42 protein-coding genes and 3 pseudogenes (1 of these 45 running past the window's edge) are annotated in these 57,671 nt (G+C 74.7%); 24 read left to right on the top strand and 21 right to left on the bottom strand.

Annotated elements, in window-relative coordinates:
* The 3 genes in view from ccrA to IE271_RS30585 are tightly spaced (at most 36 nt apart) and all read right to left on the bottom strand, a layout consistent with a single transcriptional unit that may run on beyond the window.
* A protein-coding gene (ccrA, locus tag IE271_RS30595) for a crotonyl-CoA carboxylase/reductase (protein ID WP_190193719.1) crosses the window boundary here: on the bottom strand, positions 1-782 show its 5' portion. 448 nt of this gene lie to the left of the window's left edge; only the first 782 of its 1,230 coding nucleotides appear in the window; it begins with the start codon at positions 780-782; its stop codon lies beyond the left edge, outside the window.
* Between the two features lie 36 nt (positions 783-818).
* A complete protein-coding gene (locus tag IE271_RS30590; protein WP_190193718.1) occupies positions 819-4,652 on the bottom strand; it encodes a type I polyketide synthase in 3,834 nt (1,277 codons plus the stop codon).
* Positions 4,645-13,395: a non-ribosomal peptide synthetase gene (locus IE271_RS30585; RefSeq protein WP_190193717.1), complete on the bottom strand. Its 8,751-nt coding sequence runs from the start codon at positions 13,393-13,395 to the stop codon at positions 4,645-4,647. Before IE271_RS30585 ends, IE271_RS30590 begins: the two co-directional genes overlap by 8 nt.
* A 451-nt stretch (positions 13,396-13,846) precedes the next feature.
* Here IE271_RS30585 and IE271_RS30580 point away from each other — a divergent pair, with 451 nt between their 5' ends.
* Positions 13,847-15,235, top strand: a complete 1,389-nt coding sequence (locus tag IE271_RS30580; protein WP_190193716.1) for a phthiocerol/phthiodiolone dimycocerosyl transferase family protein — start codon at positions 13,847-13,849, stop codon at positions 15,233-15,235.
* 55 nt (positions 15,236-15,290) lie between these two features.
* Complete coding sequence (locus IE271_RS30575; RefSeq protein WP_190193715.1) at positions 15,291-15,809, top strand: RNA polymerase sigma factor; 519 nt, start codon at positions 15,291-15,293, stop codon at positions 15,807-15,809.
* 221 nt (positions 15,810-16,030) lie between these two features.
* Here IE271_RS30575 and IE271_RS30570 read toward each other — a convergent pair whose 3' ends face one another.
* Positions 16,031-16,660 carry a PAS domain-containing protein gene (locus IE271_RS30570; RefSeq protein WP_351287028.1) on the bottom strand — a complete coding sequence of 210 codons (630 nt, stop codon included), beginning with the start codon at positions 16,658-16,660 and terminating at the stop codon, positions 16,031-16,033.
* A gap of 687 nt (positions 16,661-17,347) precedes the next feature.
* On the opposite strand from IE271_RS30570, the gene IE271_RS30565 reads away from it, so the two are divergent.
* Positions 17,348-18,619: a helix-turn-helix domain-containing protein gene (locus IE271_RS30565; RefSeq protein WP_190193714.1), complete on the top strand. Its 1,272-nt coding sequence runs from the start codon at positions 17,348-17,350 to the stop codon at positions 18,617-18,619.
* Positions 18,620-18,862: 243 nt separating this feature from the next.
* Here IE271_RS30565 and IE271_RS30560 read toward each other — a convergent pair whose 3' ends face one another.
* The 3 genes from IE271_RS30560 to IE271_RS30550 form a co-directional block, all read right to left on the bottom strand.
* Positions 18,863-19,726, bottom strand: coding sequence for a DMT family transporter (locus tag IE271_RS30560; protein ID WP_190193713.1), 864 nt, complete (start codon positions 19,724-19,726; stop codon positions 18,863-18,865).
* A 175-nt stretch (positions 19,727-19,901) separates the two neighbouring features.
* Complete coding sequence (locus IE271_RS30555) at positions 19,902-20,843, bottom strand: hypothetical protein (RefSeq protein ID WP_190193712.1); 942 nt, start codon at positions 20,841-20,843, stop codon at positions 19,902-19,904.
* Between the two features lie 242 nt (positions 20,844-21,085).
* Positions 21,086-24,265, bottom strand: coding sequence for a cytochrome P450 (locus IE271_RS30550; protein ID WP_190193711.1), 3,180 nt, complete (start codon positions 24,263-24,265; stop codon positions 21,086-21,088).
* 216 nt (positions 24,266-24,481) lie between these two features.
* Between IE271_RS30550 and IE271_RS30545 the strand changes: the two genes are divergently transcribed.
* Together IE271_RS30545 and IE271_RS30540 are read left to right on the top strand one after the other, a co-directional pair.
* Positions 24,482-25,180: a nitrogen regulation protein NR(II) gene (locus IE271_RS30545; RefSeq protein ID WP_308435226.1), complete on the top strand. Its 699-nt coding sequence runs from the start codon at positions 24,482-24,484 to the stop codon at positions 25,178-25,180.
* Positions 25,181-25,382: 202 nt separating this feature from the next.
* Positions 25,383-25,970, top strand: a complete 588-nt coding sequence (locus IE271_RS30540; RefSeq protein ID WP_229919646.1) for a superoxide dismutase family protein — start codon at positions 25,383-25,385, stop codon at positions 25,968-25,970.
* 52 nt (positions 25,971-26,022) lie between these two features.
* Here the strand turns inward: IE271_RS30540 and IE271_RS42435 are convergent, their stop codons facing one another.
* Positions 26,023-26,283, bottom strand: a complete 261-nt coding sequence (locus tag IE271_RS42435) for a hypothetical protein (protein ID WP_229919654.1) — start codon at positions 26,281-26,283, stop codon at positions 26,023-26,025.
* A 94-nt stretch (positions 26,284-26,377) separates the two neighbouring features.
* Positions 26,378-26,668, bottom strand: a pseudogene (locus IE271_RS42430) (aminotransferase class V-fold PLP-dependent enzyme); the annotation flags it as partial.
* 285 nt (positions 26,669-26,953) lie between these two features.
* Here IE271_RS42430 and IE271_RS30530 point away from each other — a divergent pair.
* Together IE271_RS30530 and IE271_RS30525 are read left to right on the top strand one after the other, a co-directional pair.
* Entirely contained in the window at positions 26,954-27,316 is a 363-nt protein-coding gene (locus tag IE271_RS30530) for a DUF952 domain-containing protein (RefSeq protein ID WP_190193710.1), read from the top strand.
* A gap of 192 nt (positions 27,317-27,508) precedes the next feature.
* On the top strand, positions 27,509-28,156 hold the full coding sequence (locus IE271_RS30525) for a DedA family protein (protein ID WP_373308866.1): 648 nt from the start codon (positions 27,509-27,511) through the stop codon (positions 28,154-28,156).
* A gap of 174 nt (positions 28,157-28,330) precedes the next feature.
* Here IE271_RS30525 and IE271_RS30520 read toward each other — a convergent pair whose 3' ends face one another.
* Entirely contained in the window at positions 28,331-29,254 is a 924-nt protein-coding gene (locus IE271_RS30520) for an SDR family oxidoreductase (protein ID WP_190193708.1), read from the bottom strand.
* 84 nt (positions 29,255-29,338) lie between these two features.
* On the opposite strand from IE271_RS30520, the gene IE271_RS30515 reads away from it, so the two are divergent.
* From IE271_RS30515 to IE271_RS30490, 6 genes are all read left to right on the top strand, one after another.
* Positions 29,339-29,905 (top strand): TetR/AcrR family transcriptional regulator, encoded by a 567-nt coding sequence (locus IE271_RS30515; protein ID WP_190193707.1) that lies wholly within the window; start codon positions 29,339-29,341, stop codon positions 29,903-29,905.
* Between the two features lie 219 nt (positions 29,906-30,124).
* Positions 30,125-31,015, top strand: a complete 891-nt coding sequence (locus tag IE271_RS30510; protein WP_190193706.1) for an LLM class F420-dependent oxidoreductase — start codon at positions 30,125-30,127, stop codon at positions 31,013-31,015.
* A 108-nt stretch (positions 31,016-31,123) separates the two neighbouring features.
* Positions 31,124-31,558 carry a helix-turn-helix transcriptional regulator gene (locus IE271_RS30505; RefSeq protein WP_190193705.1) on the top strand — a complete coding sequence of 145 codons (435 nt, stop codon included), beginning with the start codon at positions 31,124-31,126 and terminating at the stop codon, positions 31,556-31,558.
* A 5-nt stretch (positions 31,559-31,563) separates the two neighbouring features.
* Positions 31,564-31,716, top strand: a complete 153-nt coding sequence (locus IE271_RS30500) for a hypothetical protein (protein ID WP_190193704.1) — start codon at positions 31,564-31,566, stop codon at positions 31,714-31,716.
* Positions 31,717-31,921: 205 nt separating this feature from the next.
* Positions 31,922-34,351 carry an ATP-binding cassette domain-containing protein gene (locus tag IE271_RS30495; protein WP_190193703.1) on the top strand — a complete coding sequence of 810 codons (2,430 nt, stop codon included), beginning with the start codon at positions 31,922-31,924 and terminating at the stop codon, positions 34,349-34,351.
* Between the two features lie 156 nt (positions 34,352-34,507).
* Positions 34,508-35,401: a Vgb family protein gene (locus IE271_RS30490; RefSeq protein ID WP_190193702.1), complete on the top strand. Its 894-nt coding sequence runs from the start codon at positions 34,508-34,510 to the stop codon at positions 35,399-35,401.
* 67 nt (positions 35,402-35,468) lie between these two features.
* On the opposite strand, the gene IE271_RS30485 is transcribed toward IE271_RS30490, so the two are convergent.
* Positions 35,469-36,539 carry a glycoside hydrolase family 43 protein gene (locus IE271_RS30485; protein ID WP_190193701.1) on the bottom strand — a complete coding sequence of 357 codons (1,071 nt, stop codon included), beginning with the start codon at positions 36,537-36,539 and terminating at the stop codon, positions 35,469-35,471.
* A 294-nt stretch (positions 36,540-36,833) separates the two neighbouring features.
* Here IE271_RS30485 and IE271_RS30480 point away from each other — a divergent pair, with 294 nt between their 5' ends.
* The 6 genes from IE271_RS30480 to IE271_RS30455 all read left to right on the top strand — a co-directional run bounded on the left by IE271_RS30480 (position 36,834) and on the right by IE271_RS30455 (position 42,400).
* Positions 36,834-37,043, top strand: a complete 210-nt coding sequence (locus tag IE271_RS30480) for a helix-turn-helix domain-containing protein (RefSeq protein ID WP_190193700.1) — start codon at positions 36,834-36,836, stop codon at positions 37,041-37,043.
* On the top strand, positions 37,043-37,633 hold the full coding sequence (locus tag IE271_RS30475) for a Clp protease N-terminal domain-containing protein (RefSeq protein WP_190193699.1): 591 nt from the start codon (positions 37,043-37,045) through the stop codon (positions 37,631-37,633). Before IE271_RS30480 ends, IE271_RS30475 begins: the two co-directional genes overlap by 1 nt.
* Positions 37,634-38,235: 602 nt before the next feature.
* Entirely contained in the window at positions 38,236-38,754 is a 519-nt protein-coding gene (locus IE271_RS30470; RefSeq protein WP_190193698.1) for a P-loop NTPase family protein, read from the top strand.
* A gap of 105 nt (positions 38,755-38,859) precedes the next feature.
* Positions 38,860-39,384: a PadR family transcriptional regulator gene (locus tag IE271_RS30465; RefSeq protein WP_190193697.1), complete on the top strand. Its 525-nt coding sequence runs from the start codon at positions 38,860-38,862 to the stop codon at positions 39,382-39,384.
* Positions 39,381-40,067, top strand: coding sequence for an ABC transporter ATP-binding protein (locus tag IE271_RS30460; protein WP_190193696.1), 687 nt, complete (start codon positions 39,381-39,383; stop codon positions 40,065-40,067). Before IE271_RS30465 ends, IE271_RS30460 begins: the two co-directional genes overlap by 4 nt.
* A complete protein-coding gene (locus tag IE271_RS30455) occupies positions 40,064-42,400 on the top strand; it encodes an FtsX-like permease family protein (RefSeq protein WP_190193695.1) in 2,337 nt (778 codons plus the stop codon). The genes IE271_RS30460 and IE271_RS30455 overlap by 4 nt, the downstream gene beginning before the upstream one ends.
* A gap of 105 nt (positions 42,401-42,505) precedes the next feature.
* Here IE271_RS30455 and IE271_RS30450 read toward each other — a convergent pair whose 3' ends face one another.
* The 5 genes from IE271_RS30450 to IE271_RS30430 all read right to left on the bottom strand — a co-directional run bounded on the left by IE271_RS30450 (position 42,506) and on the right by IE271_RS30430 (position 48,136).
* Positions 42,506-42,970 carry a DNA-binding protein gene (locus tag IE271_RS30450; protein ID WP_190193694.1) on the bottom strand — a complete coding sequence of 155 codons (465 nt, stop codon included), beginning with the start codon at positions 42,968-42,970 and terminating at the stop codon, positions 42,506-42,508.
* Between the two features lie 72 nt (positions 42,971-43,042).
* Positions 43,043-44,509, bottom strand: a complete 1,467-nt coding sequence (locus IE271_RS30445; RefSeq protein ID WP_190193693.1) for an FAD-binding oxidoreductase — start codon at positions 44,507-44,509, stop codon at positions 43,043-43,045.
* Positions 44,506-45,765: a DUF1259 domain-containing protein gene (locus tag IE271_RS30440; protein ID WP_268256235.1), complete on the bottom strand. Its 1,260-nt coding sequence runs from the start codon at positions 45,763-45,765 to the stop codon at positions 44,506-44,508. The genes IE271_RS30445 and IE271_RS30440 overlap by 4 nt, the downstream gene beginning before the upstream one ends.
* Before the next feature lie 70 nt (positions 45,766-45,835).
* Positions 45,836-46,984, bottom strand: a complete 1,149-nt coding sequence (locus IE271_RS30435; RefSeq protein WP_190193692.1) for a glycosyltransferase family 2 protein — start codon at positions 46,982-46,984, stop codon at positions 45,836-45,838.
* Between the two features lie 6 nt (positions 46,985-46,990).
* Positions 46,991-48,136, bottom strand: coding sequence for an SDR family NAD(P)-dependent oxidoreductase (locus IE271_RS30430; protein WP_190193691.1), 1,146 nt, complete (start codon positions 48,134-48,136; stop codon positions 46,991-46,993).
* Between the two features lie 603 nt (positions 48,137-48,739).
* Here IE271_RS30430 and IE271_RS30425 point away from each other — a divergent pair.
* The gene (locus IE271_RS30425; RefSeq protein ID WP_190193730.1) at positions 48,740-48,928 is read left to right on the top strand and encodes a hypothetical protein; all 189 of its coding nucleotides are present in this window, start codon (positions 48,740-48,742) and stop codon (positions 48,926-48,928) included.
* Positions 48,929-48,986: 58 nt separating this feature from the next.
* Here IE271_RS30425 and IE271_RS30420 read toward each other — a convergent pair whose 3' ends face one another.
* Positions 48,987-49,376, bottom strand: coding sequence for a VOC family protein (locus IE271_RS30420; protein WP_190193690.1), 390 nt, complete (start codon positions 49,374-49,376; stop codon positions 48,987-48,989).
* Between the two features lie 174 nt (positions 49,377-49,550).
* Here IE271_RS30420 and IE271_RS30415 point away from each other — a divergent pair, with 174 nt between their 5' ends.
* Positions 49,551-49,865, top strand: a complete 315-nt coding sequence (locus tag IE271_RS30415; RefSeq protein ID WP_190193689.1) for a hypothetical protein — start codon at positions 49,551-49,553, stop codon at positions 49,863-49,865.
* Between the two features lie 16 nt (positions 49,866-49,881).
* On the opposite strand, the gene IE271_RS30410 is transcribed toward IE271_RS30415, so the two are convergent.
* From IE271_RS30410 to IE271_RS30400, 3 genes are all read right to left on the bottom strand, one after another.
* Positions 49,882-50,601 carry a nitroreductase gene (locus IE271_RS30410; RefSeq protein ID WP_229919645.1) on the bottom strand — a complete coding sequence of 240 codons (720 nt, stop codon included), beginning with the start codon at positions 50,599-50,601 and terminating at the stop codon, positions 49,882-49,884.
* A 393-nt stretch (positions 50,602-50,994) separates the two neighbouring features.
* Positions 50,995-52,728, bottom strand: a complete 1,734-nt coding sequence (locus IE271_RS30405) for a DEAD/DEAH box helicase (protein WP_190193688.1) — start codon at positions 52,726-52,728, stop codon at positions 50,995-50,997.
* 88 nt (positions 52,729-52,816) lie between these two features.
* On the bottom strand, positions 52,817-53,020 hold the full coding sequence (locus IE271_RS30400) for a cold-shock protein (protein WP_129310881.1): 204 nt from the start codon (positions 53,018-53,020) through the stop codon (positions 52,817-52,819).
* Between the two features lie 458 nt (positions 53,021-53,478).
* On the opposite strand from IE271_RS30400, the pseudogene IE271_RS42425 reads away from it, so the two are divergent.
* Positions 53,479-53,565 (top strand): annotated as a pseudogene (locus tag IE271_RS42425) (hypothetical protein); the annotation flags it as partial.
* Between the two features lie 82 nt (positions 53,566-53,647).
* Positions 53,648-53,788: pseudogene (locus IE271_RS44045) on the top strand (hypothetical protein); the annotation flags it as partial.
* Positions 53,789-54,195: 407 nt separating this feature from the next.
* Here the strand turns inward: IE271_RS44045 and IE271_RS30390 are convergent.
* Positions 54,196-55,515 carry a dicarboxylate/amino acid:cation symporter gene (locus IE271_RS30390; RefSeq protein WP_190193728.1) on the bottom strand — a complete coding sequence of 440 codons (1,320 nt, stop codon included), beginning with the start codon at positions 55,513-55,515 and terminating at the stop codon, positions 54,196-54,198.
* Between the two features lie 624 nt (positions 55,516-56,139).
* Between IE271_RS30390 and argG the strand changes: the two genes are divergently transcribed.
* Positions 56,140-57,588 carry an argininosuccinate synthase gene (gene argG / locus IE271_RS30385; RefSeq protein ID WP_190193687.1) on the top strand — a complete coding sequence of 483 codons (1,449 nt, stop codon included), beginning with the start codon at positions 56,140-56,142 and terminating at the stop codon, positions 57,586-57,588.
* Positions 57,589-57,671 lie beyond the last annotated feature (83 nt).

Below are 57,671 nucleotides of genomic sequence, written 5' to 3'. Positions count from 1 at the left end.
TGGTCGAACTCGCGCCGGTCGATCCAGCCCTCGGCGCCGAGCTTGCGGCAGAACTCGCCGCGCTCCTCGCTGGAGACGACCGCCACCGGGACGCCGCCGACGTGCCGGACGAGCTGGATGGCGATGCAGCCCAGGCCGCCCGCGCCGCCCCAGATCAGCACGGGGTCGCCGGGCCGGACGGTGTGCGGCTCCCAGCCGAACAGCTGGCGGTAGGCGGTCGCCGCCGTCGCCATGTAGCAGGCGGCCTCCGCCCAGGACAGGCGGGCGGGCTTGGGGTGGAGCATGTAGTCGTCGACGACCGCGAACTGCGCGAAGGAGCCGTAGTTCTCCTCGTACCCCCACACGCGCTGCGTGGTGGAGAAGGCCGGGTCGGCGCCGAGGCGGATGTCCTCCGCCGCCTCGTCCCACCGGCTGGCGAGGACGACGACCTCGTCGCCGAGCCGCACGTTCCGCACGTCCTCGCCGACGGCCCACACGATGCCGGACAGGTCGGAGCCGCCGATGTGGAAGTCCTCGGCGGCGCCGGCCTTCTGCCGTGCGGCGATCACGTCGAGCGGCTTGCCCAGCGCCGCCCACACGTTGTTGTAGTTGACGCCGGCCGCCATCACCTTGACGAGCACCTGCCCGCGGCCGACGGGCGGCACGTCGACGACCTCCGTGCGGAAGGCGTCGACGGGCTGCCCGTAGCGCTCGCGGCGGATGAGCGAGGCGTACATCCTCTTCGGCACGGTGCCGATCTCGGGTGCGTCGCCGAGTTCGTAGAGGTCCTGGGTCGCGGTCACGTGGGGTCTCCTGGGAGGCGGGGCCCGCCGGCGGGCTCAGGGGGACGTCGCGCGCAGCGCCTTGGCGACCGCCGCGCCGATGAGGGCGATGGGTTCGGGTTCGGTCATGTCGTAGTGGCCGCAGGGCACCCGGTGGTCGTGGAGGGTGCCGTCGACGTGCGGACGCCAGGAGTCGGCCTTGCCGGCCATCACCGCCAGGTCCGTGGGGAAGTCCGCCGTCTCCTCCTGGGCGGCGCTGAAGAACAGCACGTCCCCGTGGTAGGAGCCGGGAACGAACTGCGGCGCGATGCGCAGGTTGTTGCGCATGACCTCGGCGATGGCGGCCGCCTCGGCGCGCGTGACGGGCGAACTCGCGGGGTCCGCCGTGACGGCCGCGTCGATGCGGTCCAGGACGGACGCGACGTCCGGCGGGACCGTCCCCGGCCCGGCGGGCAGGCCGGCCATCCTCGTCAGGAGGGACGCCACCTGCCGTTCGACCGCTTCCGGGTCGTGGGCCGTGCCGTGCGGCTGGGGCGCGTCGAGCATCGCGAGCAGTTCCACCCGCTCCCCGCGCTCCTGCAGCGCGCAGGCCATCGCGTGCGCCACGAACCCGCCGTAGGACCAGCCCAGGAGCCGGTACGGGCCGTGCGGCTGCACCTCGCGGACGAGGTCGACGTAGTGGGCGACCATGGCGGCGGCGTCCGGCGCGGGCGGCCGGGTGCCGTCGAGGCCGGCGGCCTGGATGCCGTACACGGGCTGGTCGCCGCCCAGGTGGGGCAGCAGGCCCGTGTAGCGCCAGGACACGCCCGCTCCCGGGTGGACGCAGAACAGCGGCGCGGCACCGCCCTCCGCGCGCAGCGGCAGCAGCGGGGCCAGCGCGTTCGGCGCCCGGCCCGCGGAGTCCGCGCCGGTCCCGTCGGCCGCCGCCAGGACGCCCGCCACCGTGGGGGCGGCCAGCAGCTTCGCGGCGGGCACGTCGAGCACTCCGGCCTGGCGCAGCCGGCCCGCCAGCAGCACGGCGCGCATGGAGTCGCCCCCGAGGTCGAAGAAGTTGTCGTGCACGCCGATGCCGCCGATGCCGAGGGTCTCCTCCCACAGCCGGGCCACGGCCTCTTCGCGGTCGTCGCGCGGGGGCACGTGCTCCGTGGTCAGGCGGGGCCGCGGGGCGAGTCCCGGCTCCGGGGCGGCCGCGGCCGGGGCGTCGGGTGCGCCGGGCTCCGTGCGGGCGCCGGGGGCGTCGATCCAGTGGCGGTGCCGTTCGAAGGCGTAGCCGGGCAGGGGGACGCGCCGGGGGGCGCCCGGCACCTCGGGCAGCGCGGCGTCCACGCCCGCGCTCCACAGGCGGCCCAGGGCCTCGGCGAGGACGAAGCCGTCCGACGCCTCGGCCTTGGCGTGCCGCATGGTGGTCACCGTCACCGGCGTGTGCTCCGCCAGTTGGGCCGCGGCCAGCTTGGTCAGCGTGTCGCCGGGGCCGATCTCCACGAGCACGGGGGCGCGGTCCCGCCACAGGGCCGTGATGCCGTCGGCGAACCGGACGGTGTCGCGGGTGTGGTCGATCCAGTGCCGTACCGAGGTGGCCTGCTCGTCGGTGACCCAGGTGCCGGTGACGTTGGTGACGTACGGGATGCGCGGCGGGCGCAGCGCGACGGTGCGCAGACGGCCCTCGTACGCCTCGAGGACCGGGTCCAGGACGTGGGAGTGGGCGGCGACGGGGATGCGCAGCCGCCGGAACGGCACGCCGCGGCGCTCCAGGTCGGCCTCGAACCGCGCGACCGCGTCGTCGTGGCCCGCGACGGTGCACGCGGCGGGCCCGTTCACCGCGGCCAGCGACAGCTCCTCGTCCAGCAGCGGCAGCACCTGCCCGACGGGCGCCGCCACCCCGACGGTCGCCCCGCCGGCGGAGCTGATGAGCCGGACGCGCTCGGTGACCAGGGGCAGCATGTCCTGGAGGTCCATCACCCCGGCCAGGCAGGCCGCGGTGTACTCGCCGAGGGAGTGCCCGATGAGCGCGTCCGGGCGCACCCCCGCCTCCATGAGCGTGCGGGCGAGCGCGTACTCGGTCACCACCAGGCCGAGGAAGAGGGAGGTGATGTCGGGCGCGGGCTGCTCGAACAGGGCGGTGCGCAGGTCGCCGCCGAGGGCGGGCCGCAGGATGCGCGCGCACTCGTCGACGACGTCGCGGTAGAAGCCGTTCTCGCGGTAGAGCTCCGCTCCCATGCCCGGGTACTGGGTGCCGCCGCCCGGCAGCAGGAACGCCACCCGCGCGGGCCCGTCGGACAGGGCCGGCGTGTCGGGCACGGCGGTGCGCAGGGCGGCCAGGGCCTCCTGGCGGGAGGCGGCCGTCACGGCCAGGCGGTGGCGCAGCGCGGGCCGGTCCGTGCGCAGGGAGTGCGCGACGTCGTCCAGACGCAGGTCGGGGCGGCGTTCGAGGTGGCGGGCGAGGGCCTCGGCCTGGCCGCTCAGTGCGCCGGCCGTGCGCGCGGACAGCGGCAGCACCAGGCGGCGGCCGTCCTCGGACGGGCGGGGCGGGGCGGGCGCGGCGGGCGGCGCCTCCTCCAGGATCACGTGCGCGTTGGTGCCCCCGATGCCGAAGGCGCTCACCGCGGCCCGCCGGGGGTGGTCGCCGGCCGGCCAGTCCTCCAGGGCGGTGGGCACCCGGAACGGCCCGGCGGCGAAGTCGATCAGCGGGTTGGGCTCGTCGAAGTGCAGGTTCGGCGGGATCTGCCGGTGCTCCAGGGCCAGGACCGCCTTGATGAGGCCGGCGATGCCGGCGGCCGCCCCCAGGTGGCCGATGTTGGTCTTCACCGAGCCCAGGGCGCAGAAGCCGCGCCGGTCCGTGCTCTGCCGGAACGCCTCGGTGAGCGCGGACACCTCGATGGGGTCGCCGAGCTTGGTGGCGGTGCCGTGCGCCTCGACGAGGCCGATGGTGCCGGCGTCGACCATCGCCTGCGCCTGCGCCTCGAGGATCACCTCGGTCTGCCCGGCGGCGCTGGGCGCGCTGAAGCCGACCTTGCGGCGCCCGTCGTTGTTGACGGCGCTGCCCCTGATGACGGCGCGGATGCGGTCGCCGTCGGCGAGGGCGTCCTCCAGGCGCTTGAGGACGACCGCCCCGACGCCGTCGCCGGAGGAGGTGCCGGCCGCGTCCGCGGCGAAGGCGCGGCAGTGGCCGTCGGGCGAGAAGGGGCCGTCGGGCACGTGCCGGTAGCCGAGCTTCGCCGAGGGGTTGAGGGAGACGGCCGCGGCGAGGGCGGTGTCGCACCGGTGGTCGAGCAGGTCCTGGCAGGCGGTGTGCACGGCGACGAGCGCCGTGGAGCAGGCCGTCTGCAGGGACACGCTCGGGCCGGTCAGCCCCAGCTCGTAGGAGACGCGCGTGGCGAGGGTGCCGAGGGAGTTGGCGGTGGCCGCGTGCACGAGCGCCACCGACCCGGGCTGCCCGGCGAAGCGCGGGTGCACGTGGGCCGGGTAGTAGCGGCTGTCGCCGCTGCCCGCGTACACGCCGACCGTGCCGTTGCGGGCGGCGGACCCGAGGCAGCCCGCGTCCTCCAGGGCGTGGTGGGCCGTCTCCAGCAGCAGCCGCTGCTGGGGGTCCACGACGGCGGCCTCGGCGGGGCTGTAGCCGAAGAAGCCGGAGTCGAAGCGGTCGATGCCGTCGACGACCGACGCCATGCGGACGAGGGAGGGGTCGTCGAGGTCGCGCGGGTCGCCGCCCGCGGCGAGGAACTCCTCGTCGGTGACGGGCCGCACCGCCTCCCGTCCGGCCGCCAGGTTCTCCCAGAAGGCGTCCAGGTCGTCCGCGCCGGGGAAGCGGCCCGCCATGCCGATCACGGCGACGGCGGGCACCTCCTCGTCGTACTCCTCCTGTCCCTCCCGCGGGGCGGGGGTCTCATGCATGGCCTCGGTCCTTCCCGTGCCGTGCGGAGCGGCGGGCGCGGGCCGCCCGCTGCCGCTGTGCCAGTTCCTTGGCCCGCTCCAGGCCGCTCGGTGCGGACCCGTCGGGCCGTCGTGCGCCGGGGCCGTCCGGCGGCGCCGGGTCCCCGGCCGCCGCGGCCCCGGTGTCCGTCAGGGCGGCCAGCCGGCGGGCGAGGTCGCGCACGGTGGGGTGCGCGAACAGGTCGACGACCGGCAGCTCGCAGCCGAACTCCTTGTTGATCGCGGTCTGTGCGGCGACCAGGAGCAGGGAGTTGCCGCCGAGGTCGAAGAAGTTCTCGTCCCGGCCCACCCGGTCCCGGCCCAGTACGCCGCACCACAGCCGGACGAGCACGTCCTCCACGCGCCGCAGCCGTTCCCCCGCGTCCGGGTCGGCCCGGTGCGCGGAGGTGCCGGCCGAGCGCAGCACCCAGTGGTCCGCGAGGCCCTCCGCCCGGGCGGCCCCGGCCGCCGCGCCGTACAGGGCTCCCAGGTCGGCGCCCTCCTCCAGGGCGACGCGCGCGGCCGCCCGCCGCACCTGCCGGACGGGGCCCGCGACGTGGCTGCGGACCCAGGGGGCGGTGCGGTCGGCACCGATCAGCAGGTGCGGCTCGGCCACGGTGCGGGCCAGGTCGAAGGAGCGCAGCGCGGCGGCGGTGTCGAGCACCCGGTAGCCGCGGGCCTCGCCGAGCGGGGCGAGCCGGTAGCCGCGGCCCATGCCGCGCTCGCGCCACATGCTCCAGGCCAGGCTCTGCGCGGGCAGTCCGAGGCCGCGGCGGTACAGCGCGAGGGCGTCGAGGAAGGCGTTGGCGGCGGCGTAGGCCGCGTTCATGGCGCCGCCGAAGTAGCCGTTCACCGAGGAGAAGAGGGTGAAGGAGGTGACCGGGTGGTCGGCGGCGACGCGGTGCAGCGTCCACGCGCCGGCCGCCTTCGCCTCCAGTGCCCGGCGCCAGGCGGCGGGGTCCAGGTCCCGTACGGGCCGCTCGTCGAGGACGCCGGCCAGGTGCAGCACCGACGTCAGGGGCGCGCCCCAGGCCCGCGCGGCCTCGTCCACCGCGGCCCGCACCCGGTCCTCGTCGGTGACGTCGGCGCACGCGTAGCGGACCTCGCCGAGGGTGCGCAGCCGCCGCAGCGTCTCGATGCGGGCGGCCTCCCGGCCCCCGGCGGCCAGGTGGTCCGCCCAGGTGTCCTCGGCGGGCAGCGGGGTGCGGCCGAGCAGGAGCAGGCGTGTGCCGGGCCGCTGGAGCAGGTGCGCCGCGACCTCGCCGCCGACGCCGCCCAGTCCCCCGCTGACCAGGTGGAAGCCGTCGGCCGCGGGCGGTTCGGTGCGGGGCGGCGCGTCGGGCAGCGGAGCCAGCCGGCGGACGTGGCGCCGGCCGCCGCGGTAGGCGACCTCGGCGTCGGCCGGCGTGTCCGCCGCCTCGGCGGCCAGCACGGGCACGGGGTCCTCCGCGCCGTCCGGGGCGAGGTCGAGGTGCGCGCCCCGCAGCCAGGTGAACTCCTCCCCCAGCGACTTCACCAGGGCGCCGGCCGCGGCGTGCGCCGGGGAGGGGCGGTCCTCGGGCAGCACCGCCTGGGCGCCCGCCGTCACGTACAGCAGGTCGACGGGGCGCCGCCCGCCGGGCCTGGCGTCCAGGGCGCGGGCGAGCGCGAGGAGGGAGGCGGTGCCCGCCTCCCGCGACAGCGGGTCCTCGGGGGCCGCGTCGGTGTGCAGCGCGCCGAGGTGCAGGACGGCGTCGACCGGCCGCCCGTCGGCGTCCAGGTCCCGCAGCAGGGCCGTGTGGTCGGCGTCGGCCGCGGGCCGGATCCGGTGGTGCGCGGCGTCCACCCGGGCGTGCGCCGTCGCGTCGGTGACGAGGGTGCACAGTCCGCCGGCGGCCCGCAGCTCGTCCGCGACCCGCCGGGCCAGCGCCTCGGTGCGCGGGTCGCCGCCGGCCAGGACCAGGGTGTGCCGTCCGGCCGCCGGCGGGCGCGGACGGTGCCGCTCCGCCCGCTGCCACACCGGGCGCAGGAACCAGTCGGGCAGCGTGGCCGCGGTCCCCATCAGCAGCTGGGCCTCGCGGACCGCCTCGTCGAAGTCGCCCGCCTCGAAGCTCTTGCGCAGCTTGGTGCGCTGGATCTTGCCGATCTCGGTCTTCGGTATCGCCTCCTCGGCGACCGGCACGAGGAAGGCGGGGCTGACGCCGATCTCCCGGGTCACCTTGCCGGCGATCTCCCGCAGCGCGGCGGCCGTGTCGTGGCCCGGGGCGAGGTGGAAGAAGAGCGCCAGTTCGTCGGTGGACGCCGCCGGGTCGGAGCGCACCGCGACGGCCGCGGTGAAGCTGCGCACCACGGAGGGCAGTTCCTCGACGCAGGACTCGATCTCGTGGCTGTAGTGGTTGACGCCGTTGACGATGATGACGTCCTTGGCCCGGCCGGTGATGTACAGCTCGCCGTCGCGCAGGAACGCCAGGTCCCCGGTGTCGAACCAGCCGTCCTCGGTGAACGCCTCTGCATTGGCTCCCGGATTGTCGTAGTAGCCGCTGGTCACGGAGGTGCCGCGGACCTGCAGCCGGCCGACGTCCCCCTCGGTGAGCACCTCCCCCCGTTCGCCGGTGATCCGCATGGCGAACCCCGGGTAGGGGCGGCCGCAGCTCACGAACGACTCGTCGGAGCCGTCCGGTTCGCCCGGCAGCGCGGTGTCCGTGACCACCGAGCAGGTCTCCGACATGCCCCAGCCCGGGTGCATCACGTCCTGCGGCAGCCCGAAGGGCTTCAGCGTGTGCAGGAAGCGGCGGGCGGCGGAGGCCACGACGACCTCGCCGGCGTTCATCACCAGCCGCACCGGCGACAGGTCCCAGTCGCGGTCGCGGAAGCGGTGGGCCTGCTCGGCCAGCAGTCCGAAGGCGAAGTTGGGCGCCCAGGTGACGGTGACGCGGTGCCGGTGGGCGAGGTCCATCCAGCGCAGCGGGTCCTCCAGGATCCAGGAGGTGGGCGCGTGGATCTGCCGGCAGCCCAGGTAGACGTCCCGCAGGTGGAACATCACCACGCCGGTGACGTGGTCGAGCGGGATCCAGTTCAGGGTGACGTCCCGTTCGCCGAGCCCGTTCGTCGCCTGCGTCGCGGCGGACCGGGTCAGCACGGCGTGGTGGCTCTGGCGCACGGCCTTGGGCAGCCCCGTGCTGCCCGAGGTCATCAGCAGCAGCAGGAGGTCGTCCGGCCGCGCCTCGTACCAGTCCCTGTCCTCGGGCGCCTCGCGCAGGGCGTCGGCCGTCGCCAGCCGAAGCCCGGGCCACTCGTGCCGGGCCGCGAGGTCGCGCAGACCCGCCTCCCTCCCCGCAGAGCAGGCGATCCAGGGCCGGCCGAGCATCTTCCAGATGCCCTCCAGCTTGGCCAGCGCCGCCGAGGCGGTGGTGTAGGAGGCCGGGACGGTCAGCGGGACGGCGACGAAGCCGCCGAGGACGCAGCCCCACAGCACGGCGAGGAAGTCCTCGCTCTCGTCGCACTGCAGGATGACCCGGTCGCCGGGGCGCAGCCCGGCCCGCCGCAGTCCCCCGAGGACCCGGGACGCCTCCTCGACCAGGGACGCGTAGCTGCGCCGGTTCTCGCTGCCGTCCGCGTGGACGTGCACGATGTCGCCATGCGCGCCCTCGGCGGCGCGCACCAGCGCCTGCGCCCAGCCGGACACCGGCAGTCCGGTCAGCTCGGGGCCCTCGCTCAGCGCGGGCACGGCGGACCGGGCGGCCGTGCCGGCGTTCCCGGCGGGCGCGGTCCCCCCGGTACGGCGCGGGGTGCCGGCGTGGCGGCGGCCGAGCTCCTCCTCGACGTTCTCCACGGCGGTCTCGGCCGCGCCGACTCCGGGGATCCGGGCGAGGCGCTCGCGCCAGGAGTCGGCGGCCGCGCGGTCGACGGCGGGCAGGGCGCGCAGCGCGTCGGTGTCGATACGGCCGTCGGCGGTGCGGGGCAGGGCGGCGACCGCCGTGACGCGGACCGCGCCGCCGACGGTGCCGAGGAGCTGTTCGACGCGCTCGGCGGCGTCCGCGCGGCCGGGCACCACGTACAGGCGCAGGGGGCCGCCGTCGGGCCCGGGCAGCGCGATCGCGTCGCGGATGCCGGGCACGGACAGCGCGGTGCGCTCCACGCCGGCGCCGTCGGCGTCCGCCGGGGCGCCGGCCGTGCCGGGGGTGCGCGCGGGAGGCGCGGGCAGCGCCCGGACGCGGACCCCCGGGTCGTCGCACACGGCCCGCAGGACCTCGTGCAGGGCGTGGGCGAACGCCTCGGCCGTCGCGGCGTCGTACAGGTCCTTCGCGTACTCCACGTGCAGGTCGAGGCCGTCGGGCGCGCCGTCGGCGCCGTGGCGCTCCAGCACGTCGACGAAGAGGTCGAACTTGGCGGTGCCGGTGGCGGTGGGCCGCAGCGGCACCTCCTGCCCGTCCAGCCTCAGGACGGCCCGCTCGTTGTTCTGCAGGGCCAGCATCACCTGGAAGAGCGGGTGCCGGGCCGGGTGGCGGGGCGGGTTGAGCTCCTCCACCAGCCGGTCGAAGGGCAGGTCCTGGTGGTCGAGGGCGGCCAGGTCGCGCGTGCGCAGCCGGGCGAGCAGCTCGCGGAAGGCGGGGTCGCCGGAGGTGTCGGCCCGCAGGACCACCGTGTTGGTGAGCGAGCCGACCACGTCGTCCAGGGCGGGTTCGGAGCGGCCCGCGACCGGGGTGCCGACGACCACGTCCTCGCCCGCGCCGCAGCGGGTGAGCAGGGCGCTGAGCGCGCCGTGCAGCACCATGAACAGGCTGGCGCCCTCGCGGTCGGCGAGCCGGAGCAGGTCGCGGTGGAGACCGGCGTCCACGGCCGCCGTGACGTGGGCGCCGTGGCCCCGCGGCGACGCCGGGCGCGGCCGGTCGCCGGGCAGGGTGCACTCCTGCGGCAGGTCCGCCAGCGCCTCGCGCCAGTGGGCCGTCAGCCGCTCCAGGCGTCCCGGTCCCTCCGGCTCGGGCGCGAGGAGGGCGCGCTGCCACACGGCGTAGTCCGCGTACTGCACGGGCAGCGCGGTCCACCGCGGGGCCCGGCCCTCGCGGCGCGCCGCGTAGGCGGCGCTCAGGTCGTCGGCGAAGGGGCGCAGCGACCAGCCGTCGGCGGCGCTGTGGTGCAGGACGAGCAGGAGGGTGTACTCCGGTCCGGTTCCGAACAGCCACGCCGCCAGGGGGCTCTCGGCACCCAGGTCGAAGCGGTGCCGCGACGCCGCGGCGACGTGCGCGCCGACCTCGTCCGCGGGGCAGTCCACGCGGCGCAGCGCGGGGCGCAGCTCCCCGGGCGGCAGGATCCGCTGGTGGGGTGTGCCCTCGTGCTCGGCGAACACGGTCCGCAGGCTCTCGTGCCGGTCGGCGACGTCGCCGAGGGCGGCGCGCAGCGCCTCGGCGTCGACGGGGGCGCGCAGCGGCACGAGCAGGGGGATGTTGTAGGTCGCGGTCCCGTCGTCGAGCCGGTCCAGGAACCACATGCGCTCCTGGGCGAAGGACAGCGGTACGCGCTCGGGGCGGCGGACGCCTCCCAGGGCGGGGCCCCGGTGGACGGTGGCGGTCCGCGCCGTGAGCCCCTCGGCGAGCGCGGCCGGGGTCGGCCCGTCGAACAGGGCGGTGATGGGCACCTCGGCACCCGTCCGCGCGCGCAGGCGGGCCAGCAGACGGGTCGCGAGGAGGGAGTCGCCGCCCAGGTCGAAGAAGTTCGCGTCGACGCCCACGGTGTCCCGGGGCAGCCGCAGCACGTCCTCGAACAGCCCGCACAGCAGCGCCTGCTGCGAGGTGGCGGGCCGGGTGCCGGCCGCCGCGGCCGTGAAGTCCGGTGCCGGCAGGGCCCGTACGTCGAGCTTGCCGTTGGCCGTCAGGGGCAGGGTATCGACGGGGACGCAGGCGGCCGGGACCATGTGCTCGGGCAGGTGCGCGGCGGCGTGGGCCCGCAGCTCGGCGGGGTGCGCGGGCGTGTCCCCCGCGGTGGTCGTGTAGGCCACGAGCTGCTGCGCGCCGTTCTCGGCGCGGCGGACGACGACGGCCGCGCGGGCCACCTGCGGATGGCGGGCGAGGACGGCCTCGATCTCGCCGGGCTCGACGCGGAATCCGCGCAGCTGCACCTGCTGGTCGGCCCGGCCGAGGTACTCCAGCGTGCCGTCGGCGCGGCGCCTGGCGAGGTCGCCGGAGCGGTACATCCGGCCGCCGGGCGGCCCGAAGGGGTCGTCCAGGAACCGCTCGGCGGTGAGGTCGGGCCGGTTCAGGTAGCCGGCCGCCACCCCGGGCCCGGACACGTGCATCTCGCCGGTGGCGCCCGGCGGCACCGGGCGCCCGGCGGGGTCCAGCAGGTGCACCCGCAGGTCCGCGAGCGGCCTGCCGATGACGCTGCCCCGGCGGGGGTCCGCCAGGTCGGCGGCGGTGAGGCGGTGGTGGGTGACGTGCACGGTGGTCTCGGTGATGCCGTACATGTTCACCAGGGCCGGGGCGTCCAGGCCGTAGCGGTCGGCCCACGGGCGCAGCCGCTCGGGGCGCAGCGCCTCCCCGCCGAAGACGACGTACCGCAGCGCGCCCGCCGAGGGCGGCGCGGAGCCCTCGGCCGCCGCCTCCGTGTCCGCGTCGACCAGCTGCTCGAACGCGGACGGCGTCTGGTTGAGGACGGTGACGCCCTCGCGGTGCAGCAGCCGCAGGAACTCCCGGGGCGAGCGGCTGACGGCGTGGGGCACGACGACGAGGCGGCCGCCGTGCAGCAGCGCGCCCCAGATCTCCCACACCGAGAAGTCGAAGGCGTAGGAGTGGAACAGCGTCCACACGTCGTCCGGCCCGAAGGCGAAGTGCTCCGCGGCCGCGGCGAAGAGCCGGACGACGTTGGCGTGCGGCACCGGCACGCCCTTGGGCCGTCCCGTGGAGCCCGAGGTGTGGATGATGTACGCGATGTCGGACGGGCTCGTCGCTCCGCCCCGCTCGGCGTCGGTCAGGGCGCCGGCCGGCCGCCGGGCCAGGTCCCGCTCGACCTCCGGGTCGCCGAGGCGGACGGTGGGGATCTCCGTATCCCGCAGCGGTTCGGCGAGGTCGCCGTCGGTGACGAGGAGGACGGGCCGCGCGTCCTCCACGACCAGCCGCAGCCGCTCGGCCGGGTGGCCGGTGTCCAGCGGGAGGTAGGCGGCGCCCGTCTTGAGCACCGCGAGCAGGGCGGGCAGCAGCCGGACGCCCCGGCGCACCGCGAGCGCCACCGTCCGGCCGGGTCCCGCGCCCCGCTCGGCCAGGAGCCGGGCCAGGCGGTCGGCCCCGGCGTCCAGCTCCGCGTAGGTCAGCCGTTCGCCCTCGCACGTCACGGCCGTGCGGTGCGGCGTCCTCGCGGCCTGCCGCTCGAACAGCTCCGGCAGGGTCGCCTCGACGGGACACGTCCGCACGGGGCTGTCGCCCGGGTGCTCGCCCGGCAGCAGCACGTCCAGGTCCCGCAGCGGCGTCGCCGCGCCGGCCGCGGCCAGCCGGCGCAGCACGGCGAGGAACCTGTCGCGGTACAGGGCGAGTTCGTCCTCCTCGTACAGGGCGGGGTTGGCGTCGAAGGCCAGCCACAGCCCGTCGTCCCCGGCCCCGGGCCGTACGGAGATCTGCAGGTCGTCGACGGCGCCGCCGGACAGGTGGTGCCAGGTGGCGGCGTGCCCGCCGAAGTCCAGCGCCTCGGTGAACGGGACGATGTTGAGGACCGGTCCGTACAGCCGGCGGCCGGTGCCCAGCAGCCCGAGGTCGCGGCGCAGGAACTCGCCCCGGTAGCGCTGGTGCTCCCGCAGCGCCTTCAGTTCGGCGGCGACGGCGCGCGCCAGCTCCGCGACGGACGTGCCGGGGGCGGCGGGCACGCGCAGCGGCAGGACGTCGGAGGCGGTGCCCGGGGTGCGCAGCGCGGCGCCGCCGAGCCGGCTCATGGTGGCCAGGCCCAGGACCAGGTCCTCGGCGCCGGTCATCCGGTGCAGGAACGCCAGGACGGCGGTGGTCAGCAGGTCGGTGCGCGAGACCCCGAGGCGGGCGGCGGCCGCGGACAGGGCCTCGGCCTCGGCGGCGGACAGGTCCGCGGTGCGACGCAGGAACGGCACGGCGGGGGCGGCCGTGCGGCGGGTGAGGCGGGCGGGCTCCGGCAGTCCGGCCAGGCGCTCGGCCCAGTGGGCGCGGTCGCGCTCGTACCGGTCGGAGGCGAGGTAGGCCGCCTCGTCGGCCCGGAGCCGGTCCACCGGGGCGAAGGCCGTGGGGGCCGGCTGCCCGCCCGAGGCCAGCGCGTTGTAGGTGTCGGCGAGCCGGCGTCCGAGGAGCTTGTAGCTGTAGCCGTCGAGCAGGATGTGATGGGCCCTCAGGAACCAGATGTGCCGGTCGGCCGCCAGGGTGAGCAGGGCGTGCGAGAACAGCGGGCCCTTGTCGAGGTCCACGGGCGTCGCGAGGTCGCCGCGGATCCACTCCCACGCGGCGCGCTCCGGGTCCTCGGCGCCGCTGACGTCGACGCGGTGCAGCGGCCAGTCGTCCGCGTCCGGTGCCGGCCGGCACCGGGGGCCGTCGTCGGTGTCGGAGAAGCGCAGGGCGAAGGTGCCGGCCTCGCCGACGGTGCGGCGCAGCGCGGCCTCGAACAGGCCGGCGTCGAGGGGGCCGTGGACTTCCACCGCCTCTCCGGTGTTGTAGGCGGCGCTGTCGGGAGCGAGTCGCTGGGCGTACCAGAGGCCCTCCTGGGCACCGGTCAGCGGTCGACGATCGTCCTCGTGGAGTGACATAGCACAACCCTCACGTGGCAAGCCGTGATCACACGGTCGGGGATGGCCGGGCCGGGCCGGACGGATACGGCCGCCGGCCCGGACCGGCCCGCGAATTCCTGGGTCCGGCGCACGCGGTAAGGGGACGGCCGTACGCCAAGGGTGGGGGGATCCATTCCGTCCCACCGCCGGTTCCAACGGCTCATCACGGTGAAGGACGGGCGGCGGCCCGGTCAAGGCCGGCCGGTCGGGCGGAAATGACTCTAGGAATTTCCCTGAACCGCGGACGGCCGCCCGGAACCGCTTTTAGGGAAAGCCCGTGGCTTTCGGTCCGCCGCCGTCCGCAAGTGGATTCGGTGGCCTTGGGCGTTGCACTCTTCTGAACAACACCGCGTTTCTTCGGGCAGCCGGCGGTGACGACGCGTCATCGCCTCGGGTACGGAAAATGGTTGGCAAGAAGATGACTCACGGCATGCAACGCGCGCTGTGTCCGGTCGAGACCCTCTACGTGGGCCAGAGAAGCAGAGCGGTGCTCTCCTGCACCCTGCACGGGCACGTCGACGTGGAAGCGCTGTCGGCGGCGTTCGACGCCGTCACCACGGAGCAGCCGACGCTGCGGACACGGATCGTGCCGGACGGCGCGGGGTACGCGCTGCGGCTCCTCGCGGCGGACGAGAGACCGCGACTGGTCACGCGCACCGGCGACCCGGAGGATGCCTACGCGGCGGAGCTGAACGCCCCGCTGCCGGTCGGCGGCCCGCTGTCGCGCGCGGTCCTCGTCAGCGCGCCGGACCGCGAGCACCACCTGTTCGTCCTGGTGGTGGACCACACGGTCACCGACGGACACAGCAGCATCACCCTGCTCAACACCCTCTGGGAGCGGTACGGGGCGCTGGTCGAAGGGGCCGGGGACCGGCACGGGGACGGCTCCGCCGCCACGGCCGCGGCGCACCCCGCCACCGGCCCGGAGGACGCTCCGCGGTGGCCCCGCCCCGTCAGCGCGCTGCTGCCCGGCGGGGACGACGCCGACACCGCCGAGTACCTCGGGCGCCGCGTCGAGGAGGCGGGGAGGCACCCGGTCGAGCTCGTCGCCTACGACGTGCCGCGCCCGCCCACCGCGGTCTCCGCCGCGGACCGCGGCGCGTTCGCCACGGGGCCGGGCCGGGACGAGGGCCGCATCGAGGTGTGCCGGCTGACCCTCGGCACGGAGGAGACCACCCGTCTCCGCCAGGCCGCCCGCCGAGCGGGCGTGTCCGCGCACTCCCTGGTGAGCGCGGCGGCGCTGACGGCGGCCCGCCGCCGCCTGGAGGGCGACGGCCCCCGGACGCTGGGCTGCCTGTCACCCGTCGACCTCCGGTCCCGGATCTCCCCGCCGCTCTCCCCCTCCGTCATGGTGGCCGCGGTCACCACGCACCTGCAGACCGTCGAGGTCTCGGCGCGCACCGGACCGCTGGAGCTGGCGCGCGCCGTCCACACCCGGCTCAAGGACTTCATCGCCCGCGGGGACCACTTCCGGGAGGCCCGGATCACGCCGGAGATCCCCCGCAACCCGGCACTGCAGCTCGGCACCGTCATCGTCACCAACATGGGCGTGGTCCCCGGCCCGCGGTTCCCCGAGGGGCTGCGCGCGAGCGACGTCCGGCTGGTCCCCGCCCGCGAGAACTACTTCCCCCGGGCGGGCCGCAGTCCCGTCATGGCGTGCGTCGTCTCCTTCGACGGCCGGCTCGCCGTCGAGTTCCCGTACTTCACCTCCTGCTTCAGCCCGTCGTTCATGCGGGCGTTCCGCGACGACGTCCTGGACGGGCTGCTCGCCTTCGCGGGCGCCGCCGAGTCCGGGCGCGTCCCCGCACACGCGAGCTGAGCACGGCCATGGCTCAGCGCATCCGCCCCGGCCGCCACGAGGAGCGTTCCGCGAGATGAACACCGTCAGCGACATCCCCACTCCCCTGACCCTGCTCCCGCGGGCCCAGCAGGGCGACGAGCAGGCGATGAACGGCCTGCTCGCGGGCATCGCACCCTATGTCGCCCGGATCTGCCGGTCCATCGCCCAGGACGACGGGGCCGACGCCACGCAGGAGGCGCTCCTCGCCATCTACCGCGGCCTGGGCACGCTGCGCGAGCCGGCGGCGTTCTACGGCTGGGTGCGCTCGGTGACGGTCCGCGAGGCCGTCCGCACCGTGAAGCGGGCGGGCACGGAGACGACGTACTCGCAGATGGACGCGGAGCAGAGGGCGAATCCGCTCGACGCCGTGCACATCAGCGACGTGCTGGACCGGCTGTCCGACGCGCACCGTCAGGTCCTCACCCTGCGCGCCTACGGACTCAACGAGGAGGAGATGGCCGAGACCCTCGACCTGCCCGTGGGGACCGTGCGGTCCCGCCTGCACCGCGCCCGCCGCCGCTTCCAGGAGGCCTGGCAGCCCGCGGCCGCCTGAACCGCGCCTCCGGGCGCACCGGGGACCGGCCCGGCGGACGGGCCGGTCCCCCGCCGGGCCGGTCCCCGGTGCGCGGGGCGGGTCCGCGGTGCCCGGGGAACGGGACGCCGAAACCCCCGGACGTGCGCGACCGCACCGCGCGGACACGCCGTTCGTCCCGCGGGGCCGCAGCGTCGTGCATCACTGCGGCCCCGCGGGACGAACGACCGGACGCGTACCGGTCACCGGGCCGGTGCGAGGAACTCCTGGGGCACGCGCGGCGGCCACTGGTCCACCGACAGCACGCCCAGGGCGTGCGCGCGCGCCACGAGCGCGGGGCGGTTGGGCACCTGGAACTTCCGCAGCAGCAGGGCGACGCGGTACTCGACGCCCTGGCGGCTCATGTACAGGCGGTTGGCCAGCTGCACCGTGGAGGCGCCGCTCGCGACGCCCTCCAGCACCCGCACGTCGAGGTCGCCGAGCGTCGACCCGAAGGGCGCGGCCGCCTCGTGGTCCGTCCCTTCCCCGCCCTCGTCCTCGCGCGGGCGGAGGAGGACGACCACGCCGGCCGGCCCCCCGTCCGTGCCCTTGACCGCCACGCCGGTCAGATCCGCCGGGAAGGTACGGTCGGCCCCGGCCCGGCCCACCACCCTTTCCGTGAAACGGTCGCACTCGTTCGCGGAAAGGCCGGCGAGGCCTTTCTCGAGGGCCGGCAGCGAAATCGGGTGGAGGAATTCGGAAAGGCTGCGCCCGTACATCTCGTCCGGGGTCCGGCCGAATTGCTGCGCGAATTCCGGCTCCACGGCCGTGACGGTCGATCCGTCGAGAGCCAGATGAGCCGTGTACGTGCTCCTGTGCGGTCCGCCTTTCACACCCTTCTGGCGGACTGCGAACACCGGAGCGGCTACTGCGTTCGCTCTGCCGACCGAATCGTCGGCGATACTCGTGGTCACCACGGACGTACCGTCTTTCCTGTTGTACGGGAGCGCTGAGGCACCGCCGGACCGCAGAACCGTCGTCAGGCCGCCGCCCGGCCGGACGACGGCGTCAGGGCCATTCGATCTCCTCGTCCACGGCCGCCGGGGGGCAGCCCGCCGGACCGAACGGGAAGCGGGCCGGCCCGCCGGGCGGGGCGGAGCCTGTCGCTCCCTGCTGCAGGACCGCCGTCGCGGCCGGCAGGGACATCGTGACCGCTCGTTCGGTCGACCTCCGACGCAGGCCCGAAAGGGCGTGACGGAGCACGGACACCTCCACGAAACCGGAGTGGCATGGGATCAGGTCGGCACCTTGAAGGGTAAAGTCAGGCAACCATCTTGGCAAGATTTTGCCTACACGCTTCGGAGGCTTGCCAGTACCCTGACGGTGACGCGAGAGCTTCCACCTGCGAGGAAGCGCTTAACCCGGCGGAGCGAAACGAAACAACCTTTGAGGGGTGCCATGGCACCTGCCAACCTGGTTGCCAGAGTTGCCCTGGTTCCGTAGGGTGGCGGCAACTTCTGCCTCCGGCTTGCAGCCTGGAACGAAGGAGAGCCGGAGATGCCACACGACAAGAGGTGGGAATGCTTGACCAGCCGCACTTCGGCCGCCGGTTGAGGAAACTCAGGCTGGAGCGGGGGCTGAGCCAGGCTCACCTCGTCGGCGAGGGCCTGTCCACGGGGTACCTGTCGCGCCTGGAGTCCGGTGAACGGCGGCCCACCGAGCGGGCCGTCGCCTATCTCGCCGAGCGGCTCGGCGTCGACGTGTCCACCCTGACCCGGCCGGAGGGCAGTTCCCTGACCGAGGTACTGGCCGCCGCGGCGTCGGCGCCGGCCAGCGTGGACAACGCCGCGGCGCTGGCACGCGCGGTCGAGGACGACGACCGCGAGGACCCCGCCGCCCGCTGGCAGGCCCTGTGGCTGCTCAGCCGCAGCGACAGGCGCGACGGCGACCACGAGGGGGAGCTCGCCCGGCTCGTGGAGCTCGTCGAGCTGAGCGACCTCCTGGAGGCGCCGGAACTCCGCGTGCGGTCGCGCACCCGGTACGCCCGCTGCCTGCGCGCGCTGGGAGAGATGGAGAAGGCCGAGCCGGCGGCCGTGGAGGCGTTCGACCTCGCGCGCGAGGAGTCCCTGTCCGTGGCCGACACGACGGCGGCGCTCATGGTGCTGATCAGCATCGAGACGGAGATGGGCAGCATGGAGGCCGCCACCCGGCACGTCGCCGAGCTGGAGCGGGAGTTGCTGCCGTCCGCCGCTCCGGTCCAGGCGGCCGAGGCCCTGTGGACCGCGGCCATGGTCAGCAACCGCCAGGGGGACCACACCGCCGCGCGGACCAGGCTGGAGACCGCGCTGGAGCTCCTCGACGGCAAGGACGACCTGGTCCTGTGGACGAGGCTGCGCGCGGCCGCCACCGCCGCCGCGCTCCAGATGTCGCCTCCCCGCGTGGAGGCCGCCGAACGCTGGCTGGACGAGGCCGGGTCCGTCATCGAACTGATCGGCACCCCGCTGCAGTTGCAGGAACTCCACGCGCTGCAGGCGCACCTGTCGTTCCACAAGGGGCGGCTGGACGAAGCCCGGGCCCGCTGCGGCGCGCTGCTGTCGCAGGAGGGGCTGCGCCTGTCCTACCGCGACCGGGTCCGCCTGTCCGTCCTGGAGGGGCAACTGGCGATCATGGACGGCCGGGTCGACGAGGGAACGGCCGCCCTGCAGGAACTGGGCCGGCAGGCGGCACAGTCGAAGAACCTGGACCTGGCCGCCCACGTCTGGCAGTCCCTGGCGACCGCCCTCACCGACGTACGCGCCTCGGAGGCGGAGGCGGCCGACGCGGCACGGAAGGCCCCCGGCACCGGGCCGTGACCACCGCCCGGTCCGCGGCCCCGCCCGGCGGTCCGCCGGGACCGCTGCCCGGGCCGCGCGGGCGGGGACGGCGGTGCCGTCGGCCGGCGCGTCCGGACACCGCGCGGTGACCGAGTCCCTCCGCGTCACGACGCCAAACGCCCCTCGGGTCGGCAGACCCCGCCGGCGGTCACGGCGCGTGGGCCGGCCGTCGCGGGGGGTCCGGACCGCGTGGGCATACGACGGTCGGGGGTGCGCGCTCCCTCACCGCCCGGTCCTGAGGTCGACCCCGCGCCGGGCCAGGGTGAGGACGCCCACGACGATCAGGGCGACGCCGAGCAGCTGGGGCAGGAACCACCAGCCCGTGCGCACTCGCTCACCGTAGAGGGCCATGCCGAGCAGCAGGCTCACCGTCGCGTCCCCGAGGGTGAGGGCCGGCTGGGAGGCGACCAGGGGGCCGCCCTGCATGGCGTGCTCCAGCAGGAGCACCGCGCAGACACCGGCGACGGCGAACGCGTACGTCTCCCACGCGGTGAGGAAGCCGGCCACCCCGTCGGTGTCCAGGGCGTTCATGGCGTCCTTCATCAGGGCGGCCGTCAGCGCGTAGCAGACAGCGGTGGCCGCGCCGAGGCAGCCGGCGCGGGCCTTGCCCTCCGGCCGCTTCAGCCCGGCCCCGGTCAGCAGCAGCGTCGCGGCCGCGGCGACCGCCAGCGCCGGTACCCAGCGTGCGACGGACACGTACGCGTCGCCGCCGTCCGGCGCGGCCGCCGCCAGCGCCAGACCGAGTCCGGCGACCACCGCGGCCACGGCCGCCCACAGCACCCGGGGCAGCCCGCGCCGGACCATCAGGGAGGCCAGGAGCAGCGCCAGGGGGAGTTCGAGCACGAACAGCGGCTGGACCAGTGACAGCGGTCCTGTCGCCAGGGCCGCCGCCTGCCCGGCCCCGGCGACGACGACGGCCAGCATCCCGGCGAGCCAGACCGGCCGCCGCAGCAGGTCGACGACGAGTCCCGGGCGGAACCCCTTCGTCTGGGGCACGCTCAGCGCGGCCCGCCGCTGGAGCACGGTGGCCAGCGCGTTGCTGAACGCGGCGACGAACGCGAAGAGGACCGGCAGCAGAACACCCATCCATCGATCCTCGCGCCCTCCGCCCCCGAACACGCGCCGCCACGACGACCGGTACGCATACCGGGACGTATACGTCAGGTCGGCAAGCCCGTACTCGGCCGTACGGGTGCGCAGAGGGCGCGGCCGGCCGGGAGGACTCCCCCGGTGCGGCGGCGCGGGGTCCCGGCGCCGCCGGCTATCCGCCCAGGAGGCCGGAGAGCGCGTCCGCGATCCCGCCGAGGAGACCGCCGCCGGAGGTCTCGTCCGGGGAGGGGCCGGCCGGGGCCTGCGAGGACGACGACGGAGCGGCGCCGCTCGGCTCGGCCCCCGTTCCCTGCTCCGTCCCGGTGGACGCCCCGCCGTCCGGCCGCGCGGCGGTCGCTCCCCCGCTGCTCGCGGCGGACTCCCGGGGGCCGCCGGCCCCCGGGGAAGCGCTCGTGGCGGGCGCCCCGGCGGACGCGTCGGCCGTGCCGCCCGCGTCCGGCGGGCCGGCGGCCGTCTCCGCGGCGACCTCGGTCCGCCGCAGGTCCGGCGCCTGCCCGGCAGCGGCCGAGGGGCCGCCGGCGGCCGCGAGGACCGACTCCTCGGGCACCGGCGCCCGCTCCTCCCCCGGGCTCCGGTCCCGGCCGTCGTCCCGGGTCGGTCCGGGTATCCGCAGCCAGGGGGCGGTGGAGTCCCCGCCGGTGACGGCCAGGCCCAGCGTCGCGCCCGCGCACACGCACCCGGCCGCCACGAGCCGGCCCACCCGGCGCATCCGGCTCAGCCGACGGCCGCTGGGGTCGACGAACACCGCCGTGTCGCCCGCCGGCTCGACGCCGCCCGCCGCGTCACTCGACGGAGCGGCACCGTCCGCAGCGTCGGCACCGCTCGCCGGGACGCGGCCGTCCCCACCGGACGGAGCGTCCGCGGCCGAGACAGCCGCAGGTGAGGCGTCCGCGGCCGGGACAGCCGCGGACGGGGCGCCCGCGCCCCCGGCACCGCTGTCCGTCGCACCCGCGTCCGTGCCCCCGGCGTCACCGCCCGGGGCGCCCACCCGGGCGACGGTTCCGGCCGAGGCGCCGTCCACCGGCGGGGCGTCCGCGGCCTGCCCGCCGCCTTCCGGGCGTACGCGGACGTCCTCGCCCGTTGTGCCTGCCATTCTCCTGCCCCTTCACCGAAGTCGCGGTGTCCGTCGTCGAGTGGCGCCCTTCGACGACGCCCTCGAACCATGGATGATCCGTCGCCGCCCCGGCCCGCGGATCGGTGGCACAGGAAAGTTTCTCCGCCGCCCCGCGTTCCTTCACGTTTCCCCCGCACCGCCGTCACTCCGCCACCGGCCGGCGGAGGGGCGACGGCGCGGGCGCGGGGCCACAAGGGCGCGCGCCGGCCGGCGTGCACGTCTCAGCCGGCGTAGACGTCCTCGACGTACCGTCCGCACTCCATCAGCCCGTTGAGCCAGTCGGCCGCGGCCGTCCCGTCGGCGCCTGGCGTGTGCTTCCGGTACAGGTCGCGGAAGGCGGCGCGGACGCCCGGCGCCATGTGGCGGCCGTCGCCGCACACGTGGACCCTCGCCCCGGCCGCCAGCAGCCGCCACACCTCGGCGGCCTCGGCGGCGATGCGGTGCTGCACGAAGCGCAGACCGCCGCGCGGGGCCCCGCTGAAGACGGGCCGCATCGAGACCGCGCCGGCCCGCTCGGCGGCGCGCAGCTCGTCGGCGTGCAGGTAGTCCGCCTCGGGGTCCTGGCAGCCGAAGTAGCACAGCGCCTCGCCGAGGCGGGCGCCCGACTCCACCAGCGCGCGGCGGTCGGCGATCGCCCCGCGGAAGGGCGCGAGTCCCGTGCCCGCCGCGACCATGATCACCGGAGTCCCGTCGTGCGTGACGCGGAACGCCTCGCGGCAGGGCCGGACGCGCGCGAGCACGACGTCCCCGGGGCGTACGGCGGCCAGGTGGCCGGACCCGGTGCCCACGCGCGTACCGCGGCCGGAGCGGGCGGGCGAGCGCAGCAGCGAGACCATCAGGTCGGCGTGGCCGGGCGCGTCGGCGGGCGAGGACGAGATCGAGTACGTCCGGGGCCTGATCGCGGGCAGCAGGTCGAGCAGGACGGGCCAGGTGAGGACCTCGCGCAGCGCCGGGTGGTCCTCGATCAGGTCCAGGAGGGTGCGCGCGTCGTCGTCCGGGGCGGCGGCGAGGGCCTGCAGGGCACGCTGCTCCGGCGGGCAGGGGTCGAGCCGGGCCAGCAGTTCCAGCTGACCGGCGGTCGGACGGTCCTGGAGCTCCACGTGGTGGGTGAGCAGCTCGCGCACGGTCACCGGCCGGTCCACGGCGAGGGCGCCGCGGCGGGCGCCGTTCGGCACGATGTTCAGCACCGTCCCCGGGTCGGCGCCCAGGACGCGGGCCGCGCGCTCGACGAGGCCGGGGGCGTTGGCGGGCAGGACGGCGAGGTGGTCGCCGGTGCGGTAGGCGACGCCCTCGGGCAGCGCCACGCGGACGAGCCGCTTGACCCGCGGGTGGGCCGGGTCGGTGAGGCCGCGGGTCTCGGTGACGGTCACCGGGACCAGCCCGTGGCGGGCGGCGAGCGCGTCCAGCGGGCCGCCGGCGACCTCGGTGACGGCGTACGCGGGGCCGTCCTGCCGCGGTGCGGCGGCGCCGGCGGCGTCCGGGTCGCCGGCGTGGCGCAGCAGCGCCTCGCCCAGCCGGCCGGTGAACTCCCGCACGGCGCCGGACAGGTCCCCGGAGGCGTCGCCCTCGGCCCGCTCCAGCAGCCGGGTGCCGCCCAGCCGCGCCAGCCGTTCGTCGATGAGGGTGGGGACGCGCTGGTAGGTGGCGGCCCAGTTGCGGTCGCCGACGCCCAGGACGGCGTAGGTGACACCGTCCATCGCGCCCGGCCCGGCCTCCTCGATCGCGCGGACGAAGCGCGCCGCGTCGTCCGTGGGCCGCCCGTTGTAGGACGCCGCGGCGACGACCACGGGCCGGTCGGTCGGCAGGCCGTCCGCGTACGCGTCGAGCGGGGCGACCTCCGTGTCGCAGCCCAGGTCGCCCGCTGCGACGGCGAGCTGTTCGCCCAGCTCGCGGCAGGTGCCGTAGTTGGAGCCGTGCAGCACGAGCAGGCCCGTGCCCGGCAGGACGCGGGCGGGCGGCGCGGAGGGGGAGGCGGACGCCGCCGGGCCGGTGCCCTCGGTGCGCCGCGCGGCGCGGACGGTGCGCGGCAGCAGGGTCAGGGTGAGGCCGTCGGGCTTGATGGTGAGGGTCTGTTTGACGTCCAGCCGGTAGCGGGCGTGGTCGACCAGCCGGTAGCGGTGGACCAGCATGCCCAGCAGCATGGTGGCCTCGTGCAGCGCGAACTGCCGCCCGATGCAGGCGCGTTCGCCGGTACCGAAGGGCTTGAACGCGTGCGGGGAGCGTGCCGCCTCCCGCTCCGGGTCGAAGCGCGAGGGGTCGAACAGGTGCGGGTTGTCGCCCCACACCGGGTCGCGGTGCAGCGCCGGGGTCGACACCATCACGGACTGCCCGGCCCGCAGCGGGATGCGGCCGCCGAGCAGGGTGTCCTCGCGGGCCTCGCGGCTGAAGGCGGGGGCGGTCGGCCACAGCCGCAGGGTCTCGTCGAGGACCTGGCGGGTGTAGCGCAGCCGGCCCACGTCCTCGAAGGTCGGCTCCGGGTCGGCGACGTCCCCCCACAGCTCGTCCGCCTCCCGCTGCACCCGGTGCAGCACCTCGGGGTGCTGCGACAGGAAGTACAGGGCGAAGGCCAGGGTGCCCGAGGTCGTCTCGTGCCCGGCGATCAGGAAGGTGATGACCTGGTTGCGGATGTTCTCCGCCGACAGGGTGGCGCCGTCGCCCGGGTGACGGGCCGTCAGCATCAGCTGCAGCAGGTCCTCGGCGCCGGGGTCGGGTGCCGCCGTCCGCGCGGCGACGACCTCGTCGACCACCGAGGCGAGGTGGGCGGCGTCGGCGCGGAACGCCCGGTCGGCCTCCGTGCGGTCCTCGCCCGGCCCACGGGTCAGCCGCGCCATCGACCAGTCCAGGCACCGCACCATCGCCGCGACGAACGGGTGGGGCTCGTCGCTGTCGAAGGAGCCGAAGTCGAAGCCGAACCCGGCCAGTCCGATGGTGTCCAGGGTCATCCGCGTCATGTCCTCGGGCACGTCCACCGGGGTGCCCGCGGCGGCCTTCCGGTCCCATGCCGCGATCAGCCGGCGGGCGACCCGCAGCATCACCGGGTGGTAGCGGCGCATCGAGCCGAGCGCGAAGGCGGGCATCAGCAGATCGTGCGCCCTGGCCCAGTTCGGCTCGTCGTTGTACGCGGTGAACAGGCCGTCCCCGGCGAACTCGCGCACGTTCACCAGCGCGGGCCCGACCGACTTCGCGAACCGCTCCTCGTCCGCCAGCTCCGTGACGAGGTCGAGGCCCCCGACGACGAGGGTGTCGTGGCCGTGGAAGCGCTGGACGAAGACGGGTCCGAGCCGTGCGGACCGCTCCATCCTGTCCAGGACGGGCGCGCCGGCGGACACGTGGCCGGACAGGTCCACGACGGGCACGCTGTCGCCGAACGCGCTGTGCGGTGGGGGGACGACCTCGGTCATGGGGGTCTCCTCGGGGTCGGAGAAGGTCACTGCGGCGGCCGCCGGGATCCGGCGGCTCCCCCAGCCTCCCGCCGCGCGAGTGGCCCTCCCGCACCCCGCACTACTTAGATGTGTAGTGAACACACCTCGTACGGGCTTGCTTTTCCCCTCCCCGGTCCACTCCGGCGGCAAGGAGGCGGCAGGTCGCGGCGGACCGCCACCGGCAGGAAGGACACCGTGGAACACCCGGAGCACCGGCAGAGCGCACCCCCGTCCGCCGACGCGCCCGCGCCGGACAGCCGCGCGGCGGTCTTCTGGCGCAACGCGGCCACCGGGCTGTTCGACCGGCTGCCGCTGCCCGCGGCCGTCTGCCGCGCGGACGGCACCGTCGTACGGGCCAACGTCGCCCTGGCCGCCGAGTGGGGCACGCTGGCCGGCCCCCTGCGGGGACGGGACATCCTGGACCTGTTCCACCTGGAGACCAAGCAGCAGCTCGGCCCGCTCCTGGACGCGATCCGGCTGCACCGGCGCTCCCGCTACCCCGTCGCCGTACGGTGGACCGACGCCGCCGGGGCCGAACGCCACGGGGAGATGACCGTCGAACCGGTCGGCGACACCTCCGCCGACCTCCCGCACCTGCTGCTCATGCTGCGGGCCGCCGAACCGGCTCCCCCGCCCGAGCCCGCGTGCCCCCTTCCCCGCGCCGACGTGCACCCCGTCGAGGCGCGCATCCTCGCCCTCACCGCCGGCGGGGCCACCACCGCGCGGACCGCCGCGGCGGTCGGCCTCACCGTGGACGGTGTCAACTACCACCTCAAGCGGCTGTCCCGCCGCTGGGGCGTGACCGGCAAAACCGCACTCGTCGCCCGCGCCTACGCGGAGGGGCTCCTGGATCCCGGCACCTGGCCGCCCGCCCCGGCCCGGAGCGGGACGTAGCCCCCTGCCGGCCGTGGCCGCCCCGGCCCGGCCGCCCGGTCCGTCGGCGGCCGGCGCCGAGCGCCCGCGGCGGGCGGAACCGGCCGTTCCCGCACGCCGCGGGCCGGCCGGGCGGCATGGCTCGATATGCGGTGGCGCCGGGGCCGCCAGAGCGCGAGGGTCCGTAGCAGGCACGAGAGTTCCTGGCGACGAGGGAGCCCTGATGTCCGTACTCGCGGCAACGTTCCTGACGATGGCGGTGGCGGCCGTGCCGGCCGGAGGCTCGGTCCCGGCCGGAGGTTCGGTCCCGGCCGGAGGCTCGGTCCCGGCCGGCCAGGTCGTGATCGCCCACGAGCACTTCGGCTCCTCGCCGAGGACCGCCGTGACCTACGACCCGGCCTCCGTCCCGCGGGGCAGCCACGTCGCGGTGGTGGGGCTGCCGCACCCGGACGGCACGACCACCGTCGTCCTCGGCGTGGCGGGCCTGGAGCGCAACCGCACCTACGGCGCCCACGTCCACACGAAGCCGTGCGGGGCGAAGCCCGAGGACGCGGGTCCGCACTACCAGAACGTCATGGACCCCGTTCAGCCCTCGGTGGACCCCGCGTACGCCAACGCCAGGAACGAGGTGTGGCTCGACTTCACCACGAACGGCCACGGGATGGGCGGTGCCATGACCACGGTCGACTGGCGCTTCCGCAGCAAGGGGGCCGGCTCACTGGTCGTCCACGAGCACGCCACCCAGACCCACCGCGGCCACGCGGGCACGGCCGGGGCACGTCTGGCCTGCGTCACCGTGCCCTTCGGCTGAGCACCGCGCACCCCGCGGACGGACGCCGTCCGGGCGCCCGGCGGCGCGGCGGTCACCGGCCTCCCGCAGCGGGCACCGCGTCACCGATGACGGCCGCGGTGAGGAGACGGGCGGCCGTGGCGACGTCCCGCGGGGTGCTCCAGCGCCCCAGCGACAGCCGCAGGGCGCCCAGCGCCCGGGCGCTGTCCATGCCCATGGCGGTCAGCACGGGCGAGGGCGTGAAAACGCCGCTGCGGCAGGCCGATCCGGTGGAGGCGGCGACACCGGGCGCGGCGGCGAGGAGGTCGCGCCCGACGACGCCGTCGATGCTCACGTTCAGGGTGTTGGGCAGCCGCTCCCCGGCGGGGCAGGGCCCGCTCCAGCGCGGCCGGGTCGACCAGCCCGTCACGGCTCACGGGCAGCACCGTCACCCGTACTCCGTGCAGGCGCCGCAGCATGCGGCAGGTGGCGAGCACGGCGGGGTGCTCCGTGGCCTGGGTGATCACGTGCGGGCGCGGGCGGCCGGCGGCGAGGACGGCCCCGCGCAGCGCGAGCAGGTCGGCCTCGGAGCCGGAGCCGGTGAGGACGATCTCGTGCGGACGGGCCCCGAGCAGGGCGGCCACCTGCTCGCGGGCCGTCGCGAGCGCGGCGCGCGGCCGGTCGCCGTAGGGGTGGGCGCTGGAGGGGTTGCCGAAGAACTCGGTGAGGTGGGGCAGCATCGCCCCGACGACGCGCGGGTCGACCGGGGTGGTGGCGTCGTGGTCGAGGTGGACCGGCCCGCCGGCCAGGCCCGGGTGCCGCGGCGGACGAGGTGTCACGGGCTGCTCCGGCGGTGGCGGTAGCGGTGGACCGGCGGGGCGCCACTCCGGGACGAAGCGCCCCGCCGGGACGAGGTGCCCCGCCGGGGCAAGACGCCCTTCAGGACGTATACCGCCCCCGCCGCGTCCGCCGGCACCGCCACACCGGCCCGGACACGGGCTTCCCTCCAGAGGTATAACGAGCGCATGATCTACCACGCTGTGCCGCTCGGCGACTGGGGCTCCCGCCCCGACCGGGCCTACGCGCCCGCCTCCCTCGCAAAGGAGGGCTTCGTCCACTGCTCCCCGGACGAGGCGACCACCCTGGCCGTGGTGAACGCCTTCTACCGCGACGCGCCCAGGCCGCTGCGGGTCCTCCTGATAGACGAGGACCGGCTCACGTCCCGGGTGGAGTGGGAGGCGGCGGCCCCCGCCCCGCCGCCGGGCGTCGCCGAAAGCGTCCTGTTCCCCCATGTGTTCGGGCCGATAGACCGCGACGCCGTCGTACGGGTCCTCCAGGTCCGGTGGGACGAAGGGGACCGCGCCACGGCGCTGGGGGACGCCGGCTGACGGACGTCCGCCGCACGCACCCGCCGGTTCCCGACGGCCGGAGGGCCCCGTCCGGCGGGCGCGGCACCTGACCCGGACCCGGACGATGATCTTCAGCTGGGCTTGAGCTGCATTCCCTAGTTTGCGGGGTAGCCGGATCCCGTGCCCGGGGACCGACCCGCCAGCTTGGAGACTCATATGCATGCCACGCCCATGTCCCTGTCGCAGAAGCCTGCGGACGGCATCGCGGGGTGGGCCACCGACCTCGTCGAGACCATGGGCGGTCCCGGGGCCGGTCTGGCCATCGCGCTGGAGAACCTCTTCCCGCCGCTGCCGAGCGAGGTGGTCCTGCCGCTGACCGGGTTCGCCGCCGGGCAGGGCGTCCTCACCCTGGGCTCGGCGCTGTTCTGGACCACGCTCGGCTCGGTCGCGGGAGCCGCGGTCCTGTACTGGATCGGCATGCTCCTCGGCCGTGACCGCATGCACGCGGTCTGGGCGAAGCTGCCGCTGGTGAAGACCTCCGACCTGGACCGCACGGAGAAGTGGTTCGCGAAGCACGGCACCAAGGCGGTCTTCTTCGGCCGCATGGTGCCGGTCTTCCGCAGCCTCGTCTCCGTCCCCGCCGGGGTGGAGCGCATGCCCCTGCCGGTGTTCCTCGTACTGACCGCCCTCGGCAGCCTGATCTGGAACTCCGTCCTGGTGCTGGCCGGCTACTGGCTGGGCGACCGGTGGCAGACGGTGGAGACCTACGCGGGGATCTTCTCCAAGGCCGTACTGGTCCTGACGGCCGTCGCTCTCGTGGCGTACGTGGCGGTACGGCTGCGCGACCGCAGGCGGACGCGGGACCACAGCGCCTCGTGACCCTCTCCGCGCTCCGCCACCCGCGCTCCCCCGGGTGCGCGGGTGCACGCGGCCGCCGGGTGACGGTCCGGCCGAGGCGCGTACGCGGGGGTGCGGACCCACCGGCGAGGACACCGTCCGCACCGCCCGCGCAAAACGGCGGGCGCACCGCCCGGGCGGCGTCCTTACGACCGCTCAGGCGGTGGCGGCGGGCGCCCGGAAGTAGTGCCCCTTGTCGAGGTCCTCGACGAGGCCCGGGTGGACCGGCTCCCAGTCCAGCAGTTCGCGGGTGAGGGCGCTCGACGCCGCGGCGTCGACGCCGAGGAAGCCGACGAGCCAGGTGAAGTGCCCGGCCGCGGCCTCGGGGGCCACGGAGGCCACCGGCACGCCGAGGTGCCGGCCGATCACCTCGGCGATGTCCCGGAGCCGGATGCCCTCCTCCGCGACGCCGTGCAGCACCGATCCGGCCGGGGCCTTCTCGACCGCCAGGCGGAACAGCCGGGCCGCGTCGAGGCGGTGCACGGCCGGCCAGCGGTTGGCGCCGTCGCCGAGGTAGCCGGAGACGCCCTTGTCGCGGGCCGTGGCGACCAGGGCCGCCATGAACCCGTTGTCCCCCTCGCCGTGGCAGGTCGGCGAGAGCCGCACCACGGACGAGCGCACGCCGCGCGAGGCGAGGGCGAGCGCCGCCTCCGCGGTGGCCTCCCGGAGCGAGGCCGGCGAAACGTCGGCCTCGGCCCTGTCCCGCTCGGTCGTCACGCGTCCGGGCGCGAGGCCGACCACACCGGAGGCGATGACGAAGGGGCGGCCGGTGCCGGCGAGCGCGTCGCCGAAGGCGTCGACGGCGCGGCGGTCGGCCTCGGCGGCGCCCTGGAAGTCACCGCTGAAGGCGATGTCGTGTTTGAAGGCGAGGTGGATCACACCGTCCGACGCGGCGGCCGTGTCCCGCAGGACGTCGAGGTCGTCGACGGTGCCGCGGACCACCTCCGCCCCCGCCGCGGTGAGCGCGGCGGCGGAGGCCCCGGAGCGGGCGAGCCCGACGACCCGGTGCCCCGCGTCGATGAGCTCGGGCACGACGGCGGAGCCGATCCAGCCGGACGCGCCGGTCACGAAAATGCGCATGGGAAGACCCCAGACTGTTGATGTCAGTGACTGCCATCAACCTAACACTCGATGTCAGTCACTGTCATCACGTAGGATCTGCGCATGGGCAGATGGGAGCCGAACGCGCGCGGGCGCCTGGCGGAGGCGGCGTTGCAGCTCTACAGCGAGCACGGGTACGAGCAGACCACCGTGGCGGAGATCGCCAGACGGGCCGGGCTGACGGAGCGGACCTTCTTCCGGCACTACGCCGACAAGCGCGAGGTGCTGTTCGGCGGCTCCGACGAACTGCGGGAGCGGTTCGTGCAGGCGGTCACCGACGCCCCGCCGTCCGCGGCACCGATCGACGTACTGGCGGCGGCCCTGGACGCGGCCTCCGGGCTGTTCACCGAGCGCCGCGCGCACGCACGCAGGCGCCAGGCCGTGATCGTGGCGAACGCGGAGCTCCTGGAGCGCGAACTGATCAAGCTCTCCTCGCTGTCGGCCGCGCTCGCCGACACCCTGCGCCGGCGCGGCGTGGCGGAGCCGGCGGCGAGTCTGACCGCCGAGGCCGGGGTCGCCGTCTTCAAGGTCGGCTTCGAGCGCTGGATCGCGGACGCCGAGACACGCGAGATGGCGCAGGTGATGCGAGAGACGCTGGACGAACTCAAGGCCGTGACCGCGGGCGGCTGAACGGACGGACCGGCGGCTGGACGAGCACCGAGGGCGGGACGGGCGGACCGGGGGCCGCAGTGGGACGCGGCCGGCGCCCGACGGCGACAGCGACGACCGTGACGACGACGGCGACGGCGGCGGCTCGGGCGCGGAGATCGGCGGTCTGCTGAAGCCGCGCTCCGGTTGGTAGCGTCGGCGCGGTCGCCATCCGTCCTCTCACGACGTCAGGGGGACCCGATGCCCCGGGAGTTCAGGTTCGGAGTCAACCTTCTGCAGCCGGCGTCCGACAGCGAATGGGCCGCGAAATGCCGCCGGGCGGAAGAGCTGGGGTACGACATCGTCCACGTCCCCGACCACCTCGGGTGGCCGGCCCCGTTCCCGTCCCTGGTCGCCGCGGCGCACGTCACCGAGCACGTCCGCCTCGGCACCTTCGTCCTCAACGCCGCCTTCTGGAACCCGGCCCTGCTCGCACGCGAGGTCGCGACCACCGACCGGCTGACCGGCGGCCGCCTGGAGGTGGGCCTGGGAGCCGGGTACGTGCGCGAGGAGTTCGAGGCGGCGGGAGTGGAGTTCGGCACCCCCGGCAGCCGCTTCCGGCGCCTGGAGGCCGCGGTGGAGGCCCTCGACCGGCTGCTGCCCGACGAGTCCCACGAGCCCGGGCCCGTCCAGCGGCCGCGGCCGCCCCTGCTCGTCGGGGGCAACGGGGACAGGGTCCTGCGGCTCGCGGCGCGGCGCGCCCAGACCGTCGCCTTCACCTCGGCGCGCGCCGACCGGGGGACCGGGGGACTGCGCGCGATCGGCGCGGGGGAACTCCAGGAGCGGGTGGCGCTGGCCCGCCGGCTGTGCGCGGAGTACGGGACCGACCCGGAACTGAACCTCCTGGTCCAGCAGGTGGTCGTCACCGAGGACCGGGAGGCCGCCGCCCGGGAGCTGCGGCGGCATCTGCCGTACATGACCGTCGAGGACCTGCTGGACCACCCGATCCTGCTCGTGGGCACGGTCAAGGAGATCGCGGAGCGCCTGCACGCCCACCGCGAGCGGTACGGGTTCACGTACATCACCGTGCTGGAGCCGTACATGGACGCCTTCGGCGAGGTGATCGGCGCCCTGCGGGGCCGGGCGGACTGACACGGTGTCACAGGGTTCCCGGCAGGTGCCGTCCGGTGCCGCTGTCGCACCGCCCGGAGGTCGTCCTTTTCCCGGCGTCGGCCCCCTGTGCTGTGAAAAACTGAGCCGGTGAGACGACAGAGCCTCGACGACCTCGTCCGGCTGCGGCGGGCCCGCGACCGGATGGACCGCGACTACACCGAGCCGCTCGACGTCCCGGCGCTGGCGCGCGACGCCCTGATGTCGCCGGGGCACTTCTCCCGCAGCTTCCGCGCCGCCTTCGGTGAGACGCCGTACAGCTATCTGATGACCCGTCGCATCGAGCGCGCCAAGGCCCTGCTGCGGCGCGGCGACCTCACGGTGACCGAGGTCTGCTTCGCCGTGGGCTGTACGTCGCTGGGGTCGTTCAGCTCCCGCTTCAGCGAGCTGGTCGGCGAGAGCCCGAGCGCCTACCGGGCCCGGCGCCACGACGACGGCGCCGCCCTCCCGGCGTGCGTGGCCAAGGTCCATACGCGGCCGGTCAGAAATGGAGAAGCCGGTCCCGCCGCCCACACCGTAGCGTGACCGGCATGGACATCACCCTTTCCCGGTGTTCCGCCGCCGCAGGCCGTGACGCGGCGATCGGCCTCCACCGCGACGCGCCCGGACCCGAACGCGACGTGCACGGACGCGGGGTCCGCGACGAGGGCCGTGTGTTCCGCGACCTCGTCGGCGGCCCGTAGCGCTTCACCCGGCGCCTCGTGACGCGGGCCCTCGACGGGTTCCGCCCGGTGTCCCGAGGCGCCGAGCCGCACCGGCGTGCCGCACCACCGGAGAAGCGCGGAGGCGGGGACCGGGCGCACCAGCGCCGGAAAGCCGGGTCGTACCGGGCCGTACGACGCCGACGGGGGCCGCAGGGGGCGGCCCCGACCGACAGATGGAGAGACGATGAGCAGGGCCGAGAAGCCGGACACGCAGTCGCCCGCGCCGCACGCCGCCGACGTCCACGACGTGATCCGTGTGCACGGCGCGCGCGAGAACAACCTCAAGGACGTCAGCATCGAGATCCCCAAGCGAAGGCTGACGGTCTTCACCGGCGTCTCCGGTTCGGGCAAGAGCTCGCTGGTGTTCAACACGATCGCCGCGGAGTCGCAACGGCTGATCAACGAGACCTACAGCGCCTTCGTGCAGGGCTTCATGCCCACCCCGGCGCGGCCCGAGGTCGACGTGCTCGACGGGCTGACCACCGCGATCGTCGTCGACCAGCAGCGGATGGGCGCCGACCCGCGCTCCACGGTCGGCACCGCCACCGACGCCAACGCCATGCTGCGCATCCTCTTCAGCCGGCTCGGCGAGCCGCACATCGGCCCGCCCAGCGCGTACTCCTTCAACACCGCCTCGGTCCGCGCGAGCGGCGCGATCACGGTGGAGCGCGGCGCCAAGAAGGCGGTGAAGGCGACCTTCACCCGCACCGGCGGCATGTGCACGCGCTGCGAGGGCCGGGGCACGGTCTCCGACATCGACCTCACGCAGCTCTACGACGACTCCAGGTCGATCGCCGAGGGCGCCTTCACCATCCCCGGCTGGAAGTCGGACAACGTGTGGACCGTGGGGGTCTACGCCCAGTCGGGCTTCCTGGACCCGCACAAGCCGATCCGCGAGTACACCGAGCAGGAGATGCGGGACTTCCTCCACCGCGAGCCCACCAAGGTGAAGGTCAACGGTGTCAACCTCACCTACGAGGGGCTGATCCCCAAGATCCAGAAGTCGTTCCTGTCCAAGGACAGAGAGTCGATGCAGCCGCACGTCCGGGCGTTCGTGGACCGGGCGGTCACCTTCACCACCTGCCCCGGGTGCGACGGCACGCGGCTCAGCGAGGGGGCCCGGTCGTCGAAGATCGAGGGCATCGGCATCGCCGACGCCTGCGCGATGGAGATCCGCGACCTGGCCGGCTGGGTACGCGGCCTCACCGAGCCCTCCCCGGCCTCCTCGAACAGGGGCTACGCCATGGTGGCACCGCTGCTCACCGCGTTGCAGCAGACCCTCGACTCGTTCGTCGGGATCGGTCTCGGCTACCTCTCGCTCGACCGGCCCGCGGGCACACTGTCGGGCGGCGAGGCGCAGCGCGTGAAGCTGATCCGCCACCTCGGCTCCTCGCTCACCGACGTCACCTACGTCTTCGACGAGCCCACCACGGGCCTGCACCCCCATGACGTCCAGCGGATGAACGACCTGCTGCTGCGGCTGCGCGACAAGGGCAACACGGTGCTCGTCGTGGAGCACAAGCCGGAGACGATCGCGATCGCCGACCACGTCGTCGACCTCGGGCCCGGGGCCGGCACGGCGGGCGGCACCGTCTGCTTCGAGGGCACCGTCGAGGGGCTGCGGACCAGCGACACCCTCACCGGCCGCCACTTCGACGACCGGGCCTCCCTCAAGGAGACGGTGCGCACCGCCACCGGCCGGCTCCCGGTCCGCGGCGCGACGACGCACAACCTGCAGGGGGTCGACGTCGACATCCCGCTCGGCGTGCTGACCGTCGTCACCGGCGTCGCGGGGTCCGGCAAGAGCTCGCTCGTGCACGGGTCGATCCCCGCGGAGGAGGGTGTGGTCCCGGTCGACCAGAGCCCGATCCGCGGCTCGCGGCGGAGCAACCCGGCGACGTACACCGGGCTGCTCGACCCGGTCCGCAAGGCGTTCGCCAAGGCCAACGGTGTGAAACCCGCGCTGTTCAGCGCCAACTCCGAGGGCGCCTGCCCCACCTGCAACGGCGTCGGCGTCGTCTACACCGACCTGGCGATGATGGCCGGCGTCGCCACGACCTGCGAGGAGTGCGAGGGCAAGCGGTTCCAGGCGGCCGTCCTGGAGCACCGCCTCGGCGGACGCGACATCAGCGAGGTGCTGGCCATGTCGGTGACCGAGGCCGAGGAGTTCTTCGGCGCCGGCGAGGCGCGCACCCCGGCGGCCCACAGGATCCTGCGGCGGCTGGCCGACGTCGGGCTCGGCTACCTCAGCCTCGGCCAGCCGCTCACCACCCTGTCCGGCGGCGAGCGGCAGCGGCTGAAGCTGGCCACGCACATGGGCGACAAGGGCGGCGACGGCCCCGTCCTCGTGCTCGACGAGCCGACCGCCGGTCTCCACCTCGCCGACGTCGAGCAGCTGCTCGGTCTGCTCGACCGGCTCGTGGACTCCGGCAGGTCGGTCATCGTCGTCGAGCACCACCAGGCGGTGATGGCGCACGCCGACTGGATCATCGACCTCGGCCCCGGCGCCGGTCACGACGGCGGCCGGATCGTCTTCGAGGGCACCCCCGCCGACCTCGTCGCCGCCCGCTCCACCCTGACCGGCGAACACCTCGCGGCCTACGTCGGCGCCTGACCGGGACCCGCCCGGCATCCGTCCGCTCCCACCGTCCGCTCCCACCGTCCGTACCCGGGCGGTGGGAGCGGACGGCCGCACCGCGGACACACCGCCGCCACGGCGGAACCGACCGGCCCTCGGCGGCCGTCCTCACTTCCCGGCAAAGGAGACCCAGTGCCCCGTTCCGAAACCCCGTCCGTCGAGGAGTTCCCCGTGGCACGGGAGGCCGAGGGGCCCTACGGCATCACCGCCGGGCCCGACGGCGCGCTGTGGCTCACCCTCGTCCACGCCGGACGGATCGCGCGGCTCGCCCTCGACGGCTCCCTCACCACGTATCCCCTGGACTCGCCGGACTGCCGGCCGACGGTCATCGCTCCCGGGCCCGACGGGGCGCTGTGGTTCACCCGCTCCGGCGATCACAGCATCGGCCGCATCACACCCGACGGCGAGACCACCGCCTTCCGCACCCCGACGCCCGGGAGCGGTCCCTACGGCATCACCGCCGGTCCGGACGACGCGCTGTGGTTCACCCAGATGCACACCGACCGGATCGGCCGCATCACCGTCGAAGGCGAGGTCACCGAGTTCCCCCTGCCCACCGAGGGCGGCTTCCCCTCGGCCGTCGCCGCCGGCCCCGACGGGGCGCTGTGGTTCACCCTCAACCAGGCGAACGCGATCGGCCGCATCACCACCGACGGCGACGTCACCCTCCACCCCCTGCCCACTCCCGGTGCCGCGCCGGTGGGCATCGCCTGCGACGGGGAGGCCGTGTGGTTCGTCGAGATCGGCGCCGGTCAGATCGGCAGGATCGCCGCCTCCGGCGCCGTCGAGGAGTTCCCCCTGCCCGACCGCACGGCCCGGCCGCACGCCATCACCGCGGCCTCCGCCGGGGAGTGCTGGTTCACCGAGTGGGGCGCCGGCCGCATCGGGCGCGTCACCGCCGCCGGCGGCATCACCGAGTACGGCCTGCCCTCCCCCGCGTCCGAACCGCACGGCATCGCCGTCGGCCCGGACGGCGCGCTCTGGGCGGCCCTGGAGGCGGGAGGCGTCGCGCGGCTGGCGCGCTGAGGGCCGTCCCCCTGCGCGGCGGCGGCGAACGGTGTTCACCCGGCGCGTACCGCGCGGCCTGCCGTCCCTACTCGAAGAACTTCAGGCTCCAGCCCGTGTCGGTGTTGGGGCCGGGGACGTTGGCACGGCTGTAGGTGGTGTTGCCCCACCAGCAGAACGTGCCGGTGTACCAGTACCGGTTCTCCCACGCGTACGGCGTCCCCTTCGGGACCGCGTGGTACATCAGGGGGAACCTCGGTCCGGCGGGCGGGCTCGTGGCGATGTCGCCGTCGAGCAGGACGAAGGTGTGGTGTCCGGGGCCGTTGACGTTCAGCGTCGGGTCCCAGCCGGACATCATCGTCGCACGGTTGGAGCCGAACAGGCAGCCGTTGGACTTGTACCAGTCCCACACGTACGTCGGGTCGCCGCCGGCCCGCAGCCTGAGGTCGGCCAGGCAGTACTGGTCGCTCCAGCTGCCGTTGGCGGAGTACACGATGTGCAGCTGCCCGTTCGGGTCCTTGATGGGCTCGGGCCCCTCGTTGATGTACGGGTTGCCCACCACCCGCTCCCAGCTCTCCCGCGGCTGCGAGATGACGTACCGGGCGCCGGTCGGCGTGGTCGGGCTGCTCATCCGGGCGATGTAGAGGTTCTGCTCCACGTTGGTGTCGCCGGCCCAGCCCGACCAGACGAACCAGCGCTGCCCGTTGAAGGTGAACAGGGTTCCGTCGATGGCCCACTTGTCGTCCGGCAGGGCCAGCTTCGTCTCGGCCGTGTACCCGCTGTCCGGGCTCGCCGAGCTGATCACGTACATCCGGTGGGCCGATCCGCGGCCGGCCGAGAAGTAGATGTGGTAGCGGCCGCCGTCCCGCACGATCTCCGGGGCCCACACCTCACCGAGGTTGCGGGTGTCGGACCAGACCTGCCGGGCCGGGGCCGAGGCCAGGGCGTCCGTCGAGGGGGCCTGCCGTACGGCGATGCCGCCGCCGGTCGACTGCACCGAGATGTAGGTGCCGCCGACCCGGAGCACGCTCGGGTCCGCGGCCCGCAGGCTCGTCTGGCCCGCCCGGGCGGGCCCGGCGGACGACAGGGACATCACCAGGGCGAGGACGCCGGACAGGACGAGGGCGGCGGCGCCGGAAAGACAACGAGAAAGCTTCATGGGTCCCGATCCATGGTTGGCCTCCGCTTCGACGCCGGGCCCGCGGGACGACAGGCCGGTGCGGGGACGGCGTCTGGTCGGGGTCGCGTCGGAGGGGTGGGGGGAGCGGCCCCGGCCGTTCGGTTCCTCCGTTCCCTCCGCTTCGGCGCGGGTATTTACATCGTTGAAAGAGCGCTCTCACAGGATTGCGACTGACGCTGCACATGTCAACGCATCCGTCACCGCACCCACGGCCGGACACCGCACACGTCAACCAGGGTTGACACTCCGCGCTCGTCAATCTAGGTTGACAACATGACCGAAGCGACGGATCTCGCCGAGCGGGCGGGCGACCGCGATCCGCGGATCGGCCTGCGGGCCGTCTCCGCACTGCGGCGGCTGCTCGAACAGCTCGAGGCGGTACAGGTGCGCAGCGCGCGCGAACAGGGCTGGTCGTGGCAGGAGATCGCCGCGGAACTGGGCGTCAGCAGGCAGGCCGTGCACAAGAAGTACGGGAGGCAGTGATGTTCGAACGGTTCACCGAGGACGCCCGCGCCGTCGTCGTGGGCGCGGTCGCCCACGCCGAGCGGACGGAGGCAGGGAAGGTCGAGGAACAGCATCTGCTGCTCGCCCTCCTCGACCGCCGCGCGGACCGGGCGTCCTTCGCCCTGGACGCGCTCGGACTCGGCGAGGACGGCAGGAAGTCCGTGGCGCGGGCGCTGTCCGAGGCACGGCGGCGCGGCGGCCTGTCCCGTGCCGACGCCGACGCGCTCTCCGGCCTCGGCATCGACCTCTCGGAGATCGTCGCGCGGGTCGAGGAGGCGCACGGCGCCGGTGCGCTGACCGGTGCCCGGACGGCCGGACGCGGCGGCCGGAGCCGGTGGCCCGGACTCGGCACCGGGCACCGCCCGTTCGCCCGCGGCGCCAAGGACGTCCTCACGGGCGCCCTGCGCAACGCCCTGGCCCACCACGACCGGCACATCGGCGCCGAGCACCTCCTCCTCTCCCTGGCCGCCCGGCCCGGCGTTCCCGCCGAGGCCCTGGCGGACCACGGGGTCACGTACGAGGGCGTGCGCCGCGTGCTGTACGGCGGGGGGCGGGCCGAGGCGGGCTGAGACCACCCACCGTCCGGTGCGGCCCGGCGCACCGGGCCGCCGGCGCGCCGGACCGTCGCCCCGCCCGATGTGCCGGGGTGCGCGCCACCGCCGCCCGATGCGCAGGCGCCGGCCCCCGTACGACGGTGTCACCGGCACCGGACGAGGGGCCCATCGGCACCGGGCGTGGAGGGCCGTCGGCACCGCGCAACGGTGTCACCGGCACCGTAAGACGGTGTCACCGGCCGGACGTGGCGGAGCCCGGGAGCCGTGTCCGGCTCCCGGGCTCCGGGGGGTGCTCCCCGGTTGCGCACGCCGGTGGCGTCGAAGAGGACGGATCAGTCGTCAAGCCGTCGCGTTCCGCCTTCGGACCACCGTGAAGCGGCGCCGGGCGGGCCTGCCGCCGGCGACGTGCCGGCGGCGAGGGCCGCGGTGGGAACGGACCGGCGACGGGACACGGCGGGGACTGCGCGGCCGCGGACCGGCCGCACCGGCCTGCCGGCACATGCGTCACCCCGGACTCCTGATCGCTCCCGTGCGCGCGGAGCGAACCGTCCGCCGGGTCGCCGGGCACAGGCCCCGCACCCACACCCTCGGTCGTCCGGCGACGGTAAGGTGCGCTCGTGGAACGGATCCTGGTGGTGGGAGTGACGGGCGCGGGCAAGTCCACCCTCGCCCGGACCGTGGGCGGCCGCCTCGGCCTGCCCTACCACGAGATGGACGCGCTGTACTTCACCGGCCCCGGCTGGGCGGTCGACGAGAGGCTGACCGAGACAGTGTCGCGTCTCGTGGCCGAGCCCCGCTGGATCGTCGACTCGCTCGGCGCTCCGGAGGTCCGCGACCTGCTGTGGGCCCGGGCCGACACCGTGCTCTGGCTCGACTACGCCAAGCGCGTCGTCATGCCCCGCGTCCTGCGCCGCTCGCTCCGCCGCTCGGTCACCCGCGAGGTCCTCTTCGGCGGCAACAGGGAGACCTGGGCGGGCTGGCTGAGCAGGGAACACCCCGTCCGGTGGGCCTGGTCCCAGCACGCGGGCCGCCACCGCGAGATCGAGCACCTCACGCGCGACCCCCGCTTCGCCCCCCTCCGCACCCTCCGGTTCCCCCACCCCGACGACACCGCGGCCTGGGTGACCTCCCTGTGACGACAGCGGGTCCGACGATCCGCTGACCATGTCCTTCCGACCCCCTCCCCCTCTATACACCCCACGTATACACACCAGTTATACGCGCCGTGTATAGTCCCGGCCATGTCCATTGGTCACACCCTCCTGGGACTCCTGGAGTCCGGGCCCCGCCACGGCTACGACCTCAAGCGGGCCTTCGACGAGAAGTTCGGTCACGACCGGCCGCTGCACTACGGCCAGGTCTACTCGACGATGTCGCGCCTGCTGAAGAACGGCCTCGTGGAGGTCGACGGCATCGAACCGGGCGGCGGTCCCGAGCGCAAGCGGTACGCGATCACCGAGGCCGGCGTCACCGACGTCCAGCAGTGGCTGGCCACCCCGGAGAAGCCCGAGCCGTACCTGCAGTCGACCCTGTACACCAAGGTCGTCCTCGCCCTCCTCACCCACCGCGACGCCGCCGACATCCTGGACACCCAGCGCGCCGAGCACCTGCGCATGATGCGCATCCTGACCGACCGCAAGCGCAAGGGCGACCTCGCCGACCAGCTGATCTGCGACCACGCCCTGTTCCACCTGGAGGCCGACCTGCGCTGGCTCGAGCTGACCGCCGCGCGCCTGGACAAGCTCCGCGAGGCGGTGGTCCGGTGACGCCGCCCGGTTCCCTGCTCACCGCCCGCGACCTGCGCAAGGCCTACGGCCCCACCACCGCCCTGGACGGCGCCGACTTCTCCGTCCACCCCGGCGAGGTCGTCGCTGTCATGGGCCCCTCCGGCTCCGGCAAGTCCACCCTCCTGCACTGCCTCGCCGGCATCGTCACCCCCGACTCCGGCTCCATCACCTACGACGGCCGCGAACTGACCGCCATGAACGACGCCCGGCGCAGCGCCCTGCGCCGCACCGACTTCGGCTTCGTCTTCCAGTTCGGCCAGCTCGTCCCCGAACTCACCTGCGCCGAGAACGTCGCCCTGCCCCTGCGCCTGAACGGCACCCCCCGCAAGGAGGCCGCGGCCACCGCCCTGGACTTCATGCGCCGCCTGGAGGTCGACGACCTCGCCGCCAAACGCCCCGGCGAGGTCTCCGGCGGCCAGGGCCAGCGCGTCGCCGTCGCCCGCGCCCTGGTCACCACCCCCCGCGTCCTGTTCGCCGACGAACCCACCGGCGCCCTGGACTCCCTCAACGGCGAACGCGTCATGGAACTGCTCACCGAGGCCGCCCGCGCCACCCACGCCGCCGTCGTCCTCGTCACCCACGAAGCCCGCGTCGCCGCCTACTCCGACCGCGAGATCGTCGTACGCGACGGCCGCTCCCGCGACATGGAACGCGCCGTATGAGCCCCCGCGCCTCCCACGGCACCACCTGGGTGCAGGACCTGGCCATGGGCGCCAGGTTCGCGGTCACCGGCGGCCGCGAGGGCTGGGTCCGCACCGCCCTGACCGCCCTCGGCGTCGGCCTGGGCGTCGCCCTGCTGCTGTTCGCCACCGCCGTCCCGGGCGCGCTCGACGCCCGGAGCGAGCGCGAGGACGGCCGCAGCACGTACGTGACCGCCGACACGGCCGCCGACGACACCCTCCTGGTCTCCCAGAACGACAGCACCTACCGGGACGAGAACGTCTACGGCCGCCTGGTGCGCCCCGAGGGCCCGAAGGCACTCCTCCCGCCCGGTCTGTCGCGGCTGCCCGGGCCCGGCGAGATGATGGTCTCCCCCGCGCTCGCCGCCCTGCTCGACACCCCCGAGGGCGAGCGGCTGCTCGGCCCCCGGCTGCCCTACGAACGGGTCGGCACCATCGCGGAACCCGGCCTCCTGGGCCCCGACGAGCTGGCGTACTGGGCCGGCTACGACGGCCTCGTGGGCGGCCAGGACTACGTGGCCCGGATCAAGGACTTCGGGGAGCCCCAGCCGCTCCAGCCCTGGGACCCGGTCCTGCTGCTGCTCGTACTGATCGTCTTCATCGTCCTGCTGCTGCCCGTGGCCGTGTTCGTCGCCGCCGCCGTCCGCTTCGGCGGCGAGCGCCGCGACCGGCGGCTGGCCGCGCTGCGGCTGGTCGGCGCGGACGCGGGGACGGTCCGCAGGGTCGCGGCGGGCGAGGCGCTCGGCGGCGCGCTGCTCGGCGTCCTGACCGGCCTGGCGCTGTTCTTCGCGGGACGGCCGCTGGCCGCCGCCTTCCCGATGGTCGAGACCGGGACGTTCCCGTCCGACATCGCGCTCGGCCCGGTGCCGGCCCTCCTGGTCCTGGTCGCGGTGCCGCCGGCCGCGGTCGCCGTGACCCTGCTCGCGCTGCGCGGTGTGGTGATCGAGCCGCTGGGCGTGGTGCGCACCGCGAGGCCGCCGCGGCGGCGCCTGTGGTGGCGGCTGCTGACGCCCCTGGCCGGTCTGGCCCTGCTCTACCCGCTGATCGGGCAGGACGACGACGAGCCGTTCAACCAGTGGCAGGTGACCGGCGGCGTGGTCCTGCTGCTGATCGGTGTGACCGCGCTGCTGCCCTGGCTGGTGGAGCGCGCGGTGACCCGGCTCGGCGGCGGTCCGGTGGCCTGGCAGCTCGCCGTGCGGCGGCTGCAGCTGAGCAGCGGCCTCGCGGTCCGCCCGGTCAACGGGATCGCGGTGGCCGTGGCCGGGGCGATCGCCCTGCAGTCCCTGTTCACCGGCGTCCAGGGCGACTACACCCGGCGGACCGGCGCGGACCTGGACCGGGCGCAGATGCAGGTGCTGGCCCCCTCCCAGGTGGAGTTCTCCCGCATGCCCGCCGTCACCGAGCGGATCGCCTCGGCGCGGGGCGTGGTACGGGCCACCTCGCTCGGCAGCACGGAACTGGGCGACAGGGCCCTCGACGCCCAGAAGTACTATCGGCTCACGGTCGGCGACTGCACGGCCCTGCGCGAGATCGCCGAGCTGGACTCGTGCGCCGACGGGGACCTGTTCCTGCTGCCGCCCTCCGCCGACGCCTCCGACAGGAACCCGGAGCCGGGCCGGAAGCTCTACCTCGACCCGGCCTACGAGGACGACCCGGACGCGGGGGCCGCGATCCCCTGGACCGTGCCGGCGGACGTCGAGCGCGTCGCCGCCCGCCTCGATCCCACCGGCAACGCGGGCACCGGCCTGCTCGCCACCCCGGGCGCACTGCCCGAGGGCACGCTGAAGAGCGTCCGCTCCACCACCTACGTCACCCTGGACGAGACCGTTCCGGACGTCCGCGAGCACGTGCGCAACGCGGCGGCGCGGGCCGATCCGATGCTGGTGCCCATGTCCCTGACGGAGTACCGGACCGATGACCGGTTCGCCGCGGTGGAGCGGGGCCTGACCATCGGCTCGGCCGCCGTGCTGCTGCTGATCGGGGCGAGCCTGTTCGTCTCCCAGATGGAGCAGCTGCGCGAGCGCAGGAAACTGCTCGCCTCGCTCGTCGCCTTCGGCACCCGCCGCCGCACGCTGGGGCTTTCGGTCCTGTGGCAGACCGCCGTGCCGATCGCCCTCGGGCTCGCTCTCGCCTGCCTCACGGGCCTGGCGCTCGCCGCGGTCCTGCTGCGCATGGTCGGCCGCCCGGTCGCCTTCGACTGGACGTCCGTGGCGGCGATGACCGGCATCGGCGCGGGCGTGGTTCTGCTGGTGACCCTCCTCAGCCTGCCGCCGCTGTGGCGCATGATGCGTCCGGACGGCCTGCGCACGGAGTGAACGCGCCCGCCGCGAGCGGGGACATAAGGCCCGTCCGGGCCGGGGCGGAGACCCCGGCCCGGACGGGCCTTCCGCCTCGGTCCGCGCCGGGCCTTCCGCCTCGGCCTACGCCGGGCCTTCCGCCTCGGTCGCGGTCCTGCCGGCCAGCCGCTCGTACCGCTGCCGGGCCGCCTGCGGAGTGCCGAGTCCGAGCCCGAACGCGATCTCCTGCCAGGTCATGCCGCGCCCCCGCGCCATGCGCAGGAGCCCGGCCTCCAGCTCGTCCAGCTCCCCGCGGACCAGCGGGACGAGGGTCAGCGCGGCGGTGACGTCGGCGTGGTCCACCTCCGGCTCGCCCTCCTCCAGCAGGGCGGTCCCGCCGAGCAGGAACGACACGAGCCTGACGGCCTCGTGCGGGCCGAGGACCGCGGGGTGGACCTGCCGGTCGCGCTGCGCCCTGCTGGCCGCGTGCCGCTCGGCGATGCGGAACAGGGACGCGTGGACGCGGTGCGCCCGCGCCTCCTGCGGCCGCGGGGGCGTGAAGGGGTCGGTGTGCTGTTCGTCGGTGTGCTGTTCGGGAGTCGACGGCATGGGACGAGGATCGGGTGTGCACGAAATGATGTCAACGGATTATGCTGAACAATCTGTTCAATGGCAGGTCGGTCACTCGGCCGGTTCCAGCACGCTCAGGTCCAGCGGCCGGGTACCCGTGGGCTCGAAGGAGGAGTCGACGGACTGCCGGAAGCGGAAGAACCCGTCCGGGTCGAACCGCCGCTTGGCGGCGAGCAGACGGTCCTCGAAGGCGCCGTAGTACATCGACCGCCAGCGGGTCTGCAACGGGTCCAGCTGGCAGACGAACGCCCCGGTGACGTACGGCCGCAGGGCCTCGCCGAAGTCGTACGCCCAGGAGACGTTGCTCCTGGTGGCGCTCTCCTCGTCCCAGAGGGCCTTCAGGGTGTACACCAGGCGGCTGTCCCGGTGGGCGCAGGCGCCCGCCTCCTCCGGTGCCCGGGCCACCGCTCCGCCGGAGTGGGTCCACATCATGACGTTGTGAGGGGAGGGCGAGCACTCCATGAAGTGCAGGAGGACGTCCACGACATCGGGGGTCAGGGAGCGCGGCGGCAGGTGCCCCGAGCGGATGTAGGCGCGCCGTCCGGCGACGGCGGTCAGGGCGCCGACCTCCCTCTCCCAGGCGGGAAGCGCCGTCCGGCGCCACAGGGTCCGCAGCGGCGACAGGCGCAGCAGCGGCCGGAGCAGTTCGACCGCCTCGTCCCGGCCGCCGTCGTACGTACTGGTGAGGGTCAGCGTCCACAGCGGCCGGCCGGGGCCGGTGGGGCCGGGGGTGGTGCTCAGGTGGCAGTACACCGTGAGACCGTCCGGTACGGTCTCGATCCACTCGTCGTACAGGGGGAGGATCTCGCGGGCCCGCTCCAGGGGGTAGACGAGCTGGCTGCCGCAGACCGTGCCCGCGGGCAGCCGGTGCACCCGCAGCTCCAGAGCGGTGACGACGCCGAAGTTCCCTCCGCCGCCGCCCCGGGAGGCCCAGAACAGCTCCCGGTCGGCGGGGTCGGCGGAGTGCGTGCCGACCGTCCGCGGGGTGCCCTCCGGGGTGATCAGTTCGAGCGCTTCGAGGCTGTCGCTGCCCAGGCCGTAGGAGCGCGAGACGAAGCTGTACGCGCCGCCCAGCAGGGACCCGGCGACGCCCACCTGGGGCGTGCTCGCCCCGACCGCGACGAGGGGGCCGTCGCGCAGGGCCGGATGGGCGTGCAGGTCCTCCCAGAGGGCGCCGGCGCCGGCACGCAGGACCTGCCGGTCGCGGTCCAGGCGGACCTGCCGCATCAAACGGGTGTCCAGCACGACGCCGCTCCGGTTCAGGCACTGCCCGGTGGCGCCGTGGCCGCCGCCCCGCACGGTCAGCGGCAGCCCCTGGTCGCGGGCGAAGCGGACGGCCGCGCCGACGTCGGCGGCGGACCGGGGCAGGATCACGAGGGCGGGCTCCACCCGCACCCGGCCGTTGTCGAGGGCCAGGGTCCGGGCGCGGCGCGGGTCACCGCGCTCCAGGACGTGGCCGGAGAGGTCGCGCCGCAGCGCGGCCAGCAGGGCGGGCCGCGGCGGCCGGTCCGTGCTCATTCGCTTCCCGTCAGGTCGAGCACCCCGCGCAGCGCCTCGGCCGTCCTCACCGGGTCGTCGACGGTCCAGTAGTGGCAGAAGAACAGCCTCGGCTCCTCGGTCAGGGCGTGGTTGTGCAGGGAGACCACGGTGATCCCGGCGGCGCGCAGGGCCCGGATCACCGGCTGCACCTCGTCGTGCGTCAGGGCGATGTCGCCGTTGACGACCGCGCGTCCGTCGCCGACCGGCTGGAAGTGCACCTCCGACAGGACGCCGAGACCGGGCGGGACGACCCGGTGGTGCTCGGCGACGGTGTCGGTCCGCGGCAGGCGCACCCAGTAGGCGCCGTACACGGGGGCGCCCCTGCGGCGCAGGGCCGCGTCGACGGCGGCGGTGTCGAGGCCGGGCGGGGGCGGTCCCGGCGGGACCGGCCCGTCCGGTGTGCCGGTGGCGTCCACGGCGGCCCGGACCGCCCCCGCCAGGGTCCCGGCGCCGCCGACGGCGTTGAAGTGGAGCCACCACATGGGCGGCTGCGAGGCGAGCAGGTGCTTGTGCATCGTGGTCTGCGACAGTCCGTTCGCCTGCAGGGCGTCGACGGCGCGTCCGAGTTCCTCCTCGGTCACCACGAGGTCGCCCATCAGCATCGCCTCCCGGTCGGGGTAGACGGCGAACGAGGCGAACGAGGTCAGGTCGATGCCACTGGCCAGGCGCACCTTCCGGGAGACCACGTCGAGGTCGGTGCGGGGGAAGGACACCACGTAGGCCAGTCCGTCCTCGGAGACCTCCCCCGGGCGTCCCAGAACGTCCGCCACCTCGGCCCAGTCCTGCGGGGTGGTCGGCAGCGGCCGCATCGGCTCCTCGGCGCCGTGCGCGGAGCCGGGCCCGCCCCGTCCGCCGGGAACGCGCCCGCCGGACGGGGCGCTTCCGCCGGGGGCACGTACGTCGGCGGGAGCGGGCCCGCCGGGCGGACCGGCGTGGCCGGCCCCGACGCGGGTGGCGGTCCTGCGGTCGGGACGTGCTCCGTCGGCCTGGCCGGCCGGGCGGACGTACCCCGCCGTCCGGCCCGTTCCCCCGGACGGGCCCCGGTCCGCCTCCACCCGGCCGCCCGCCCACGGCGCGCAGAGCACGAGCAGCACGGCGAGCGCGGACGTGTTGGCGCGGAACGGCGGGGCCGGCCGGGGCTGCCGGGCCGGCCGGGTGGGCGGGGCCGGCCGGGTGGGCGGGGCCGGCCGGGTGGGCGGGGCCGGCCGGGCGAGGGGGGCCGATCGGGTCGTCATCCGGTCACCTCCGGGTTCCGGTCTGCCGGACCGGCCCGACGGCCGCCCGGACGCACGTGCCGCCCGCGCCTCAGGCCCGGCCGGCGCTCTTGCGGGGAGGGCCGGTGCGGATCACACCGACGTTGCGGTCCTTCACGGCCATCCGCAGGTAGCAGAACCAGCCGCAGGGCACCAGGAGCAGGCCGTTGACCAGCGCGTAGAACGGATAGAGCAGCAGGGTCCAGTCGCGCCGAGGGCCTTCTGTCAGGAGCAGGTGGAGCGTGTAGACCAGATAGACCGACAGCAGGGCCAGGACGGGGGCGCAGAGCGAGCACCACCGCAGGGGCGTCAGCAGGAAGGTGATGAACAGTCCGTAGAACAGGAAGCCCGGGTGTCGCGCCAGTACGGGGAAGTTGACGGCCATCAGGCGGAACTCGCCGCCGGCCCAGGCCAGCCGCTGGCGCAGCCAGGCCCGCGGCCGGTGCGGGGCCGTGGTCAGGACCTCGGTGTGCAGATACGCCGCCTTGTACCCGAGGGCGTTGCCGAGCAGACCCATCTCGACGTCGTTGCCCTGGAAGAACAGGGAGTGCCTGGCCATGATGGCGCGGTGCGCCTCCGTGCGCGCGACGTGACAGGCCCCGGACACCAGCCAGGGGTACATGTGGCGCCGCCGCATGGCCAGCCGGTACTCGTGCCGCTGAAACCGCAGGAGGATGCCGGGGGTGCCGACCGGGACCAGGTGGACGGAGGCGAAGTCGCGGCCGCTCTTCCGGAAGGCCCCCACGATGCGGTCGAGCGGCTCGGTGGTGACGGTGTCCGCGTCGAGGCAGATCTCGTACGGGGCCCGGACGATCCGCAGCGCCTCCCGGATCAGCCGGTCCCGGACGGTGCCCGACGCACGGCGCCGCCCGTCGGCCGTCCTGACCCGCGGGATGTGCTGCCGCAGTACGCGGAAGCCGTGCTCGTCCGCCAGGGCCCGCAGGGCGGCGTAGAACTCCGGCGACTCGGCGTCGGTGGTGCACAGCAGCACGCGGACCCCGTACGGGCGCAGGAACTCGACGTTCTCCAGATAGGCGATGTCGCCGTAGATCGGGACGAGCACCTCGAAGTCCTGGCACGGCACCGTTCTCGGGCCCACGTCGAAGGTGTGGCGCCGACCGGTGAGCAGGGGGGACACCAGGTCCACGGCGGCCACGAGCAGCGGCACGAAGACGATGACCGTCAGGAGCTGGAGCGGCATGGCGGGTCACAGTTCCGCGGCGGTCAGCAGCGGGCCGGGGACGGCGGCGTCCCTGTTCGTCCGCGACGGCCGGTAGGTGCCCAGCAGTTCGGACAGGGCCTGCGGCAGGAAGTCCTCCCGCCCCTCCTGGGCCAGGCTGCGCAGGTCGCGCAGGCGGGCCGTGAAGTCGGGCCGCACCGGTTCGAGCCGGAGCCGCCAGATCAGGGGGTCGCCGGTCGGTTCGCGTCGCTCGTCCGACGCGCACACGGTCTCCTCGATCTTCTCCCCCGGCTGCAGGCCGGTGAAGCGCAGGTCGGGCACCGGCAGGTCCAGGAGGCGCGCGTACCGCTCGACGAGGTGCACGACGCGGACCGGAGCCCCCATCTCCAGCATGTAGACCTCGCCGCACGAGGCCTCGGCGGAGACCTGGACGACCAGTTCGACCGCCTCGGTGACCGTCATGAAGAAGCGGGTGGCCTGCTGGTGGGTCACCGTGACCGGCAGGCCGCGGCGCAACTGGTGGGCCAGCACGCTGAGGAAGGAGCCGCGGCTGCCGAGGACGTTGCCGAAGCGGACCGAGGCGAACCGTGTCAGGTTCTCCTGGGCCCCCGTCCGTACGACGTCCTCGGCCAGCCGTTTCGTCGCGCCCAGGATCGACGCGGGGTCGGCGGCCTTGTCCGTGGAGACGAAGACGAACTTGCCGACCGCGCTCTCCAGAGCGGCGTTGACCAGGTTCTCCGTGCCGAACACATTGGTCTTCACCGCTTCGCACGCATTCCTCTCCAGCAGGGAGAGGTGCTTGAGCGCGGCGGCGTGGAAGACGATCTCGGGGCGGACCTTCCGGAACACGCGGCGCATCTGGGCGGCGTCCCGGATGTCGGCCAGCAGCACGTGGTCGTTCTGGGTGAAGCCCTGGTCCCACAGGCTCAACTGCACGGAGTGCAGCGCCGATTCGCTGTGGTCCATCAGGAACACGGGGTACGCGCCCAGCGCGGCGGCGCGGTGCGCGAGCACGCTGCCGATGGAGCCGCCCGCCCCCGTCACGAGAACCCTCTTGCCGTACAGCGACAGGGCGCCGTCGCTCGTGAGTCGCTGTGGTCGCGCGAGCAGCCTCTCCGCCCACAGCGGCCCGTACTGCTCCGGAAGATCACAGGGTTGAGTCGTCTCGCACATGGCCTGGCCTTCGCATGACGTACTGCACCCGGCCCTTCCAGGGAAGGGACAGGCGGTCGGCACCGGGGTCTGGGGAGCCGACAGCGCGGACTTAACCCCTTGATCATCATTTGAAACGACTAATACGCCATATGGCTCCGGTCAGGCCGTGCCGCATGCGGCACCGAGCCCGCAGACCACCGCCGCGCCCTCGGCCGAACGCCGGGACACCCCCGACCACCGCCACCGTGCCCTCGGCCGACCGCCGCGGCGCCTCCGGGCCGGCCGCCTCGCTTCCGGTCGCCACCGTGCCCCCAGGAATCGGGGCAGCTCAGCCATGTCCCTCATGCGTGATGACCGGGTCCGCCCGATGGACGAGCACAATCGCCTGTACCCGGTCGCGCAGGTCGAGCTCGCTCAGGACGCGCGACACATGGGCCTCGACCGTCGCGCGGCCGTCCCCCCGCCTCCCCCACGACCTCCAGGTCCGGTCGCGCAGCGGACTCGAGCGCGTTGGTCAGCACACCCAAGGGGCCGTACGGGGTCGTACGGGCGCTGCGCCAGGTCGCCGAAGTATCGGCGCAGCACGGGGACCGGACTGAGAGGCCGCCCGATGCACCCGAGATCCATCTCGCCCTGCACCACGCCCGCGCCGCCGAACTCCGTGCCGAAGCCGACGCGCACCGCCTCGCCGCCGGGGCGGGACGGCCGGCGGACCTGCGCACCCGCCTCGGCTGGACCCTCGTGGAGGTCGGCCTGCGACTGGCCGCCGCCCCCAGGAACGCGGCCGCCGTCTCCCAGGCCGTACCGTAGGCGGCCGGCGGGGGCCGCACCCCGTCCATGGGGCGCGGGCGGCCCGGTGCTCACACGCTCACGACGGCCAACCGCCGTACGGCACGGTGATGAGTTCCATGGCGTGACCCACCGGGTCCATGAAGTACACGCCGCGACCGCCGTCGTTGTGGTTGATCTCGCCGGGACGCCGTCGCTGCGGGTCGGCGTAGTGCTCGATGCCGCGCCGCACGATCCGCGCGTACGCCGCGTCGAACACCTCCTCCGACACGAGGAAGGCGTAGTGCTGCGGAGTGATGGTGTCCACGGGGACCGTGGCGAAGTCCAGTGTGACACCGTTGGCCAGCTCGACCGCGACGAACGGCCCCCACTCAGCGGTGATCTGCAGATCCAGCAGGTCCGCGAGGAACTCGGCGGACTCCCGGTTGTCCCGGGCGTGGACGATCGTGTGATTCAACTCGACCGACAAGGAATGCCTCCAAGGGCATGTCCCGACACCTCCATGCCTCACCCGGCCGGTGACCGGCACGCGATGCCATCACGAAGGTTAACCGGTGCGCCGACCGTGTGTCAGCACCGGTACGCGGGTACGGGTGGCGGGAGCGGGACGACCACGGCAGGCATGGGCAGGCATGCTGGGCCCATGACACCCCGACAGCAGCCGGAGCACACCCCCGACGGACACTTCGTCGTCATCGACGGCCGCCGGTGGCGGGCGACCGACCCGGACATCCCCGAGGACGTCGCGGACCGCCTGACGAAGCACCTGATGGCCGCGCGCCGCGCCGTGGGCTCCGCGAAGAGGGCCGGGGACGGTGCGGCGGAGGCGGCGGCCCGCGCCCGCGTCCACACCGCCAAGACCGGCCTCGGAGAACGCGGCACACCGTGGTGGGAGCAGAGCGACGCCGAACGCCGCTCCCGGTGGGAGAACAGCCTCGATGAACTCGACGCGGACTGACGGGTCCGGGGCCGGTCTACGCGTCCGTGTGCCAGGTGACGGCGTTCTCGGGGTTCTCCCGGGCGGTGCGGAACGAGTTGACCGGGTGGTCCGTGTCGGGGTGGCCGAAGGAGACGCCCGCCACGACACGGCGGTGGTCGGGGATGCCGAGGTGGTCGCGGAGGAAGGGGGCGTAGGAGGCCAGCGCGGCCTGGGGCGCGGCCGCCAGGCCGAGGCTGTGGGCGGCGAGCAGGAAGGTGTCGATGTACAGGCCGCAGTCGACGGCGCCGTAGACGCCGAGGTCCGCCTCGGTGGTGACGATCGCGACGTGCGGCGCGTCGAACAGCTCGAAGTTGCGCAGCAGTTGCCGCAGGGTGCCCTCCTGGTCGCCCTTGGCGATGCCGAGGCTGCCGTAGAGCTGGACGCCGCAGTCGCGCCGGCGCTGTCGGTAGACACCGGTGTACCGGGCCGGGAAGGGGAAGTCGGGGACGGCCGGGTTGCCGTCCCGGACGTGCTCCAGGAGTCCCTCGCGCAGGCGCCGGGTGGCGTCGCCCTCGGTGATGTGCACGTGCCAGGGCTGGGTGTTGCACCAGGAAGGGGTGCGCTGGGCCAGCTCCAGCAGCCGCCCGACGGTGGCGCGGGGCACGGGGTCGGGCAGGAACTGGCGGCAGGTCCACCGTTCGGCGAGGATCCGGCCGAGGGCCTCGTGCAGGTCGGCGCGGGTGCCGCTGTAAGGAGTCGTACGGGTCTGTTCCAAGGGAGGTGCCTCCGCCGGCGGACGCGGTCTCGTGATGGGACCGCACGCTATCCGGTACGGCCCCTTCCGGGAACCGCCCGGCGAGGGCGGAGCCGAACCGCCCCGGCCTCGGCCGCGGAGCAGCGCAGCCGTGCGCCCCGGCCCCTCGTCGCCTTCCCGTCCCTCCACCCGAGACCGGGCCTCCCCGATGCGGACGACCGCCCCCGGTTCAAGTGGCTGCCTCCCCGATGCGGACGACCGCCCCCCGGTTCAGGTGGCTGCCTCCCCGATGCGGACGACCGCCTCCCGGTTCAGATGGTCACCGCCGATTCGGATGGCCGCCTCCTGTCCGTCCCGTGCATCCGCCCGGGACCCCAGTGGGTCACGAGGAGGCGCCGTCCGCCGCGCGACGGATCACGAGGACGCGGGGCCCGCCGCGCGACGGCCGGAACCGCGGGCGCCCCTGCCGGAACCGGACTTGCCGGAACCGGTCCCGGACGCCGCACCGGCCGCGGCCCGGCGGCCGGTGGTGCCGCCGCTCGCACCGCGGGGGCCGCCGTTCGCACCGCGGCTGCCACCGTTCGCACCACGCGTGCCGCCCGCGCTGCCGTGGGAACCCGACCGGCGGGCGGAGCCGCGTCCGCCGGTCCCGGTGGCACCGCCGGCCGTCGCCTTCGCGGGCTCGGCCCGGCGGTCGGAGCCCCGGCCGGCGGTCGCCGCGGCGGCACCCGTCGCCGTTCCGGCGCCGCCCCCGTTCCTGCGCCGGCGCCGGGACCGCCCACCGGAACCGGTGCCCTCCCCGGTCCCGGTCCCCCGTCCGGGCCGGGACGCCTTCGGCGCCGCCTGCTGGGGTACCTCGATGGTGACGGCCACGCCGGAGGGCTCGCGGGCGCCGGTGATGGCGGCCAGTTCGGCGTCGCCGGACGTGACGCGGGTCGTACGGGGACGGATGCCCGCGTCCGACATGAGCCGGGTGACCTCCCGCTTCTGCTCGGGCAGGACCAGGGTGACCACGGTGCCGGAGCCGCCGGCGCGGGCCGTGCGGCCACCCCGGTGGAGGTAGTCCTTGTGATCGGTGGGCGGATCGACGTTGACGACGAGGTCGAGGTCGTCGACGTGTATGCCGCGGGCCGCGACGTTCGTGGCCACCAGCGCGGTCACCTGACCGTTCCTGAACTGCTCCAGGGTGCGGTTGCGCTGCGGCTGGGAGCGGCCCCCGTGCAGGGCCGCCGCGCGGACCCCGGCGGCCAGGAGCCGCTTGGCGAGCCGGTCGGCCGACCTCTTGGTGTCGAGGAAGAGGATGACCCGGCCGTCGCGTGCCGCGATGCGCGCCGTGACGGCCTTCTTGTCGGTCTCGTCCGGGACGTGCAGCACATGGTGTTCCATGGTGGTCACCGCCCCCGCGGACGGGTCCACGGAGTGCACCACGGGATCGGTCAGGAAGCGCTGCACCAGACGGTCGATGTTGCGGTCCAGGGTGGCCGAGAACAGCATGCGCTGGCCGTCGGGCCGCACCTGCTGGATCAGCCTGGTGATCTGCGGCAGGAAGCCCATGTCGGTCATCTGGTCGGCCTCGTCCAGCACCGTGACGCGTACGTCGCCGAGGGTGCAGTCCCCGCGTTCCACGAGGTCGTTGAGGCGGCCGGGGGTCGCCACGAGCACCTCGGCGCCGCGCCGGAGCGCGGCGGCCTGCTTGGTCAGGGACAGCCCGCCGACCACGGTGGCCAGCCGGAGGTCCACCGCCGTCGCGTAGGGCGTCAGCGCCTCCGTGACCTGCTGGGCGAGCTCTCGGGTGGGCACCATCACCAGCGCCAGGGGCGCCTTGGGCGCCGCGCGCAGTCCGGTGGTGCGGGCCAGGACCGCGAGCCCGAACGCGAGCGTCTTGCCGGAGCCGGTGCGCCCCCGCCCCAGCACGTCGCGGCCGGCGAGCGAGTTGGGCAGCGTGGCGGCCTGGATGGGGAACGGTGTGGTCACGCCCTGCGCGGTGAGCGTCTTGAGCAGCCCCTCGGGCATGTCGAGGGCGGCGAAGTCCTCGACGGCGGGGAGCGCGGGCGTCGTGCTCTCCGGCAGCCGGAACTCCCTCGGCGGCGGTGCGGACGTCCGGGGTGCCGAGGCGCGCCGGCTGGACTTCTGGGGCCTGCGGGGCATGCGGTTGTCTGCCTTCCTGGAGAGAGCACGAACCGGGGTCCGCACCGTCGCGGTGCGGACCCCGGTGGGCGGACGGAGCGTCCGAGGGTCAGGCAGGAAGGATGTTCTCCGCCTGCGGGCCCTTCTGGCCCTGCGTGACGTCGAAGGAGACCCGCTGGCCCTCCTGGAGCTCACGGAAGCCCTGGGTCGCGATGTTCGAGTAGTGGGCGAAGACGTCCGGGCCGCCGCCGTCCTGCTGGATGAAGCCGAAACCCTTTTCAGAGTTGAACCACTTCACGGTTCCCTGTGCCATGATTTTCTCCTTCTGGTAGGCAGAGGCCCCATCCGGAGAAACCGGAAAACAAATAATGCGCCTGAAGGACAAACATTCCCGTCAGGCGCACATAGGTTCATGGGTACCACAACTGCAACTCTTAAACCGTAACACAGTCTGTCGGCGGGTCCGACGGCGCACGGGCGCACCGGTCCGGGCGGGGGCCGTTCCGGCCACGGAGACCCGGCCGGGCACACGCCCCTCCGGCACGACCCCGCCCGCCCTTCGGGTGTCGCACGGGTGACCGGAGAACCACACACCGCCCGTTCGCCCCGGGCGGCCTGGCCCTCGGTGAGTGCCGGGAGGCCGCCGACGAGGACGTCGACATCCCCCGCGGCCCGGAGTCGTACGCGAAGGGCCGCGGCATCCACGTCCACTACGGCGACGCCGCGTCCTTCGGCACCCGCTCCCAGACCCCCGGCCAGGACACCGTCGGGGTGTACGGGCGGGCCGAGGACGGCGACCGCTTCGGCGCCTGCCTGGCCGTCCTGGACTGGAACGGCGACGGCTGCGACGACCTGCTCGCGGGCGCCCCGGGCGAGGCGATCGGCACCCGCTCGGGGCGCGGGCGCCGCCACGCTGCCGTCCGGCCGCGCGGGCGGACCGGTGGACCCCTTCGAGGAGGCGATCTCGGTGGCGTACAACCAGGGCACCCCGCGCGTGCCGGGCGCCGCGGAGGCCGGCGACGCCTTCGGCGCGGCGGTGGCCGCGGGCGACTACGACCGCGACGGCGTTCCGGACCTGGCGGTCGGTTCCCCCGGCGAGATAGGCGGGTCGGGCGGCGTGCGGGTGCTGCCCGACGCCGCGGCGGACGGCAGCCGCGCCGTCACCCCCGCCGAGCTGGGCCGGCCCTCCCCGGCGAGCGCCCTCGCGTACGGCGGGGTCCTCGGCGGCAGCCGAGAAGTCCCCGTCCCGGCGGGCGGGTATGTACCACGGCCCGCCCGCCGGGACGTGGCCCGCGCTCCCGTGAGGCGGCCGCCGAACGCGCGTGGGCCGCTCAGCCGGTGGCTGAGCGGCCCACGAGGGGGACGTCGTCCCGGGTTCACGGGGGACGTCCTCCCGGGTTCACGGGAGACGTCGTCCCGGGTTCACGGCCTGCGGGTCCGCCGCCGCGGACCCGGCGCGCCGTTCGCCGGCGCCGGCCGGGACGCGGCTCAGGCGGCCGCGGCCGGCACCCGATCGTCGGCCGCAGGCTCCCGCTCCGGCCTCTCGTCGACCGGCGAGCTGTGGGCCTGGTCGTACGCCTCGCGGTCGAGCAGGTTCTCGCGGGCGGAGACCAGCACCGGCACCAGGGCCTGGCCGGCGACGTTGGTCGCGGTGCGCATCATGTCCAGGATCGGGTCGATGGCGAGGAGCAGGCCCACGCCCTCCATGGGCAGACCGAGGGTGGAGAGCGTGAGGGTCAGCATGACCGTCGCGCCGGTCAGGCCGGCCGTGGCGGCGGAGCCGACGACCGACACGAACGCGATCAGCAGGTAGTCGCCGACGCTCAGCTGGATGTCGAAGATCTGGGCGACGAAGATCGCGGCGATCGCGGGGTAGACGGCCGCGCAGCCGTCCATCTTCGTCGTCGCGCCGAACGGCACGGCGAAGGACGCGTACTCGCGCGGCACGCCGAGGCGCTCGGTCACCCGCTGGGTCAGCGGCATCGTGCCCACCGAGGAGCGGGAGACGAAGGCCAGCTGGATCGCGGGCCAGGCGCCCTTGAAGAACTGGAGCGGGTTGAGCTTGGCCACGCCGGCGAGCAGCGCCGGGTAGACCACGAACAGCACGAGCGCGCAGCCGACGTAGATGTCGGCGGTGAAGGTGGCGTACTTGCCGATCAGGTCCCAGCCGTAGGTGGCGATGGCCCGGCCGATGAGGCCGACGGTGCCGAGCGGGGCGAGCCGGATGACCCACCACAGGGCCTTCTGGAGGAGTTCGAGGACGGACTCGCTCAGGGTGAGGATCGGCTGGGCCTTGTCGCCGAGCTGGAGGGCGGCGATACCGGCGACGGCGGCCATGAAGACGATCTGCAGCACGTTCAGCTCGGTGAACGGTGTGATCACGTCGGTCGGCACGATGCCGGTCAGGAAGTCGAGCCAGGAGCCGGTGTGCTCGGGCTTCGCGCCGTCCTTGGGCGTGAGGCCGGTGCCGGAACCCGGGTTGGTGACCAGGCCGATGGCGATGCCGATGGCCACCGCGATCAGCGATGTGATCATGAACCAGAGGAGGGTGCGCGTGGCCAGCCGGGCCGCGTTGGTCACCTTCCGCAGATTGGTGATCGAGACGAGGATCGCGAAGAAGACGAGCGGGGCGACGGCGAGCTTCAGCAGGCCGATGAAGATGCCGCCGATCTTGTCGAGGGTCGTCACCAGCCAGGACAGGTCCTGGCTGCGGGCGAGCCAGCCGAGCAGGGCGCCCAGCACGAGACCGGCGATTATCTGGGCCCAGAAGGGCACTCTGAAGGATTTCGTGTTCGAGGACACGGACAGGCTCCGTTGGGACGCGCGGGGACTTGCGGACGGGTGGCGAAGTGGCGCACGAGAACGGCGGCCCCGGGACGGAAGGTCAGCAGCGCCGCCGCAGTGCGGTGTCGTGAGCGAACGACATCAGGGACAACAGGTCGCGGACATGCAGCGACAGAGGTCCACGTGCAGGCGCGCCACGAGCGGAATGCTCCGGGGCGTGGCGGACGCGGCTGCTGACTTCACACACGAACCTTAACATCGGAGCTTTAGGCATCTCAAAGCCTGCCTTTGACAAGAGGGCTTCCGTCCCCGCCCGCGCATCCACAGCGTCCTGCGCGCTCCTCGACGCATGACGGTCGGCGGCACGCACCGCATCCCGCCGGCCCGTCCGCCGACCCGCCGACCCGTCCGTCGACCCGCCGGACCGTCCAGCGGCCTATGGGCCTGTTATTCCCAACCCGTTGCCCCAAGGGCCTGTTATCCCCCCGGGTCGATCCGGCGCCCCGTCGATCCATCGCCCCGTCGACATCGGCATGCCGCTCGCACCGCGGCCGCGCCCGCCCCGGATGCACAGCGACAGCCCCGGTCCGACCGCGCGGAGGCCGGACCGTCTTTGCATGATCATGCGAGAGGGTGCATACTCTTCCCATGTCTAAGGTCCTCACCTCCCTCCCCGTCGGCGAGCGCGTCGGCATCGCCTTCTCGGGCGGCCTCGACACCTCCGTCGCGGTCGCGTGGATGCGCGACAAGGGCGCCGTCCCGTGCACCTACACCGCCGACATCGGCCAGTACGACGAGCCCGACATCGCCTCGGTGCCCGGCCGGGCGAAGACCTACGGCGCCGAGGTCGCGCGTCTGGTCGACTGCCGTGCGGCGCTGGTCGAGGAGGGCCTGGCCGCGCTCACCTGCGGGGCGTTCCACATCCGCTCGGGCGGGCGCGCCTACTTCAACACCACGCCGCTCGGCCGCGCCGTCACGGGCACCCTGCTGGTCAGGGCGATGCTCGAGGACGACGTGCAGATCTGGGGCGACGGCTCGACCTTCAAGGGCAACGACATCGAGCGGTTCTACCGCTACGGCCTGCTCGCCAACCCGAACCTGCGGATCTACAAGCCCTGGCTGGACGCGGACTTCGTGACCGAGCTCGGCGGCCGCAAGGAGATGTCGGAGTGGCTGCTCGCCCACGACCTCCCCTACCGCGACAGCACGGAGAAGGCGTACTCCACCGACGCCAACATCTGGGGCGCCACCCACGAGGCCAAGACCCTGGAGCACCTGGACAACGGCGTGGAGACCGTCGAGCCCATCATGGGCGTGCGGTTCTGGGACCCCGAGGTCGAGATCGCCGCCGAGGACGTGACGATCGGCTTCGACCAGGGCCGCCCGGTGACGGTCAACGGCAAGGAGTTCGCCTCCGCCGTCGACCTGGTGATGGAGGCGAACGCCATCGGCGGCCGCCACGGCCTGGGCATGTCCGACCAGATCGAGAACCGCATCATCGAGGCCAAGAGCCGCGGCATCTACGAGGCGCCCGGCATGGCCCTGCTGCACGCGGCGTACGAGCGCCTGGTCAACGCGATCCACAACGAGGACACCCTCGCCCAGTACCACAACGAGGGACGGCGCCTGGGCCGCCTCATGTACGAGGGCCGCTGGCTGGACCCGCAGGCGCTGATGATCCGCGAGTCCCTGCAGCGCTGGGTCGGCGCGGCCGTCACCGGCGAGGTGACGCTGCGGCTGCGGCGCGGCGAGGACTACTCGATCCTCGACACCACGGGCCCGGCGTTCAGCTACCACCCGGACAAGCTGTCCATGGAGCGCACCGAGGACGCGGCGTTCGGCCCGGTGGACCGGATCGGCCAGCTCACCATGCGCAACCTCGACATCGCCGACTCGCGCGCCAAGCTGGAGCAGTACGCCGGCCTCGGCCTGATCGGCACCGCCGGCCCCGCCGTCGGCGCCGCCCAGGCGGCCGCGACCGGGCTGATCGGCACCATGCCGGAGGGCGGCGCCGAGGCCATCGCCTCCCGCGGCGAGGTCTCCGGCGACGACGACGAGCTGCTGGACCGCGCCGCGATGGAGTTCGGCACGGACTGAGCACCGCCGCCGGGCGAAGGCCCGGCGGACCGGGACCGGGAGACGGGGACGCGACACCGGGGAGGCCGGCCCGACGCCGATGG

This window comes from Streptomyces minutiscleroticus, from assembly GCF_014650875.1.
Taxonomy (GTDB): domain Bacteria; phylum Actinomycetota; class Actinomycetes; order Streptomycetales; family Streptomycetaceae; genus Streptomyces; species Streptomyces minutiscleroticus.
Note: the sequence above shows the minus strand (reverse complement) of the source record. Positions and strands in the feature narration are given on the sequence as shown.

Bases quoted from the DNA above. Each gene is read 5' to 3' on its own strand.
- IE271_RS30415 (WP_190193689.1), top strand. From the start codon at position 49,551: ATGACACCCCGACAGCAGCCGGAGCACACCCCCGACGGACACTTCGTC.
- IE271_RS30580 (WP_190193716.1), top strand. From the start codon at position 13,847: ATGCAACGCGCGCTGTGTCCGGTCGAGACCCTCTACGTGGGCCAGAGA.
- IE271_RS30405 (WP_190193688.1), bottom strand. From the start codon at position 52,728: ATGCCCCGCAGGCCCCAGAAGTCCAGCCGGCGCGCCTCGGCACCCCGG.
- IE271_RS30530 (WP_190193710.1), top strand. From the start codon at position 26,954: ATGATCTACCACGCTGTGCCGCTCGGCGACTGGGGCTCCCGCCCCGAC.
- IE271_RS30475 (WP_190193699.1), top strand. From the start codon at position 37,043: ATGTTCGAACGGTTCACCGAGGACGCCCGCGCCGTCGTCGTGGGCGCG.
- IE271_RS30510 (WP_190193706.1), top strand. From the start codon at position 30,125: ATGCCCCGGGAGTTCAGGTTCGGAGTCAACCTTCTGCAGCCGGCGTCC.
- IE271_RS30515 (WP_190193707.1), top strand. From the start codon at position 29,339: ATGGGCAGATGGGAGCCGAACGCGCGCGGGCGCCTGGCGGAGGCGGCG.
- IE271_RS30465 (WP_190193697.1), top strand. From the start codon at position 38,860: ATGTCCATTGGTCACACCCTCCTGGGACTCCTGGAGTCCGGGCCCCGC.
- IE271_RS30575 (WP_190193715.1), top strand. From the start codon at position 15,291: ATGAACACCGTCAGCGACATCCCCACTCCCCTGACCCTGCTCCCGCGG.
- IE271_RS30555 (WP_190193712.1), bottom strand. From the start codon at position 20,843: ATGGCAGGCACAACGGGCGAGGACGTCCGCGTACGCCCGGAAGGCGGC.
- IE271_RS30495 (WP_190193703.1), top strand. From the start codon at position 31,922: ATGAGCAGGGCCGAGAAGCCGGACACGCAGTCGCCCGCGCCGCACGCC.
- IE271_RS30435 (WP_190193692.1), bottom strand. From the start codon at position 46,984: ATGCCGCTCCAGCTCCTGACGGTCATCGTCTTCGTGCCGCTGCTCGTG.
- IE271_RS30445 (WP_190193693.1), bottom strand. From the start codon at position 44,509: ATGAGCACGGACCGGCCGCCGCGGCCCGCCCTGCTGGCCGCGCTGCGG.
- IE271_RS30550 (WP_190193711.1), bottom strand. From the start codon at position 24,265: ATGACCGAGGTCGTCCCCCCACCGCACAGCGCGTTCGGCGACAGCGTG.
- IE271_RS30560 (WP_190193713.1), bottom strand. From the start codon at position 19,726: ATGGGTGTTCTGCTGCCGGTCCTCTTCGCGTTCGTCGCCGCGTTCAGC.
- IE271_RS30520 (WP_190193708.1), bottom strand. From the start codon at position 29,254: ATGCGCATTTTCGTGACCGGCGCGTCCGGCTGGATCGGCTCCGCCGTC.
- IE271_RS30590 (WP_190193718.1), bottom strand. From the start codon at position 4,652: ATGCATGAGACCCCCGCCCCGCGGGAGGGACAGGAGGAGTACGACGAG.
- IE271_RS30525 (WP_373308866.1), top strand. From the start codon at position 27,509: ATGTCCCTGTCGCAGAAGCCTGCGGACGGCATCGCGGGGTGGGCCACC.
- IE271_RS30485 (WP_190193701.1), bottom strand. From the start codon at position 36,539: ATGAAGCTTTCTCGTTGTCTTTCCGGCGCCGCCGCCCTCGTCCTGTCC.
- IE271_RS30540 (WP_229919646.1), top strand. From the start codon at position 25,383: ATGTCCGTACTCGCGGCAACGTTCCTGACGATGGCGGTGGCGGCCGTG.
- argG (WP_190193687.1), top strand. From the start codon at position 56,140: ATGTCTAAGGTCCTCACCTCCCTCCCCGTCGGCGAGCGCGTCGGCATC.
- IE271_RS30430 (WP_190193691.1), bottom strand. From the start codon at position 48,136: ATGTGCGAGACGACTCAACCCTGTGATCTTCCGGAGCAGTACGGGCCG.
- IE271_RS30400 (WP_129310881.1), bottom strand. From the start codon at position 53,020: ATGGCACAGGGAACCGTGAAGTGGTTCAACTCTGAAAAGGGTTTCGGC.
- IE271_RS30565 (WP_190193714.1), top strand. From the start codon at position 17,348: ATGCTTGACCAGCCGCACTTCGGCCGCCGGTTGAGGAAACTCAGGCTG.
- IE271_RS30585 (WP_190193717.1), bottom strand. From the start codon at position 13,395: ATGTCACTCCACGAGGACGATCGTCGACCGCTGACCGGTGCCCAGGAG.
- IE271_RS30500 (WP_190193704.1), top strand. From the start codon at position 31,564: ATGGACATCACCCTTTCCCGGTGTTCCGCCGCCGCAGGCCGTGACGCG.
- IE271_RS30480 (WP_190193700.1), top strand. From the start codon at position 36,834: ATGACCGAAGCGACGGATCTCGCCGAGCGGGCGGGCGACCGCGATCCG.
- IE271_RS30440 (WP_268256235.1), bottom strand. From the start codon at position 45,765: ATGACGACCCGATCGGCCCCCCTCGCCCGGCCGGCCCCGCCCACCCGG.
- IE271_RS30450 (WP_190193694.1), bottom strand. From the start codon at position 42,970: ATGCCGTCGACTCCCGAACAGCACACCGACGAACAGCACACCGACCCC.
- IE271_RS30455 (WP_190193695.1), top strand. From the start codon at position 40,064: ATGAGCCCCCGCGCCTCCCACGGCACCACCTGGGTGCAGGACCTGGCC.